The following is a 57671-nucleotide window of genomic DNA, read 5'->3' as shown; positions in this document are numbered from 1 at the left end:
TATCGGTGCTTCCACCGGCAATGGTGTAGTACATTTGTACGCTTGGAGATGGCATTCCTCCGCCCTCGGCGTTCCGGGGGGAACCGCCATTGTGGCCGATGATGCCTGCTCGTTTCCGGATGACCGGCTTGCCGTCTTCCGGGTGAAGGAGTCAGGCGTGTGGACAATGCCACGGCCCATTGCTGGCCATCGTTTGCCAGTATTTTGTATCCGGGGCCGGTAGCGGCCTCGCCGGTATTCGATCAGGCGGCGCCCTCATATTTCCGGGACTTGCACCTCGACCGAATCGTCGAGGCGGCAACGGCCAACCATGGCGGCGAAGACCTTGCACCCTTCTTCTACACGCCGCTGCGGGATCCGGACGCGGTTGCCTACCGCCAGGAAGTGATGCGGGATCTCGAGGACGGTCAGCTGTTGGAGGCTGTCCAGGCTTTCGGCCGGCGGATGCAGGCGATGCGCGATCAGCTTGCCGGCATCGACAAGCTGTACTGCAAATCGGGGAAGGAGCGCCGATTCCTTGAGGCCGTCGTCATCTACTGCGATGCGGTCGGACGTCTCGCCCAGGCCTTGCAGATCACTTGCCCGCCCGAGTCGCGGGGCATGTGCGCGCTGCGCGAATACGTCGAGTCGTATGTCGCGTCGCCAGCGTTCACCCAACTCGCATTGGATGCTCGTGCACTCGTCGTCAGCTTGGCCAATATCAGCTATTGCCTGCGCATCAAGGGCAACAGCGTCACGGTGAGGTTGTACAACGGCGAAGCCGACTACAGCCGCGTCGTGGCGGGGATCTTCGAGAAATTCCGGCGCAGCGAAGGCAAGGATTACCGCGCGCGCTTCGGCCACCGCGCCACCCTCAACCAGGTGGAGGAGCAGATACTCGACAGGGTGGCGTTGCTGTTTCCGGAGCAGTTCCGTGCGCTGGAAACCTATTGTGCCAGGCACGCCGATTTCCTGGACGAGCGCATCGTCCGCTTCGATCGCGAAGTCTCGTTCTACGTGGCGTGGCTTTCGTACATCAGGCGTTTCCGCGCTGCCGGGCTGGACTTCTGCTACCCGGAACTTTTCGCGGCGTCGAAGGAGGTCGAGGCCGATAGCGCCTTCGATCTCGTCCTGGCCGGGAAACTTCTGGACGAGGGCAGGCTGGTCGTCCGCAACGGTTTTGCGCTGCGCGATCCGGAGCGCTTGCTGGTGGTGTCCGGCCCGAACCAGGGCGGCAAGACCACCTTCGCGCGGATGTTCGGCCAGTTGCACTACCTGGCCAGCCTGGGATGCCCGGTGCCGGGCCGCAAGGCCAGGCTGTTCCTTTTCGATCGCCTGTTCACGCATTTCGAGAAGGAAGAGGACGTGGCCAGCCTGCGCGGCAAGCTCAAGGACGACCTGGTGCGGATACGTACCATCCTCGACCAGGCGACGCCGGACAGCCTCGTCGTCATGAACGAAGTCTTCGCGTCCACCACGGCCAGGGATGCGCTCTACCTGAGCCGCCGGGTGATGGGAACCCTCTCGGCGCTGGACGCGCTGGGCGTGTACGTCACCTTCCTGACGGAATTGTCCATGTTCGACGCGAAGACGGTGAGCATGGTCGGCGCCGTTGATCCCGACGATCCGGCGATCAGAACCTTCCGCATCGAACGCCGGGCCGCCGACGGGCTGGCCTATGCGCAGGCCATCGCGCGCAAGCACCGCGTGACCGGAGAATGGCTGCGGCGGAGGATCCCGTCGTGAAAGCGCGGCTGATGCACCCGGATCGCAATTTCGACCCGCAACGGCTGCTGCCCGACCACGCGCCGGACTTGCAGCGGGATCTCGCGCTGGATGCGTTGGCGCGCGCCATGGCGGCCAACGACGAGTTCGTCTTCGAGGTGGCGCGGAAGGCGCTGCTACTCGGCACGACGCTGGACATCGACACGGTCGTCTACCGGCAGGAAATCGTGCGCGACGCCATCGCCCATCCGCAAGTGGCCCGTCGCTGCTACGTGCTGGTGACCGAAGCCATCGAAGGGAAGCGCAAGAGCCACTGGGCCTTCTCCAGCAACTACCCCTCGTCGATCCTGCACGGCGCCATCGACGTGCTGACGATGTTCGTGGACATCTTGCGCAAGTTGAGGGGTGAAGCTGACACGCAGGGCGCCGGTTTCGGATCGAGGGGCTTCCGCGCGCTGTTCGCGATGCTGCAGGCCGAATTCACCGATGACTATCTGGCACAAGTGAGTGCCTGCCTGTCCACGCTGAAACTCGACGGCGGTGTGCAGCTGAGTGCGCAGCTTGGTTCGGGCAACGAAGGCAAGGGCTATACGCTGAGGGAGGTGAAGTACAGCGATTCGCACTGGATGGATCGCCTGTTCAGCAGAAGGACGGCCGCGGGTTACACGTTCCGCATCGCCGACCGCGACGAGGCCGGCGCCAGGGCGCTGTCCGACCTCCGTCATCGCGGCATCAACGACGCTGCCAATGCGCTGGCGCAGTCGATGGATCACATCCTGGCGTTCTTCGAGATGCTGCGCACGGAGTTGGCCTTCCACGTGGGCTGCGTGAACCTGCACGAGCGGCTGGCGGCGCTCGGCGTACCGACGTGCTTCCCGCAGCCGTCACCCACGGGGATGGGGAAGCTGCGCTTCGAGAACCTCTCCGATCCGTGCCTGGCTTTGAGCATGGGTGGCGCCGTGGTGGGCAACGCGCTCGACCTCGGCGGCAAGCGGCTGACCATCGTCACCGGCGCCAACCAGGGCGGCAAGTCGAGCTTCCTGCGCAGCCTTGGGCTCGCCCAGGCGATGATGCAGAGCGGGATGTACGTCGCCGCGTCGTCCTTTGCCGGAGACCTGTGCGCCGGGCTGTTCACGCACTATCGGCGCGAAGAGGATCCGGCTATGCGCGGCGGGCGACTGGACGAGGAGTTGCAACGGCTCAGTGCGATGGTGAACGAGTTGGCTCCCGGCGCCATGATCCTGTTCAACGAATCGTTCGCCTCGACCAACGAACGGGAAGGATCGGAGATCGCCACCGAGACGGCGGGCGCTTTGCGGGATCGCGGCATCAGGGTCTTCTTCGTGACGCACTTGTATGGCTTCGCGCATGGGTTCTTCGCCGAGGGCGCGGAGGACGTGGCCTGCCTGCGCGCGGAGCGCCTGCCCGATGGCCGCCGCAGCTTCCGCATTGTCGTTGGGCCGCCGCTGGAGACCAGCCACGGCGAGGACGTCTACCGGGAGGTGTTCGGCGACCACGCCGCGGCACCGCCGTGAAGCCGCATCAGCGGATGAAGGCGGCGCGTCCGGCAAAACGCGCCCACTCGCCCAGTTCATGCTCGATCCGCAACAGGCGGTTGAACTTGGCGGTGCGCTCGCCGCGGCAGCCTGCTCCGGCCTTGATCTGGCCACAGCCCAGGGCGACTGCCAGATCCGCGATGAAGGTGTCCTCGGTATCGCCGGAACGCTGGGACACGCAGCAGGCGTAGCCGGCGGCCTTGGCCTGCGCTGCGCAGTCCAGGGTTTCGGAGACCGTGCCGATCTGGTTGGGCTTGATCAGGATGGCGTTGGCGACCCTTTCGAGGATTCCGCGCTTGAGGCGGTCGGCATTGGTGCTGAAGATGTCGTCGCCGACCAGTTCGACCTGGTCGCCGATCCGGGAGGACAAGGCCGTCCAGCCGTCCCAGTCGTGCTCGGAAAGCGGATCCTCGAGCATCAGGATCGGGTAGCGCTGCACCCAGTCTTCCCACAACGCGATCATGGCGGCGCTGCTGCGTTCAATCCCGCTGGACTTGAAGAAGCGGTAGCGACCGCTGCCCCACATCTCGCCGGTGGCCGGATCCAGGGCGAGCGAGACGTCGCTGCCCGGGCGATAGCCGGCGCGGTGGATGGCCTTGAGGATGAATTCCACCGCCTGCTCGTTGCTGCGTAGATCCGGGGCGAAACCGCCTTCGTCGCCGACGCCGGTCGAAAGCCCGTGCTCCCGCAGCAGCGCGCGCAGGGAACCGGACACTTCCTCGCCCATGCGCACGGCTTCCGCGAAACTCGGTGCGTGGTGCGGCACGATCGCAAATTCCTGGAAGTCGAGCGTGTTGTCGGCGTGCCGGCCGCCGTTGATGACGTTGAGGCAGGGCACGGGCAGCAGCGTGGCCTCGTCGCCGCCGAGGTGGCGGTACAGCGGCAGCCTGCGCGAGGCCGCCACTGCACGGGCATGCGCGATCGACACGGCGAGGATGGCGTTGGCGCCCAGGCGGCTCTTGTGTGGCGTGCCGTCCAGCTCGCGCAATCGCCCGTCGAGGGCGCGCTGCTCGCCGGCGTCCGTGCCCACCAGCACGGCGGCCATTTCCCCGCGCACGTTTGCAACGGCCTTGCGCACGCCCTTGCCGCCGTAGCGGCGTGGGTCGCCGTCCCGCAATTCGGCGGCTTCGTGCATGCCGGTGGATGCGCCGGAAGGAACCAGTGCCTGCCCCTCGGAACCGTCCTCCAACTGCAAGCAAACCTCCACGGTGGGGTTGCCACGGGAGTCGAGGACTTCGAGGGCGTCCAATCGGCTGATGCGCATGAGGTGGATTCCTGGAACTGGCCACGATGTGTGGCGTTGATCGCGACGACGCTTGTGCGGTGCGATCGTGGCGGCATTCGCCGGGCGGCGTGGGTTCCGCATCGGCTATTGACGCCGCCGTGGCGAACTGCTCGACTATGCTCGATGTCGGGAGATGGCATGCCTCCCTGAACCGCCGCAAGGCTGATGATGCCTACCATCCCGGATCCCGGGTGGTGGCAGCGCGAACCACCCATCGATCCGGATTTCGATTCCGGCTGGTGGTGACGTGCGCCCAAGAACTCTCCGTTTTCCTTTCTGGCTTGTGATCCGCGTGCGGTCGCGTTTTGCCGCGCGCCTTCATGCGCAGCGGGCGACGGCGCATCCCGGCTGTGGAAACCCGTTTGCCATGTCGGCGAACCGCGTCCTCGGGAGGCACCATGCAAGGCTATTCGCTTCGTTTCTACATGCACGAGAACCAGAAGCACCGTGGTGAGCTGCTGTACGAGTGGCTGCTCGAGCAGGCGAAGAAGGCGAAGATCCACGGCGGTTCGGTGTTCAAGGCGGTCGCCGGCTACGGCAGGCACGGCGTGTTGCACGAACAGCACTTCTTCGAGCTGGCTGGCGACATGACGGTGCTTGCGGAGTTCATCGTCAGCGCTGACGAGGCCGCCACGTTGCTCGACATCGTCCACCAGGACGGCGCGCCGTTGTTCTGGGCGAAATTCTCCGCGGAGTTCGGCATCGTCGAGAACAGGTGAGGGCATGCCGTGTCACCGCCGGATACGCGTGGAACGGGCCAGCAGCCGCAGGCAGGCCCACGGCGCGAGCCACAGCGTGTGCGAGGGCAGGTCGGCGCTCGATAGGCTGGCTTGGCGAGCGTCGATCAGTGCGGCCAGTATGGTGAAAGCCTTGTGCCTGATCCGACGATCGCGGTCACCGAGGCGCTCTGCCAGCCAGCGTTGACGGGCGGGCAGCGGATACCGCAGCAGGCAGGCCGTGGCCGCCAGCCTGACCTGGGCGACGGGGTGGCCGAGCATGCTCTCCAGCCATGGCGCGTCAAGCCAATGCCAGCGGAAGAGGGCTTCGGCCAGATCGTCGGGTGGAACGCCGCGCACGATCCGGCGCAACTTTTCGGTAGCGCCGCCTGCCTGGGCAAGGATGATGTCGAGCAGGATCCGCCGGGCGGTCGGATTGGGATACCGGGTGTTGTCGTAGACGTCCGCTTCCTCGTCCGCCCGCAAGGCGCGCACCAGCGGTTCGATGGGCAGGTTCGGGACGCTGCGCAGGCGTTCGCGACAGGCCATGGCCAGCCGTTCGTCGGTGCCGAGTGCGCCGTGGGCAAGTGCTTCGGCGACGGCATCCGCGTCCGTTGGCGCCGCGCCATCCATGACCAGCGCCGTGGCAGCGCGAACGGGTACGCATGGGTGTCGGAGCGCTTGCTGGCATATCTCTACTGGAGGCCGTTCCGCGATGGCTTGTAGCCAGAGAAAGGCGCGGATCAATGCCAGACGCACATGCGGCGTGTCGGCATCTCCGTACAGCCACGCCGCGATGGCGGTCAAGACACTGGATGCGCTTTCAGGCAGCAGTCCATGCAGGGCTTCGGCCGCCGCATCTTCCAGCACGTCGTCGGCGAGCAACCGTGCCACCGACGGGGCCAGCGCATGCAGCCGGAGCCTGCCGGCGGCACGCAAGGCCGAGGGTAGGCGTTCGCAGCACACGCCAAAGGCCAGGTCGTCGGAGGCGGCTGCGCCGAGTTGTGCGGCCAGGCCGGCCACGGCGGCGTCCTTGACGCGATATTCCGATTCGGCGAGCGCGGGAGGCAGGCCGCGCAGCGGGTGGTCGCGCAGCACGCGACGCAGGCGTTCGACCACGTCCGGGTGGTGCAGTCGCGCGAGCATGCGCACGGCGAGTTCGCGTGGCTGCGAAACGAGCTGCGGCCCGCGATCGAGGTAGGCGGACAACGGGCCGACGGCGGCATGGCCGAGGGCGACGATGCCTTCGACCGCGCGTTCCGGTGCGGCCAGGTCGTCGATCCAGGCCGCGACCTGTGCGTCCAGTGCAGAGGTATGCCCGGATGTCATCACTGGGCGACTCCTTGCCGGCTGCCATCTTCCAGCAGCGCGTCGAGGCGGTGCAGGTCGGCTTCCAGCGCCGCGCGGTCGTCCGCGGAGGGCAGGGTGGACGCATCCTCGAATGATTCCATCGCGTGGCGCCGCAGTTGCCGCACGGCCTGGTCGAGCCAGTGGCCGAGTTCGGTGGCATAGGCGTCGAAGCCGCGTTGCAGTTCCGCGCCCCAGTGCCGTTGCAGTTGCCGCCGCAACGCTGCCCGGCGCCACGGCAGCAGGGCTGCGCCGGTGGACACCGAGGCCTCCGTCAACGCCGGGGCGAACGGCGGGACACCGCGCAGGGTCTGCGGCGCGGCGGGATGGTGGATGCGCGCGGCGATACCGCGTAGCTCGCCCAGGATGTCGCGGACTACCGCATCGGCGAGGCCGGCGGCACGGCCAGCGAGGCTGCCGGCATCCAGGGTGATGTCGGCGGGCGTCTGCGCCACGGTTTCCTCGACGACCACGGGCGAGCCGCGTTCGGCCAGGTCTCGTACCAGCCCGTGCAGGCGCCGGCCGGTATCGTCGAGGCTTGCCAGTGTGCTGCCGTGATCCCGTGCTTCGTCGGCGGCCGCCGGTGTCGCGGCGGGCAGTTCGGCCAGCGCCTGTCGTAACGTGGTTCGCACGCGGGTGGCCAGTTCGGCGATGCGATGGCGGTGGCGTTCCGCGGCCTTTTCGGCAGCCTGTTCCAGCTTCGGTCGCAGCACGCCGTCGCGCCAGGCCGCGAGTTCGCCGCGGTGGCCGTCCTGCACGCTGAGCGCGGCCACTTGCACGGGCGATTGCAGGGTTTCGGCCAGTGCCTGATCAATGTAGCGGCGCTGTTGGGCCAGCGCTTCCGCGGCAATGGTATCGGCCTTGGTCAGCACTACCAGCCAGTCGGCGCCGCCGTCGCGCAACGCGCGCAGCAGGTCGAGATCCTGCGGCATCAGTGTGGCGGCGGCGTCGATGGCGACGATGCCGAGGTCGCAGCGCGGCAAGTAGTCCAGCGCATGCGCCGAGGCGCTGGCGTGCAGCGAACCGAGGCCGGGCGTGTCGGTGAGCACGATGCCATGTTCGAGGATGGATGCGGGGAAACTCACGTCCACCTCGCGCAGCCGGCGCCGGTTGCCGGGGTTGCCCGTCTCGTCGATGTAGTCGTGCAGTTCACCGGGTGCGATGGCCTGCTCGCGGCCGTCGATATCCAGTGCGCGCACCTCCACCGTGTCGCCGTGGCGCAGCCGGGTCACCACCGAGGTGACCGGTACCGCACCCACCGGCAGCAGCGGCTGGCCGAGCAGGGCGTTGACCAGCGAGGACTTGCCGCTGCTGACCCGGCCGAGCAGGGCCACCTCCACGCGGTCGCCGCGTTCGCGCGCGAGCAGCGCCTCGATGCGGCTGCGGTATTCGAGCAGCCAGCGGTTTTCCACGATGCCGGCCAGTACGTCCAGCAGGGCGTCGCCGCTGCCGTCCGCGGGCAGGCGCAGCGGTTCGCGGCGCAGTTCGCCAGCCATCGCGTCCAGCAGCACGCCCAGTTCGGCGGCCAGCGCGCGGCAGGCCTGCTCGTCGTCCGCGTCCAGCGGGCCGTAGCCGCGCACGTAGCGCGGGCGCAGCTCGTAGGCGGCGTTGCGCACCATCGCCAGGCGCGCCTCGTAGCCGCGGGCGACCTCGATCACCGAGTCGCCGGGATAGGCGATGCGCCAGGTGTCCATGAAGCGCCGCATCGCCGCGCGCAGGCGCGCCTGGTGGGCGTGCAGCGCGTCGATGCGTTCCTGCACCGGAAAGTCGCGGTAGCGGGGAAACAAGGCGTCGGATTCGCCGCCGTGCAACAAGTTCACCGCTTCCTGCACTTCGTGCTCGACGTGGCGCAGCAGGTTCTGCAGGTAGCGGCGATGGTTGTCGGTGAACATGCCGCGTCGTCAGGCCAATCCCAGCGCCAGGATCAGTATCAGCAGCACGCCCACCATGCCCAGATAGACGTTCATATGGCCGGACTGCAGCGGCCCCAGCGCGCGTGCCAGGCGCCGCACGAAGCGCGTGGGCGCGCGGAAGATCGCCGCCTCGAACAGCGGGGAAACGCTGGCGTCGTGGGTCAGGCGCTGCATGAAATACGCATGCCCCTCGCGCTTGACCTCGTCGGCCGGCCGGTAGACGAAGCTGTAGAAGGTGCGCATCGCGTTGGAGAAGCTCAGCGCGGTGGTGCGCCCGTGTGCTGGTCGCGGCAGGCCGCCATACCACGCCGGCGCATGCCGCAGGCGGTGGCGTGTCCGCGAGATGGTCAGCAGGGCCAGCGGCAGCAGGGCCAGCAGCGGGCAGACGATCACCAGCAGCGTCGGCGAGATGAAGGCGAAGGTATCGGTCAGCGGGATCAGGATCAGTCCGTCGTGCAGCGGCGCCGCCGGCAGGCCGGCAAAGCGTGCATGCACGGCGCCGTCCACCGCGCCCAGCCACCACGGCATGCCCACGGCCAGCGCCAGCACGCCCAGGCCCAGCAGCCCGCTGGCCAGTGCGTGGCCCAGGCCGACGCCGGTGCCCGCGCTTTCGCGCCTCCCGTCGCCGAGTATCCCCAGGCCGCACACCTTGACGAAGGTGGCGAAGGCGATCGCGGCGGTGAGCGCCATGCCCGCGCCCGCCAGCGACAGCGTCAGCCGCCCCGGCATGCCGGCCAGGTGGAAACCCTGGAACAGCGTCTGGAAGGTGAACCACTCGCTGACGAAGCCGGCCTGTGGCGGCATCGCCGCCAGGCTCATGGCCGCGAACACCACGCCGACGCCGAGCAGCCAGGGGCTGCGCCGCAGCAGTCCGCGTTGCGCCAGATCGTAGTTGCCGTTGGCGTGCCAGGCACCGTCGGCGGCCAGCATCAATGCGCCTTTTGCCAGTGCATGACCGGCCAAGTGCAGCAGTGCCACGGCAAAGGCGAGCGCCGCCAGCGGAAGCAGGCCCTCGCCGCGGAACAACTGGCTGGCGCCCAGCATGGTGACCGCGATGGCCGCGTTCTCGGCACTGGAGAAGGACAGCAGCCGGCGCCAGTCGTCCTGTTGGAAGGCATACAGCACGGTGAGGATGGCGCTGAACACGCCGACGGCGACCGTGATCACCGATAGCAGCACGTCGCCCGGCAACCATGTCACGAAGGCCCGCGCCAGCGCGAAGAAGGCGGCGTTGAGCACGACGCCCGACAGCAACGCCCCGCTGGCGCCGCTGCCCTGGCCGTAGGCATCGGGATACCACTCGTAGAACGGCAGCAATCCCAGCTTGGCGCCGAAGCCGATCAGCAGCAGCACGCCCACCGTCACCCGGCGCCAGCCGGCGAAGCCCGCGCCGGCGCCGGCGAAGTCCGCGAAGTCGAGGCTGCCGGCGCCGTGCGAGAGCATCAGCATGGCCGCCAGCAGCGCCACGGCGCCCACTTCGAGCAAGCCCAGCATGAACAGCAGGCCGCGGCCATCGCGCGTGGCCCCCAGGCGTTCGCCGATCAGCAGCACCGCGCCGCCGAGGCTCATCACTTCCCACGACACCAGGAAGCTGGCCGCATCCTGCAAACCGAAACAGCCCAGGGCGCCCAGCAGGCAGAACGCCGCGCCGGCGCTCCAGCTGCGCCAGCGCGGCGAGGGCGTGCCCAGCGCGGTGGCGAAGAACGCGGCCAGCGCGCCGAACAGCAGCAGCCACGAAGCATCCGGCTCCAGCACGAAGCGCAGGCGGCCGGCCACGCCCCACGGCACCAGCAGCACCGGCATGCTCGTGCCCGACGCCAACTGCCACATCGTGGCCAGGATCACCAGCAGAACGCCGAGCGCCAACGCGACACGCGCCGCCACGCGTCCGCGGCCGGCACAGGCCAGCAGCAACGCCAGCAACCACAGCAGGGCGGCGATCGGCGGAAGCAGTTCAGGGCGCATGGACGCGCCCTCCGTGGATGCGTTGCGGCTTGCGTTCGAGCAACAGCAGCAGCGCGTCGATGATCGCGGCGGGATTGGGCGGGCAGCCCGGCAGCCACACGTCCACCGGCAGCACGCCTTCGAGGCCGTGGCCGCTGGCGTAGGTATCCGCGCTCACGCCGCCGCACACGGCGCAGGTGCCGCAGGCGAGCACGCGGCGCGGTTCGGGCATCGCTTCCCAGGTGGCCTGCAGCGGCTCGCGCATCGCCGCGGTCACCATGCCGGTGACCAGCAGCAGGTCGGCGGCGCGCGGCGAGGGCGTGAAGAAGATGCCCAGCCGGTGCAGGTTGTAGAACGGGTTGCCCAGCGCCTGCAGTTCCGACTCGCAGCCGTTGCAGGAGCCGGCATCGACGTGGCGGATGTGCAGGCTGCCGCGGAAGCTGGATTCGATGCGCGAGGCCAGCGCCTGCGCGGGCGGCGTATCGGTATCCAGCGACCAGCGCAGATCCGCGCGCTCGCGCACGCCGAAGGCCCACTCGTGGCCGCTCTGCAGGGTGCCGGCAGGGCAGGCTTCCACGCACAGCTGGCAGGCGATGCAGCGGCCGTAGTCGAGTTCAGCGAGGTGGCCACGCGTGTCGAGCCGGATCGCTTTCGTCGGGCACGCCTCGGCGCAGGCGCGGCAGTCGTCGAGGCATTGCTCGGCGCCGATGCGCGGCATGCCGTAGCCGCCCTGCTGGCCGTCGTCGCCCCCGCTGCCGTCCGGCCAGCGCGTGGTGGCGATGCCCTGGGCCAGTCCTCGCAATGTCCACAACGGCATGGGAATCTCCTAGCGGTCGCAGCCGGCGATGCTGAGGCCGAAGCTGGCCTCGTTGATGGCGAAATCCATCATGTTGGTGCGATGTACCGTAAACGGGAACACACGCCAGTTGGAGAACGAGGGCGACTTGATCTTCACCCGCGCCAGCTTGCCGTCGGCGCCGACGTGCACCGCGTAGAACAGCGAGCCGCGCGGCGACTCGGCCCAGCCCAAACCCTCCACGCCAGGCGCGGGCCGGCACTCGGCGCGGATCGGGCCGTCGACCAGCGTCGGCACGAAAGCGTCGAGCAACTGGAAGCTGGCGCGCAGCTCGGCGGCGCGCACCTTCGCGCGCGCATAGGCGTCGCCTTCCTCGGCCAGCGGCACGTCCGGCGCATGCCACGCGTAGGCCGCGTAGGGATGATCGCGGCGCAGGTCGCGGTCGAGCCCCGAGGCGCGTTCCACCGGGCCGGTGGCGCCCTGGTCGAACGCCACCTGGCGCGACAGCACGCCCGTGGTGATCAGACGATCGAGGTAGCTGGTGGTGCGTTCGAGCTGCTTGAGGTAACTGTTCGTCTGCTCGCGCAGCAGGTACATCGTGTGGAGGAAATCGCGCGGCAGTTCGATGTCGCGGCGCAGGCCGCCGGGCGTGACCAGATTGCGCAGGAAGCGGCTGCCGGTGAGGCGGGCGTTCAACTGCTTGACGCGTTCGGCCAGCAGCACGCCTTCGGCATGGCCGACCTTGAGCGTGGTGGCGTCGGCAAGGTGACCGAAGTAGTAGAGGTGGTTGTACAGCCGTTCCAGTTCGGCCAGCACGGCGCGCAACTGCTGCGCACGCTTGGGCACCTCGCAGCCGGCGGCGTCTTCCACCGCCTGGCAATAGGCCAGCGCATGGGCCACGCTGCCGATGCCTGACACCCGTTCGGCCAGCGTGGCGCCGCTTCGCGGATCGTGTCCCTCGAAGGCGCGCTCCATGCCGCGATGCTTGAAGAACAGCCGCGGCTGGTAGTGCAGGATCGCCTCGCCGACATAGAAGAACAGGTGCTGCGCGGATTCGACCACGCCGGCCCGCACCGGGCCGGAGCTGAGCAGTTGCACGTCGCTGCCGTGGATGCCGGGCACGTGGCCGGGCGCGCTCAGGCAGGCCTGCATGCCGTGGGCATTCACCAGCGGCGAAGCTTCCGTCCAACCGCCCGCGACCAGCGGATGCGGCATCGGCAGGCCGTCGAAACGCAGGCCGTATAGATCCTGGATCTCGCGTTCGTACCAGCTGAGCAGCGGCGCCTGCGTGGCCAAGCTGGGCAGGGTCGCGTCCACCGCATCGCAGCACCAGAGCTGGAAGGGCTGGCGGGCTCCGGGCGAAGCCAGATAGCGCACCTGTACCCGATCCGGTTGCGGAAACCACGCATACGCCATCTGCATGCGTCCGCCGTCGGCGAGCAGTTGCTCGACCTTGCCGGCCAGGGCCGATGGGCGCACGTCGATTTTTTCCGTCGTGCCGTTCATGGCATCGCTCCCAGGGCGGCGGCGATGTGCTGGTACAGCACCGTCCATGCCGACGGCCACCACACGCCGAGAACCAACAGCGGTGCCAGCGCCAGCGCCATCGGCCAGGTGCGCCACGCGTTGCCGGAGGCCTCGGCCGGCACGGACGGCAGCGGCGGCGACTCCAGGTACATCGCCCGGAAATGGTTGAGGAAGGCGACGAAGATCACGATCAGCAGCACCAGCATCACGATCACCGCCCACAGGTTAGGCCCGGCCCAGCCCGCGCGCAGGATCGCGAACTCGCTGAGGAACAGGCCGAACGGCGGCGCGCCGGTGATCGCCACCGCGCCGCACAGCCACAGCCAGCCGGACACCGGGAACGCCGCGAGCACGCCGCGGATGTCGCGGATGCGCTTGCTGCCGTAGCGGTGCATCGCGTTGCCCGCGCCGAAGAACAGCAGCGGCTTGCACAGCGAATGGTTGAGCATGTGGTACAGCGCGCCGGCGATGCCCAGCGGGCCGCCGAAGCCGAAACCCAGCGCGAGCACGCCCATGTGCTCGATGCTGGAATAGGCCATCAGCCGCTTGATCTGCTTCTGCCGCACGATGAACAGCGCGCCCACCAGCAGCGACAGCACGCCCAGCACCACCAGCGCGGTGTGCGGCAGTGCGCCCTGGCCAGCGGCGTCGGTGGCGGCGAGGAAGCGCACGATGCCGAGCATCGCGGTGTTGAGCAGCGCGCCCGAGAGCATCGCCGACACCGGCGCCGGGCCTTCGCTGTGCGCGTCGGGCAGCCAGGTGTGCATCGGCGCCAGGCCGACCTTGGTGCCGTAGCCGATCAGGGTGAGCAGGAAACCGAGCTTGAGCAGCACCGGCGGCATCTTCGGCGCCACCTGCACCAGCGACTCCCAGGTAAGGTTGTAGGTTTCGCCCAGCACGAAGCTGCCACCCCAGTAGAGCAGGGTGGTGCCGAGCAGGGCCAGGCTGATGCCGGCCGACACCACGATGATGTATTTCCATGCCGCTTCCATGCTCTCCGCGCTGCGCTCGAAGCCGACCAGGAAGGTGCTGACCAGGGTGGTCAGTTCGATCGCGATCCAATACACGCCGATGCTGTTGACCAGCGGCGCGAACAGCATGGTCAGCGCGAAGCCGGCGTGCAGCGCATAGAACGCGGGCAGGCGGCGGTCGCCCGCCTCGTCGTGGCGCATGTAGCCGATCGCGTAGATCGAGGAGAGCAGGTAGACCACGGCCACGCACAGCACTACCCACGCGCCCAGCGGGTCAAGCAGCAGGTAGCCATGCAGCATCTCCCGCGGCACGTCGATGGCGAACGGCAGCGGCAGCGCGACCACCAGCACGACCAGGCTGGCCAGCAGGTTGAGGTATTCCGAGGCGCGCGGACGACGCACGGCCAGGCCGATCACGATGGGCAACAGCGGCGCCAGCAGCAGGATGGCGATACGCGATTCCATGCTCACCCCGTCAACCGGTTCAGTTCGCGGCTGCTGGTGCTGCCGATGTTGGCCAGCAGGTAGCGCACCAGTACGCCGAAGCAGGCTACCGCCACCAAAAGGTCGAACAGCAGCACCAGCTCGATCATCAGCGGCATGCCCGGTACCAGGATCTGGCTGCCAAGGAAGATGCCGTTCTCCAGTACAAGCAGGCCGAGGATGTGGCTGATCGCCTCGTGCCTGAGCGTGAGCATCTGGAAGCCGATCAGCTTCATCGAGAACATCACGGTGAGCGCCAGCACCACCACGTTGGAGTTCAGGCCCAGGGCCGACGCGATGTGCTCGGCCACCAGGAAAGCGAAGATCACCAATGCCGCACCCACGATCAGGCTGCTCGACGGGCTGACGATCTCGTGCAGCTCGCGCTGTGCGGGAAGCTGGCGCAGGATGCGCAGGATCAGCCACGGCAGCACCAACCCGCGGAACAGCACGGTGAGCGCGCCCACCGCGTACAGCTCATGGTAGCCGCCGTAGTAGCCGATCAGCGCAGAGAGGATGCCGATCAGCCACGACTGCACGCCGAAGGCCAGCATGTAGTCCTTCAGCCAGCGCGAGCCCAGCATCACGAAGGCCAGCAGCAGGCTGCCGATCACCAGCAGGCTGAACACGGCGGCGGCGAGCGGGGAGAGATGGGCGGCGAGCATGGCGGTCACCGGATCTGGTTGGCCACGATGGCCAGGATGGCGAGCATGAAGGCGGCGGCCAGCGGCTCCTGGTAGCGGTAGAAGCGCAGCCGCGACTGCGCCGTCTCCACCAGGATCACGGCGCAGGCCACAATGCCGAACTTGGCCAGGATGCCGAGTACCGAACCACCGATGCCGACCGCGGTGCCCTGGTGCGAGAGTCCCCACGGCAGCAGCAGCACCTCGCAGAAGATGTTGTAGAGGATGAACTGCTTCATCATCGACGCCCACTTCAGCAGCGCCAGCAGCGGGCCGGAGTATTCGAGGATGCGCGCCTCCTCGATCATGTAAACCTCGATGTGCGTGCTGGAGTGGATCGGCAGGCGATCCGTCTCGGCCAGCAGCAGCACGAAGAACGCGGCCACCAGGAACAGGTGCGTCGGCCCCAGGTACACCTCCGGGTGCGCCACCAGCAGGTGGTTCACCACGAACGGCAACATCGAGTGCGCCATCAGCGTGATGCCGACGAACACCAGGATCAGCGTGGGCTCGGCAAGGATGGTGATCATCACCGTGCGGCTGGCGCCCATGCCGCCATAGGCGCTGCCGGTGTCCAGCGCCGCGAGGTTCACGAAGAACGTGCCCACGGTGAGGATCAGGCCGCCGCCGAGGATGTCGCCCATGTCCGACAGCGGCAGCGGGTAGTCGGTCAGCACGGGAATCAGGATCGGCACCGTGAGCATCGCGGTGAACGACACGATCGGCGCCGTCCAGAAGATCCAACTCGCCGTGTCGGGAACCACCAACTGCTTGCGGAACAGCTTGCGCAGGTCACGGTACGGTTGCAGCAACGACGGGCCGCGCGCGCGCTGCACACGCTCCTCGTAGCGGTGGATGAAGCCCTGCAACAGCGGGGACAGCAACAGCACCGCCAGCACCTGGGCGACTTGCGTCGCGATGTCGCGCCACATGGCGGCGCAGCCTCAGTAGTGCCGCCGACGGAATGCCGTGATGCGTTGGGTTCGGACGAGCCGGGCGGGCCGGCGCAGGCCGGCAGCCGCCACGGCGCCGGAGAGTACGAGCAGGGACGACAGGACGATACAGGTCATGACGAAGCTCCAGAGCTGAAAAGCTGGATCGATCACTAGCCTGTAGGTGTCATCAGCCCTGAGGGCAGTCGAAGGCGGACACCATCGCCCCATCGGAATCGAAATTAGCACGAATGCTCGCACGCAAGGAATCCTCGCGCGTCGGGAGTGGGGTCTTTGTGAAGGGCGGTGTTTGAAGCCATGGCCCGTGGTCGGGGTTCTTGCCGGCCATGGGCGCCCCCGATATTCTCGAACCAGGGAGATGGCATTCCTCCCGGAACAGAAGTAACCGCCGCAAGGCTAATGATGCCTACCAAACGCGCGAATACGCGCGCGCCCCGGTAGGCTTCGCCCGGCGAATCCCACTTAGGCACGCCTGTGTTTCGCGCATGGAGACAACTTCGCGCGGAGTGCATTCATGCCTACTTGCTACTGGATCACGGTCGACGTACCTGTGCTGCTCCGCCATGGCCTTCTGTTTGAAGGATCACGGCCATGAGTCTGGATCGTTTTCGCCTGCGCGCCGAGCGCCTGCTGGACACGGCCGACGTGCGCCTGGATGGCGTGCGTGCTACCGATCTGGCCATCCATGACGATCGTGTGTTCGCGCGTGCCTTCGCTCACGGCACGCTGGGTTTCGGCGAGTCCTACATGGACGGTGACTGGGATGCCGAGGATGTGCCTGGTCTGTTGAGGCGGCTGCTCGCGGCTCGGCTTGACGAGCAACTGCACAATGCCGAGACGCTGCTGCTTTGGATGCGCGCACGTTTCCTCAATCTGCAGCGTGGACAGCGCGCCTACACCATTGGCCGCCGTCATTACGACCTTGGAAACGACCTCTTTGCAGCCATGCTGGGCCGAAGGCTCGTATATAGCTGCGGTTACTGGGCATCGGCCGAGGATCTCGACACGGCGCAGCAAGCCAAGCTGGATCTGATTTGCCGCAAGCTCCAACTGCGCCCCGGCATGCGCGTGCTCGACATTGGCTGCGGCTGGGGTGAAGCGCTGAAATATGCCGCCGAGCATTACGGCGTGAGCGGTGTTGGCATCACCGTTTCCGGGCAGCAGGCGGACTACGCGCGCAAGCTCTGTGCAGGCCTGCCTATCGAGATCCGGCTGCAGGACTATCGCGACCTTCACGAGCAGTTCGACGCCGTGTTCTCCATAGGCATGTTCGAGCATGTGGGCGCACGCAACTACGGCCACTACTTCGATGTCGTGCGTCGTTGCCTCGCGCCGGATGGGTTGTCGCTATTGCACACCATCGGTACCAACCAGGTGCCGGATCGACCCGATCCGTGGATCGAGCGCTACATCTTCCCCAACTCGCAGGTACCGGCGATGAGCCAGATCGCCAGAGCGCTGGAAACGAAATTCGTCGTCGAGGACTGGCACAACTTCGGTGCCGACTACGAGCGCACCCTGCTTGCGTGGCTCGCCAACTTCGATACCGCATGGCCCAGCCTCGCCGCGCAGTACGACGAGCGATTCCGGCGCATGTGGCGGTTCTACCTCGCTGCTTCAGCGGCCTCTTTCCACACCCGCCGCGACCAGCTCTGGCAAATCACCTTGTCGCCGCAGGGTGTTTGCGGAGGCTATCGCGTACCGCGTTGAGGCCGATATGTCTTGACACCCTAGCGTGCGTCCCAGATGATCCAAACCAAGGGAGATGGCATTCCTCCCGGGCCGTGCCCAATCGCCGCAAGGCTGATGATGCCTATCGAACGCGCCAGTCTCGTGGCGCGGTATTGCGGTAGGCGCTTTTCCTCTCCCGTGATCCCGCGTTTCGACTCCGGCGTCCGATAGACGACGGTACCGGAGTCGAGCCATGCGCTTACCCTGCAAAACGGATGAAACCCCGCAGCACGCGGACTGGGTGCCGCAAACGGCACGTGAACGTAGTGTCTGCCGCGCATCGGGCACGAAGGCCGCCGCGACGTGGCGCGGCGATCGCTGCATGACACGGCTCCCGAGGGAGCCGCTGCCATGACGACACGGATCCTTGCGCTCTACGACCGCTCCCCGCTGGGCGATCTGGCCGTCGAAACGGCCTTCCAGTTTGCCCGTGGCTGCGACGCGGCCGCGCTGGTCGTATTGGCCGTCTCCGGAATTCCGGTGGAGGCCAAGCAGCGCGAAGTGCTGCACGATGATTTGCTGCTGTTCGTCCATCTCGGCCAACGCCTGGGCATCGCCGTGGATGGGGAGGTGATCGATGCACCAAACGCAGAGCGCCTCTCCCTGGAAATGCTGCGCTGGCGAGTGGATCACGCGGTCATCGTCGAACCCGCCGCGAAGGATGGCGAGAGCGCCATGCAGCGCATGCGGGATCTCGATGCCGCGGCGGGCGCAACGGGTGTCACCACGATCGTGGTACGGGAGGAGAGCCCATGACTGCTGGTAGCAATGAAGCCGTGATACTGGCGTTGCGGCCCGGGCACAACACCCTCCAGGCGCGTCGCGCGCTGCGCTTCGTCGTCATGGTCGGCATCGTCAGCCTGTTTGCCGACATGACCTACGAAGGCGCGCGCAGCATCAATGGCCAGTTCCTCGGAGTATTGGGGGCCAGCGGCTTCTGGGTGTCGGCCATCGCCGGCATGGGCGAACTGGCCGGCTACGGGTTGCGCATGTTCACCGGCTGGCTGGCCGACCGCACGGGCCGCTACTGGGCCGTCACCATTGCGGGCTTTGCGGTGAACCTGCTGGCGGTGCCACTGATGGCGCTGGCCGGGCACTGGGAAATCGCCGGTCTGCTGATCATCGGCGAACGTATCGGCAAGGGCATCCGCACGCCGGCACGGGACGCCATGCTGTCGCACGCGGGGCGCAGCCTCGGCAGTGGCTGGGCGTTCGGCCTGCACGAGGCGCTGGATCAGACCGGCGCCACCGTAGGGCCGCTGCTGGTGACGCTGGTGCTGTTCCTGCGCCACGATTACCACACCGCCTACGCGCTGCTGTTGCTGCCCGCGGCCTGTGCGCTGTTCGCCCTGTTGCTGGCGCGCATGGCCTTTCCCACGCCGCGTGACCTGGAGCCGCCGTTGCACGTGCCGGTGGTGAATTCAAACCGGCGTTTCCTGCTCTACCTGGTAGGCACCTCGCTGGTGGCAGCGGGGTTCGCCGACTACTCGCTGATCGCCTTCCATGCCCATGCCACGCATGTGATGGCCGACGTGTGGATCCCGCCGCTTTATGCGCTGGGCATGGTGGCGGCAGCGGTCAGCGCCCTGGCGTTTGGACGCCTGTTCGACCGCTACGGCGTGGTGGCCCTGCTGTTGGCCACCGCATTGTCCGCACTGTTTGCGCCCTGCGTCTTCCTGGGCGGGCCGGTATGGATCGCCGCGGGCGTCGCGCTGTGGGGCGTCGGCGTGGGCGCGCACGAATCGGTGATGCGTGCTGCTGTCTCGCAACTGTTTCCGCCGGATCGGCGCGCCTCGGCCTTTGGCACGTTCAATGCCGTGTTCGGCGTGGCCTGGTTCCTGGGCAGCCTAGCGCTGGGATGGGCCTACGAACACGCACTGTGGGGCGTCGTCGCACTGTCAGTCGCGCTCCAGTTTCTCGGTATGCCCTTGCTGCTCTTCGCACGGGCGCCCAAATCGCCGTTTTCAATTCTCCCGGGGAGAAACACGCCATGACCACGATCCTGTTGATTCGCCACGGCGAAGTGGCCGGCATCACGCCGCCGCGCTTCCGCGGTCGCGAAGATCTGACGCTGACCCCTCGCGGCGTCCGCCAGGCCGAGCTGGTGCGCGACGCCATCGCCGCGCGCTGGGTGCCCAGCGCGGTGTATTGCAGTCCACTCACGCGTTGCGTGCGCACTGCCGACACCATCGCCGGTGCGTTCAGCCTGGACGCGCGCACGCACAGCGGCCTGAACGACATCAACTACGGTGCCTGGCAGGGCATGGCGGTCACCGAGGTGGCGCAGCGCTGGCCCGAGGATTTGCAGCGCTGGCATGGCTCGCCACACACCATGCGAGTGCCCGGCGGCGAGACGCTGCAGGAGGTGCAGGCCCGTGCGGTCGATGCCTTGCAGGCGATCCTGCATGCACACAGCCACGGCACAGTCGTGCTGGTGGCGCACGACAGCGTCAACCGCATCCTGCTGGGCCATGCGCTCGGCCTGTCGCTGGGCGGCTACTGGTCGCTGCCGCAGTCGCCTTGCGCGATCAGCCAAATCACCTTCACCGACGACCGCTTCACCATCCGTTCCATCAACGAAACTCAACACATCAGCGAGTAACCCGGCATGGCCCTCGATCTCGTTTCTCCCGGCCCGGATGTTCCCGATGCGATCCACGCGATCATCGAGATCCCGATGGACGCGGATCCCATCAAGTACGAAGTGGACAAGGAAAGCGGCGCCATCTTCGTCGACCGCGTGCTTTCCACGCCGATGCGCTATCCCTGCAACTACGGCTACATGCCCGGCACACTGTGCGGCGATGGCGATCCGCTCGACGTGCTGATCGTGATGCCGATTCCCTTGATCCCGGGTTCGGTGATCGCCTGTCGGCCGCTCGGCGTGATGGACATGACCGACGAGAACGGCGAGGACACCAAGCTGATCGCCGTGCCGGTCACGCGCACCTTTCCCGGTTACGCGCACTACAAGGCGCTGGCCGACATCCCGGAGACCACCCGCAGTCGCATCCAGCATTTCTTCGAGCACTACAAGGATCTGGAAAAGGGCAAGTGGGTGCGGTTCGAAGGCTGGCGCGACGTGGCAGAGGCGCGCGGGGAAATCATGGCTTGCATCGAGCGCTATCGGGCATACAAGCAGGAAGCGGGCGGCTGAATGCCGCCCGAGTCGCCGCCATCGTTCCCGGCTACTTCGCCGTGCCACTCTGCCGCGACTGCGTGAACACGTCGCGGCCGAACACCGGTACGCCATCCGCTTTCGCATAGCCGAGGTGCGGCAGCCCGAACCACTGCTCGATGCTGCGCAGCGTGGAGTAATGGTTGTAGGGATGATCCGAAACCGTGCCCGGCCGGATGAAGGGTGACAGCATCACCGCGCCGATCCGTCCACCGCCGGGGCCGTACTGGCCCGGCTGCGGGCCGCCCGGCAAACCCTGCTCGCCGCAGCAAGCCTTGGCATCGATGCCTTCGTCGAAGGTGACGATCAGCAGGCCATCCTTGCGGAACGCCGGCGAAGCCGTGATGCGCGGCACCCAGGTGCGCAGGAACTGATCCGCCGAGACCAGGCCGCCCGGCTCACCGTTGCGGCAGGGCGCGTCGTGGCCGTCATGGCACAGATCCGGCGTGATGAAGGCGAAGTTTGGCGTGGTGGTGACCTGCCGCAAGTCATTCGCCATGTCGTCCAGCGGCACCACGTGGGCGCCGCAATAGGCCGGATCGTCGATGATCGAATGGAAGTAGACGAAGGGGTCGTGCTTGTCGGCGTAGCGATCCTTCAGCGATTCGCCGTTGGTGTGGTCGCGGCTGCCGATGGCTGCGTGGCCGCACTGTGCGGCCTCGCGCGCGGGATCGCTGCCCATGCCTTCCATGTAGCCTTTCCACGACAATCCGGCCGCATGCAGCTGGTCGGCCAGCGTCTTGACCTGTGCCGGGAAGACGCAGCCCTGGCCCGCGAGCTGGCCATTGGCGTCGAGCTTGCCGGTAGTGGGGCGGAACTCGACGTAGGTACCGCAGTCCTTCTGGGTGTCCGGGTTGGGCGCCTGCCCACTGATCAGCGAGATGTAGTTGTCCAGGCTGTAATGGCCCGTGGCGTAGTACTGGCTCAGCAAGGCACCCTGTGCGGGCAGCGTGTGCGCGAGATAGGGCGCCAGCGACTTCGCGCCGAAGGTGACGTCGAACGGCTCGTTCTCCAGCACGATCAGGAACACGTGGCGAACCGGCGTTCCGGCTTCGGCATGGCCCGGCTGTGCCGAAGTTGGTGTGCTCAATGCCGACGTCAATGCCAACGACAGCAACGCCATCGTGCTTCGCCACAGGGGGAACGCTCGCGATTTCATGGAAACTCCTGGAGGGGTGTCGTTACGAGGTGGAGCTAGGCGTCGAAGTGGCCGCAACGCGCCGACCCAGCAGAACGTAGGCGAGTGCGGACGAGAGACTTGCGCTGATCGCTGCGCCGATCATGTCCGCAGGCCAATGGACGCCGACGTAGACGCGAGCCCAGGCCATCAGCGCGCCCATCACGAGCAACGCCAGGCTGGTCGCGTAGTGCCTGCCGAGGCCGACGACCAGGGCCATGGTCAATGCCAGGGTCACGTGCGTGCTCGGCATCGAGTTGCTGGCCGCATGCTGCATCCACGCCGGCCCGAAGCCCGCTGCGAATGGTCTGGGATGAAACGCGAAGGCGCTCACCAGCGCTTCAATCCCAAGGGCAAGGGCCAATGCCAGAACCAGCCATGCGGCGGTACGGCGCTCCCGCTGGTGGACAATCTGCCAGCCCGTCAGGACGAACGCGGCATACAACGGCAGTGTCGCCAAGGCGACTGCCAGCACGACCAGCCAATGCGGCGACGATGCCGTGGCGTGGATGCGCAGGAAGGTGGCGATGTTCCAGGCATCCCAGGGCGCGGGTGAAACAGGCATGCGGTTCATGGCCTGAACGCCTTGCATTGCGCACGCTCGGCCGTGACGGCAGCGAACCCGGCCGCTGGCGTGGCTGCTTGCCTGGTGGCCGGCATCCGCGTGTGCGGGAAAAGCCACCCCGTCAGGGGTGGCAATGTTCCTGTCGCCATGGGCGTCGCAAACCCAAGGTGTTTCCAGACACGGGTCACCGGACGAAGGCGCCCCGGCCGGCGAAGCGCGCCCGCGGCCCGAGCTCGTGCTCGATCCGCAGCAGCCGGTTGAACTTGGCGGTGCGCTCGCCGCGGCAGCCCGAGCCGGTCTTGATGTGGCCGCAGCCCAGCGCGACCACCAGGTCGGCGATGAAGGTGTCCTCGGTCTCGCCGGAGCGGTGCGACACGTAGCAGCCGTAGCCGGCGGCCTTCGCTTCCGCGGCGCAGTCCATCGTCTCGGTCACCGTGCCGATCTGGTTAGGCTTGAGCAGGATCGAGTTGGCCACGCCCTCGCGGATCCCCCGGCGCAGCAGGTCGGGATTGGTGCAGAAGATGTCGTCACCGACCAGTTCCACGCGGCCTCCCAGGCGCAGGGTGAGCGCGCTCCAGCCCTCCCAGTCGTATTCCGCCAGCGGGTCTTCCAGCAACACCACCGGGTAGCGCGCGAGCCAGTCCTCCCACAGCGCGGTCATTGCCGCGCTGTCGCACTCGTGCTGGTCGGACTTGAAGAAGCGGTAGCGGCCGTGGTGCCACATCTCGCTGGCGGCGGGGTCGAGTGCCAGCGCCACGTCGTCGCCGGGCTTGTAGCCGGCGGCCTCGATCGCCTTGAGGATCAACTCGACCGCCTGCTCGTTGCTGTGCAGGTTGGGCGCGAAGCCGCCCTCATCGCCCACGCCGGTGGACAGCCCCTGCTCGTGCAGCAACTTCTTGAGCGCATGGAACACCTCTTCGCCCATGCGGATCGATTCCGCGAAGCTGGCTGCGTGGTGCGGCACGATCTTGAACTCCTGGAAATCGACCGTGTTGTCGGCGTGGCGGCCGCCGTTGATCACGTTGAGGCAAGGCACCGGGAGCACTGTGGCTTCGTCGCCGCCGAGATGGCGGTACAGCGGCAGCTTGCGCGAGGCTGCCATTGCGCGGGCGTAGGCGATCGACACGGCGAGGATGGCGTTGGCGCCCAGGCGCGATTTGTTCGGCGTGCCGTCCAGTTCACGCAGACGCTGATCCAGCTCGCGCTGTTCGCCCGCGTCCTTGCCGACCAGGGCCGCGGCGATCTCGCCGCGCACGTGGCCGACCGCCTTCTGCACGCCCTTGCCGCCGTAGCGGTGCGGGTCGCCGTCGCGCAGCTCGGTCGCCTCGTTCGCACCGGTGGAGGCGCCCGACGGGGTGATCGCGCGGCCTTCGGAACCGTCCTCCAGTTGCAGGACGGCCTCGACCGTGGGATTGCCGCGCGAGTCGAGAACCTCGATCGCGTCGATTCGTGTGATCCTCATGAAACGTACTCCGTGCTGGTGGATGGGGAAGGTGGGGGCAGGCCGTCAGGACGACGGCGAGAGATCGAACAGCGTGCGCAGGTCGTCGCCGTCGAGGCGCGACAGCGGGGCGGCGGCATCGCCGAGCATGGCGTCGGCCAGGTCGCTCTTGTGTTCCTTCATCGCCTCGATGCGCTCCTCGATGGTGTCGTCGCACAGCAGCTTGTAGACGAACACGGGCTGCTCGCGGCCGAGCCGGTGCGCGCGGTCCACTGCCTGCGTTTCCACCGCCGGGTTCCACCACGGGTCGTAGTGGATCACCGCGTCGGCGGCGGTGAGGTTGAGGCCGACGCCACCGGCCTTGAGGCTGGCCAGCAGGATGGGCGCGTCGCCGGCCTGGAAGCGGCGCACCGGCGAGACGCGGTCGGCGGTGTCGCCGGTGAGCAGCGCGTAGTCGAGCTTCGCCGCGTCCAGCGCCTGGCCGATCAGCGCCAGCATCGAGGTGAACTGGCTGAACACCAGCACCTGGCGGCCGTCCTCGCGCAGCGACTGCACCAGTTCCAGCAAGGCATCGAGCTTGGCCGATGCCGACGGGTCGGCCAGGCCATCGATCAGTCGCGGATCGCAGCACGCCTGGCGCAGGCGCAGCAGGGCGGACAGCACGACGATGCGCGACTGCTCGTCGCGGTAGCGCGCCAGCGCCTCGCGCACGCGCTCGCTCTGCGCCAGCCGCAGCGACTCGTACAACTGGCGTTGGCGCTCGCCCATCGACACGCGCAGCACCGTCTCGGTCTTGGGCGGCAGTTCCGGCGCCACCGTCGCCTTGCTGCGGCGGAGCAGGAACGGCGCGATGCGCTGGCGCAGGATCGCGCGCCGCGCGTCGTCCTCGTGCTGCTCGATCGGCTGGCGGAAGCTGCGGTTGAACGTGCGGTAGTCGCCGAGGTAGCCGGGCAGCACCGCGTCGAAGTGCGCCCACAGCTCGCCCAGATGATTCTCCAGCGGCGTGCCGGTGACCGCGAGGCGATGCTCCGCGCGCAGCTTGCGCACCGCGCGGGCGGTCTGGGTCAGCGGGTTCTTGATCCACTGCGCCTCGTCCAGCACCAGCAGCGAGTAGTCGATGCCTTCCAGCGTGTCGAGGTCGATGGCGAGCAGGGCGTAGCTGGTGACGACGACGTGCGCCGACGCCAGCCGTTCGCGTAGCGAAGCGCGACCGGGGCCGGTGTAGTTGAGGCAGTCCAGCGTGGGCGCGAAGCGTGCGATCTCGTCGAACCAGTTGAACACCAGGCTGGTGGGCGCGACGACCAGCGCAGGGCGTTCCAGCCGGCCGGCTTCCTGTTCGACCAGCAGGTGGGCGATGACCTGCACGGTCTTGCCCAGCCCCATGTCGTCGGCCAGCACGCCGCCGAGCCGGCTTCGCCGCAGCGCTTGCAACCATTGCAGGCCTTCGCGCTGGTAGCGGCGCAGGGTGCCGCGAAAGCCCGGTGGCGGATCGACCGCCGATGCCGATGTCGCGGCATCGCGCAGCGCGGCCAGTATCGCGCCGGCCTCCGCCGCCCGGTTGCCTTCGATGGCGATGCCGTGTTGCTGCAGGCTGCTGCCGAGCGCCAGCGTCTGCGAGCGGGTCAGCGCGAGCCGGCGCGCCTGGCCGTCCCATGGGCGGTCGAGGCATTCCACCAGCGGCGCCATCCATTCGCGCAGGTGCGCCAGCGGCAGCGGCAGCCAGCGGTTCGTGCCGATCGGGGCCAGCCAGTGCGCGTCGCGCGGTTCGTTGGGCGAGGGCGCCAGCGAGAAGGCGCGCCGCGCCAGGCCGCCGAGCACGATGGGCAGCACGTCGATTTCCTCGCCGTCGACGACGGCGGCCAGCTCGAACAGCGTAAAACCCGCCTGCTCGCCGGCATCGAGCGTGGCTTTCAGTTTCGTCTCGCGGGGCAATACCGCGAACGCCAGCTCGGGGTCGTGTTCCAGCGCGAACCCGGCGTCGCCAAGCACCTGCAGGGTGGCCTCCAGGGCAACGAAGGTTTCGGCCCCGCCGCGCCAATGCGTGCGATGCACCAGCGCTTCGGAATCGGGCATGGGCTCGAGCAGGCGGCGCACGTCGGGCTGCAGCGCGGCCAGGTCGGCTTCGTCGAGCGCACGCCGGGCCCGTGCCTCGCCATCGACGTCGCGGGCGATGGCGACGTAGCCGGCCGCGCCGCGGCGGACGGCGCGCTGCCGGAAACCGTCGTCGGCCAGCGGTAGCCGATGGCCCGCGTAGTCGGCGTAGGCGTGCAGGTGGAACACGTGGTCGCCGCGCTGCACGTGGCGCGCGGCGCCGAGCACGAGGACGGGGCGCAGCGGCGCCGCCACCTCCCGCATCGGCGGCGGCGCGGGCGGTGGCGGAAGCCCGGCCAGCAGCGGATGCGGCGGCCAGTCAGCGGCGAGCGCGGCGGCTTCCTCCGGCGGCACCGGCGGCATGTGCCGCACGCTGTCCCACACGGTGCGCGAAAGGCGCAACGCACCGGTTTCGCCGCTGGAAAGATCCAGGTAGCGCAAGCCGTCGAGCTCGAACAACTGGACGTCCTGCGTAGCCGGCCAGCACAGTCCGATCCGGCACTGGCCGTCGCTATCGTGCGACCACTTCCATGACGGATCACGGTCGGCACCGATGCGCAAAGCCTGCATCGTCGGGGCGTGCTGCACGATGCCGGCGCGCAGGCATTCGCCGAGCAGGCGGGCGCCGCTGGCGTCGCGCAGTTCGTAGCCGGCGTCGCTACCGCGCCGTGGCTTCTGGCCGAGGTTCAGCTGCGCCAGCCAGGTCATCGCCTGGCGCGAAAGGTGCGGCTGGACGCGCGGATGATCGAGCGGGAGTTCGTGCGGGAGTTCGTGCGGCGAGCCGGGCTCGGCATCGGGCACCGTCGCGACCAGTTGCATCAGCGGCGTGGCGGGTGAGCGGGCGTCGTCGAGCCACAGCAGGCAGCGCAGCGGCCATGTCTCGGGTTTCTGGTGAGCCTGTCTGGACGGTGCCCCCGGTTCACGCAGGTTTTCGAGGCCCTGCTGCCAGCGTTGCAGCGGCGTCATCGCGCGCGGCCAGTCGAGCAGTTGCTGCAAGCGAATCAGCAGGGCGGCGGCATGGACGCAGCGCACTTGCCCGCAAGTGCAGCGTGCCTCCAGCATGACCTGGCCGAACAGCGGGTACAGGTAGACGGTGGCGCGTGCGCCGCCATCCGCTTCGATCAGCTCGCCTTGCAGCGCCTGCGCCTGCGGGCTGTCGTCGGGCTGGAACCAGATCAGCGGCTTGCGCCAGTCCTTGCCGCGCCGCGCCAACGCTTCCGCCTGCTTGAGCGTGGCGCGGCTGAAGTGAGCCGACAGGGCGAGCTGCCGGATCGTGTCCATCAGCGTGCGCCGCGCCTCTTCCATGCGGGACGACAGGGCGGCATCCGGCAAGGCCGACATGCGGTACCTCAGGCTGCCTGTCGCGAAACTGCCGCATAGAACCACACCGCGGCGCCGTCTCCCGGCCGCCGCGGTCTTTCATATCGAAGCTGGATGCCCATATCGATCTCCGCAAGCGCTGCTCGTCGAAAGCGCGCTCCGGGCGGGGCATTGGGAGGGAACGGGCCTACCAAGGCATCGCGGGCCGGAGGGCGCGACGGGTAGGCATCATCAGCCTTGCGGCGGTTGGGTCGGGGGAGGAATGCCATCTCCCGTTTCCAAGATAGCGGGTGCGCCACGGGGCGGCAAGCAACGAGGGCACGGTACGCGTCGCATGCCCCGGACGATGGGTTGCTGCCATAATGGCCGGCTCGTTTCAGGCTGGCCGCATCATGCGGCCATGGCGGATCGCATGCGCATCGGGATTGATTTCGGTACCAGTTATTCGGCGGCAGCCGCCATCGTCGACGGCCGGCTGGAACTGGTTCGTTTCGGCGAAACCAAGCAGTTCCGCACCGCAGTGTTCTTTCCCGAGCAGGTGCCGGATCCCGCGGATTTCGAGCTGACACCGGCGCTCGCCGCCCAGGTGGAATCCATCGTGCGCAGCTCGCGCATGCAGCAGGGCCACGCCAGCGAGGCCCTGCTGCGGCGCGACGCGCTGCGCGTGGTGCGGCGGCAATGGATGGAAGAGCAAACGCGCGCCGGCGCGGTGTCCATCACCGACTTCCAGCATGCGCTGTTCGGCGACGAGGCGGTCGATGCCTACCTGGACGAGGGCGGCGGCCACCTGGTCGAGTCGCCCAAGTCGATGCTGGGTTACCGGCTCGATCCGCCGGTGCGGCAGGTCATCGTGAACATCGCCGCGCACATCCTCGAACACATCCGGCTGACGGCCACGCGCCAGTTCGGCGTGCCGGTGCGCGGCGCGGTGATCGGCCGGCCGGTGGAATTTCGCAGCTCGATGGGCGAGGCGGGCGGCGCGCAGGCGCTGGAACTGTTGCGCGAGGCGGCGGCGATCGCCGGCTTCGACGAGGTCGCGTTCCTCGAGGAACCCGCCGCCGCGGCCATGCACTACCACCTGGAACTGGCCGAGCGGCGGCGCACGCTGATCGTGGACATCGGCGGCGGCACCACCGACGTCGCCTACGCCGAGCTCGGCGGCGACGAGGCGCCGTTGATCCATCGTAGTTGGGGGCTTCCCAAGGGCGGCAGCGACCTCGACCTGGGCGTCAACCTGCACAGCTTCATGCCGCATTTCGGCCGCGAGGCGGCGGTGGTGCCGGCACACCATTTCGTCGAGGCAGCCAGCGTATACATCCTGCCCAAGCAGCGCGAGTTCCGCCGGCAGAACTATCGCCTGGTCGAGGAGCCGTTCGGTTCGCGCCTGCGCGCGTTGCAGGAGCCTGGAGCCACCACGCGCCTGAACCGTCTGGGCGAACGCATCAAGATCGAACTGGGAACCGCGCTCCGCAGCACGGCAGCGCTGGATTTCATCGAAGGCGGCCTGGCCGTGGCCGTCGGGCAGGGCGACTTCGCGCTGGCCGCGGAAGACTTCATGGCGCGTCTGCGGCGACTGTTGGAACAGGCCCGCGGCGACATCGGCGCGGTTCCGGCCACCGTGTTCCTGACCGGCGGCAGCTCGCGCTCGCCGCACCTACAGGCAGCCGTGTGCGAATGCTTCCCCGAGTCCGCACTGGTCGAAGGCGATCCGTCGCTGGGCGTGGTATCGGGACTGGCCGTGGCCGCTTGCGCCTGATGCGTCGCGGTTGCTCCAGGGACTGAAGCGGCAGCATTGCCGGATGTGCTAGCTTGCCGCCTGGGTGACGAAATTCACCTGTAATTGCTCGTCGGGCTGATGCCTCCTACTGGTTTCGATCGCACGCCAGCCAGGAGCACCCATGTCGTACAGCGGCGAACACCCGCCGACCCGCGTCATGCACTTGGAAGGCAGTCCGCCGGCCCTTGCCTTGGACGAGGCGCTGCAAGCCCACCTTACCCTCGCATTGCAGCGCGCCAGTGCGTACCTGCTTGGCAAGCAGTCGCCGCAGGGCGGCTTCTGCTTCTACCGCGGCTACTACCTCGAAGAGCTCAATCCCGCCGACACATGGCATGGCCTAGCCGTGCTCCGCAACCTGTTGCACGCGGAGCTGCCGCAATGGAAACGTCATGCGGAGTTCGTCGTCAGCCAGACGGTGGAGCCGCAGCCTTTCGCGTTGTATTGCCGCATGCGCTCGCTGTACGCGCTGGACACGATCCATCGGCCAAGTCCAGCTGGGCGAAGCGGCGCATGGATTCGATCTCGTGCAGCGCATCTTCCATACCCGGATCGCTCAGGGCGTACCACTGCTGCATGAAGTGGATGCGAAGCATCGTGCCCAGCGGCATCGGTGGGCGGCATCCTGGGGAATAAATCAGAGCGTCCCTAAGCTGAATTTCCACTTCTGGTTCAGAGGTGGACGCCGGGGCAGGGTGATTAGGGTGGGTTATCGGGGGTAGGCGAGGGCTGCATCCAGCCCTGAGCTCGGTGCGGCGCATGGTCTCGGCACACCCGCTTATCGATTAGGAAGTTGCGCGGTTTGTTTGCGGCATAGTTGCCTTAGAGGTGTAGCCTTCAGCAGATCCAAGTGGGCCATGACATCCGGGCGAACTAGTACGTCGGAACCCACCAGCGAATGAGCTTCGATGCCGTAGCCGTTGGAACGCAAGCGCCATGTCCGCATGACAACGGCGGCGCGGCCCGTCGGATCCTTCCATTGTAGGGCCTGACCTGGGGTGGGCGCCTTCAAGTTTAGGGTGAGCCGAAGTACCAGGGGTGGAATGAGCACGAACCGCCTGCCGAGCCAATCGTCGAGCAGATCGACATAGACGGGTTGGGGGCCGGCTACGTCGCCGATCGCACAAGCGCAATCCACCTCCTCCCACCACTCGTCCGCCGCACCAGGGGGCAGGGGTGTGGCGGTATCGGGCACGTCGCCATCGTCCAGAACACAGACCGCTGCTGCGAAGGCCTGCGTCACGTGATCAGCGGCAAGGTATGTTCGATCATCCTGACGATAGAAGGAGGTTTCCTGCCAAGCGATGCGAACCCAACCGGGGTAGAGTGGATCGCCGTCGGCGATGCGAGGCAGATCACCCACGCCCTCCCGCACGGATTGAGCGGGTTCACCGGCGGGCCGGGGAACCCGGCTAGCGTTCCAGGAAACGTGCAAGCTCGCTTGGGGAAGCACCCAGCGCAGTGCGTCCTCTTCGACTGAGCGCGGCCCCGTGTATTGCGACGGTTCGTGGATAAAGTGGGCGAGGAGCTCGTCCAAGGCCGAGATATACAACTCGGTAGGCCAGCCGAGCACTTCGGCTCGGGGCACCGCATCGCGACTTCGACCACGCTCCAGCTCCCATCGCTCGTTGACGATGGTCTTCGTCTCCTCGCATTCAAAAGCAGGGTCGCTGAGACGACCGAGAAGGTGTTGGGGCAATTCGGGCCAGAGTGAGGTAAGCGCGGACAAGGCCTCGCCATGGGTGCCCATGCTCAGCAACGCGCGGCCTGCAGGCCGAATAGCTGCCGTGGGTTCGGCGACTCCGCGGTAACGGACAGATGCAGGCCGTCCGGCGCGGATGAGGAGACGGGTTGCCAGTGAGGCCACGCTCCACGACGAGCTGCTGCCATGGCTACGAAGCGGAGCGTCGAGCGCGTGGACGAGCTCCCAGGGGAACGTGGGCATCTCATCCAAGGCCTGCAAGATCAACTGAAGACTTGAAACGCAGGTGTCACGCTCCAACGCGCGGGTCAGCGCGGCGACGAAGACCGTAGGATGGATAGCCACGAGCCGTCGGAACGCGCCAAGCGCCGCCTTTTTGCGATTGAGGATCGGGTCGCTGATGCGCGTCACGAGCAGGGCGGCCAATGCCTCATCGGTCGACCATACCGGACGCTTAGAGGGGACCAGGGACTCGAAGTACTGCACCTCTCCAGGCAGGGGAAGCCGAGCATTTAGGATGCAGAAGGCTTGCCACCACGTCGCGGTCGCCACGCCGGGGTCGCCCCAGCGGGCGAGTTGCTCCACAAGGTGACGCGAGATCCCATAGTACTGGCCTCTACGCAGTTTTTCCGCCACTTCTTTGGCCAAAACGCTCTTGGCTATGGCAGGGTTGAGCTGCATCGCGCGGTCGAGCAAAGGCGAGCTATCGAGTCCGCCCATCGCCAACCAACCGCCACCACCGTGCGCGGATGTGTATGCGAGGGTGTACGCCAAGGTCGCCAAGTCCACGTCGCCGCTGTGCTCCAGGCATTCAGCCAGCAGCGGTAGGGGATCATTCGATTGTCGGGACCATTTCGGCGTTTCGCGAGCGAGCAAATACAGTAGGCGATGGACCTGCGTCACCTCTCCTTGAGTAAGCATTTCTGGCAAGCGATAAGCCAAAGGTAATACCAGCGCTTCGACCGTCTCTCGATCCAATTCAATGACGTTCAAGGCCGACCGGATGCCGGCCACAAGATCAGTGATTCGAGCGTCCGGCGCGAACACCGGTCCACGCGATGAGGTTCTGATCACCGTGTTGTTAGCGCGTACTTTTCGTTCGCCGGCCGCTGTCGGTGGCGTCGGCGGCGCAGGGGGAACGATCCAGGGTAAGCCATGCTTCGAGGCGAAATCACGTAGCGTCTCAAGTCCACTTTTGCGGTATCGTCGGCTGTCGTCTGCGACCTCTGCGCACAGCCGAATAAACCGTTCGCGGGCGTAGTCCGGCGAGGCGACCAGCAAGGCCTTCAGGGGCGTCAGGCGTTGCGTGACCAGTTCGCCGGACTGATTTTCATACTCCACGTCGAAAAGTACGCTTTCCCACAGCGCGTCCAGAAGCAGCGGATCGGCTTTGCCGTTAAGGTCGCCGATCGCGTCGGTCAAGGCGATGCCGACCCACCACCCAGGGGCCCCCGGGTCCGAAGCATAGGAGCGGATAAGGTTGTCGATGGCGAGAACGGGATCGACCGCGAGCAGCGCGCGAAACCACGCGTTGGGCGTCCCCTTCGTCGTCCGACCGTCGGTGTGACGCAACACTGCGCTGATGGACGACTGTAACGCTACCAGCCCGGCGAGGGCTTGCGGACGGTCGTGCGCCGACAGCGCGGACACACTCTCGATCGCATCGAAGAGAGCCGGATCCTTGTGAAACCCGTAGCCGAGCAGGAACGGGGCAGCGCGCTGCCAATGGTCGAGCGCCCGCGGGAGCGCGGCTGTGGCGCGAACCGTAGCGGCCTGTAGATGCAGTTCAGCGTGACCGCTGTAGTACGTTCCCAAGGCTTCGGTCTCGCTGATCAGCGTATCCAATGCGTCGTCAACGTGCTTCCGGGCTTCGTCACGGTCAGCGAACTTGGCAAGGATGACAACTAAATCACCGGTGGAGATCGGTCCGCCATCCTCCCGATCCAGCCGCGTGGCTGTCTGGCGGCGGACATCCAATACCACGGGAAGGACTTCGCACCACTCTTCTGAGGTACGCAACAGCGAAAACCCCAAGCTCAGGCTTTCGTTGATGACCTTATGGATGGAGAAGAGATCGCAAGCGCGGGGGTCACCTGCGAAGGGGCGCATGTCGCGGGTGAGCTCGTTAAAGGCCTCAGCGGGAAGCGCAGGGTGGCCGGCACGCTGAGCTGCCTCGGCCTCTGCGATGGCCAGGACGAACCGTATCCAACACGGATACCACCCATATCCGGCGATTTCACGCCGCTGATCGGCCAGATGCCTCGCCGCATCGGGTCCGTGCGCAGCCAAACGCGCAGACGCAACCCAACGGCGAACGGTCACAGCGTCAAGCATCCCGGCATGCTCGAAGCGTTTCATCAGGGTGACGGGGTCCATCGTCAGCGATTGAGCAGCGGCGACTGATGCGCCTCGTTCAACACATCGCATCACCTCTTCGGGCGACGTTGCAAACGCAAGGGCGGCGGCGGCCATCGCGCGCGCTCGCCCGTCATGGCCGCCATGCAAGGAGTCGGCGGCCCCCAACAACAGGGCACACGCATAAGGTGCGGGAAGAGAAAAGACCGTTGAACGCGCCGGATCCGCTCGCTGCGCGATGCGTTCCACCAAGTGCGGTGACAGTTCTTCGGCTAAGAGACGCCCAACCCGACGCACGAACGTGGGGCTGAGGGTAGATTCGCCGAGGCACAGATGGCTGTGAACCTTATGCACTACCCGGAACCATTGGCCCAGTCGGAGCCGTCCCTGCAGGACTGCGAGCCAGATGGGCTCATCAGTGAGCAAGGCATCACCAGGATCCGAGGCAGGAACGGTATGGCGGTCTTGATCGTCATCGACCGGTAGGTTCAGATATTCCTTCCACGGGGCGACGGCGTGGGCGGCATCAACTGCCGCGCACACCAACAAGCCCTCGTCGCGTTCCAGTGTCGGGCGGCCGTCAAAAAGCAGGCGTTCGGCGGTTGCTTCGGCCCCATGAATGGCTTGGAACGCACGCCAATAGTCATCCCAGCGGTTGGCCCCCTCATCGAAGCACGTGGCAAGTGAGCGCAGAAGCTCACTGCAGCGGGCGAGCGCCACCCAATCCTGGGCGCGTGCTGCCACATCGCATGCCAGCCACAGGTTTTGCTCGATGGCCTGTTCCGAATGCCCACCAAGCAGACTTTCCCGAACGAACGATTCGGTCACGCGCTCAAGCACCTCCGACTCTCGTCCCGCACGTCGCAATAGCAGGAGCAAGAACCGATAGCTCTTGGCGTCCCCGTAAAAATCGCGGCTGACAAGCCATGTGATCACAGGATTGAGCACGGAGGACAGTTGTCTCCCCGCGCTTTGTAGGCGCGTCAGCATGAAACGGCGAAAACTTTCGTGGAAGATCCGCACGCCGCCTTGCGCCGTAGCTTGACTAAGAATGGGAGCAAGGGCCGTCAGCGCGTCCCCCACCCAACCGCCCAACAGCGGTCCCGTGATCTCGACCAAGTCGCGGTCGGTTACCCCGAAGTCCAGCACGCCAAGCAGGTCGGCAACCGCTTTGGCTTCCTGGCTGACTCTGGCGTAAAGGTGCTGGTAATACCGCGCAATGTCGCCTTCGATCACCGGTGTGTCGCGCAGCCACTCCTCGGGGGTGGCTGCGAGGCCTTCGGTCAACGCTTTCATCAATCCGCGAATCAGATACCGCGCGTACAGCGGATTGCCTTCCGAGCGCGCCGTGAGCAGATCCAGCACAGTTTTCCGATCCTCCGCGTCCCGCCAATGCAACTGATCGAAAGTCGCCAGCAGGCCATGGCTGCGCGCCAGGCCAACGATGTCGTCGGCAGACCACGGCTCGACCTCGTGGGTGGCAAGCGTGTCACCAAAGGCGTCGCACAACGGGGCTAGGTGATCGCCCGGTTGGGTCCCGATAACAAGGGTTACGGTGATGGGAAGTTGCAAGGTGGCGAGGTACTCGACGATATCCGTATCGGCCTCGCTGAGGGTGACGGAGGCGGCGCGCACCCGGGCAATGTGATCCAGTCCGTCGATGATCAAGACGATTCGAACGCCCACCGCGGCGGCCTCGGCCAGCCGCCGCTCCAGTTCTGCCGGCCCCGCCGCAAAGCCGAAAGGGGGTAGGTCACTGCGTCCGGCCAACGCGTCGTTCAGCTCGCCAAGCAGGTTGCCAAAAAAAGTATCGGCAATGACGCGCCGTTCCAGCAGTTCATCGCCGGGATCAAGGAAACAATAGTGGCGGGCCACGATCTGTCCGGCGTCGGCGAGATCATCGGCGAGTTGCGTCAGCGCCCATGACTTGCCTGCCCCAGGCCCGGCGAGCAACACATGCCGGCCGCCATGCGCCACCGCTCGACGCAGGTGCTCTCGCTGGTCAAGCCGTGGCTGCAGCACCGCGCGGTCGAGGGGAAAGGCCTGCGCGATGCGACCGAAATCCGTACGGATACCGAGTCGACGCGCGATCTCGCTCGGAGTCAGCCGGGCACCGCTTGCCCGAGCAGTCGTCGCCAGATGGATGGCCAAGGCGGCGACATCCCCGACCTCACGATCAGCGTTTGGATACCGTCCGATGCCGATTCGGCCATTGAGCACATCCAACAACGATCGTTCGAGCGCTCCCGGCGCGTTCAGATCTAGCGAGGCGGCAGGCAGCTCCAGTTCCACAATGAATCGCTGGCAAAAACGCACTACATCCTCACGAGTGATGCATGGCTCGCCATCGTTCTGTATAAGACAAGTAAGCTGGGGGTTCTGATCCTCTGGCCATACTTGGTCTACCACCAAGAAGTAACGCCGACTGGTTCCTTCAGCCACCGTCGACGGCTGGTCGCACGGTTCCAGCAGCAGTGTCAATGGATCGCCCGCCGACGGCGACCGCCACGTCGCGCATAGCCGATACTCGTCGGCCGCGTCATCGCCTTGGGCTAGGAATGTGCGGACCAAACGATCGAGGCGGAGTGACGACGAGGCGCTATTGAAGCTGGCGATGTCCAACTCTGTATCGATGCTGGCGCTGTGCTTGATTTGTCGACGAATGCGCCGCTTGCCGGTGTCAACCTCAAGGTCATCGAATCGATCATCGTCGACGACCTTTCGGTCCACGACGACGGCGTGATAGTCCTCGCATAGCGCCAGGACGGTGACATAGGCGCTCAAAAGATCCTGATAGGCGTAGCCTCGGTGTGCAGCGGCGAGCCGGCCATGCGTGGGCGCTAGAATCGTCGGTAGCTCAGACAAACCGGATCTCCAGAAAAAAATTAAAAGATGCGGCAGCCGGCCATGTGGTCGGCGCGCTCAGCTCGGCCTAAGGACCGTGGCAGCGCTTGTACTTTTGACCGCTGCCGCACCAACACGGCTCGTTGCGTCCGGGAGCGGCGCCCGCTGGCGGTGTTGCCAATCCATGCAACTTCCACTCCTGGCGGCGCACGTCCGCCTGCGGCACCATCCCCGGCTCGACAGGGTCCAGGGCGGGAACACGTTCACCTGTCGCTATTCGTACAGTTTGATCGGCATCCACACTCACAATGATCAAGTAAGCGGAGGCGGTCCGCGCGAAAGCGGCGACAGCGCCGGCGACAGGCCGTGCCGAAGGATCATGTTCGTCATCGCGGCGCCGATACCAGAAAACGAGCGGTACCGTCGTGCGGAGCCAGCCGGACACGTGCGTTTGATGGCGCAGGGCAAGTCGACTGGCTCGCAGTAACGTCGCCAACGGCTCCCGCGTCACCATCGGTAAATCGCGCAGCATCTCGTTGACCTCCAGCCACCCCGGCGACGCATCCGCCTCCAAGGCCGTGAGAACCTGATTGAGTTCCGCCGGCCCACCCGCAGCGGCGCCGGGATCACCCTCGGGATCCATGAAGTAAGCGTCGACGGAGTTGCTCATGCCGTCGACCAAGATGAGGCCAGCACGGTCAGCGCCGTGTTGTCGCATAAACGCATCCGGGTACCGGCCATAGCGGAGGTAGGCGCCCAAATGATCGGTTTCATCGAAGAGCAGCAGTTGGGGGAAGCCAGCCGCTGCCTGGCGCACGGCGAGATAGTGCAAGAGGGCACCGGCGCTCGGCAGAACCCGCCGCAGAACGAATAATTCGTCGATGGCCACGGAAATGAATGGGTACTGCCCCAAAATAGGAGTGATGCCCGGCAACCGCGCTGCGGCTGCGGAGAAGGGAGACATCGACTCGACAGTGAGGCCGATTGGGATGATGCGACGGAAATCGCCAAGCCGCAGCCGCACCACTTCCCGATAGCGGCCGTCGCGGTACTCGCAAAGCGGCAAGTCGCCGAGTTCCTCGAGCCGATCCAACAGGCCCTTGCACTGCGTGTAAGCCTTGGTGATCAGGTCCTGGATGGCGCGAGCGTGCCGTGGAAAGTCGCTGGCTGGCGAGGCCACAGTCGCTGCGACCCCCGCCTTGGCCTCGACGATGATCAGCGTATCTTCGAGAAGGATGACCGTGTCGTTCTCTCGCCAGTTGCTCCCGGCAATCCGGTAGTAGACCGAGCGGTAGACGCGCGCACGCTGCAGTTGAGGGGCAAAAATCGTACTGAATGCATCTTCCGCCATGGCTTGTTGCCGTTGCCGGAAGGCGGTTCGGTGCGCATCGTCGCCTTGTTGGAGCTGGTGGAGCAAGATGGGGTAACTGGCGTCGCGCACGAAGCTCGGGTCGGTGAGATAAAACTCGTCACCAAGCCGGATCAGAGGGCGCTTTCTGGCGGGAAGCGTGAGGAAGGGAGACCCGGCGAAGGCGCCGGCCGCCCAGAAATTACCTTCTTCCCCTGGTTGGTAGGCCAGCACCTCCAGTAATGCCGGCGGCAGGTCACAGTGTCGATTGACGTGACAGATACCGCCCATGAGCAGGTCGGCCATCGCATCCTGCATCGATGCGTCTCGATGCGGCCCTTCGGCCCGCCATTGCTCCGTAGCTACATCTAGCGATAGTCCTTCGCGCTCCACGCGTTCTTGCACTTCGTCGAAGGCAGCTCCCAAGGTGGCCATTGCCTGGGCCTGGCCCATGCGTAACGCATTGGCGAGCGCTTGAATGCCATCGGCAATGGCGTCAGCTCCCGCGCCGAAGCGCGACCGCAACGCATCGTCATGCGGCGCCAGAGCGAACCGATAGAATTCGTCCTCCATCACCTGATAACGATTGCCGCGCAGCATGATCCAGTTCTGGAGCGCACGTACGAGAAGATCCGCGTTGGCCTCGCCAAACGGGCCTTCCTGGTGACGACGTGCCCATCGCATCGCCGCCATCATGGCTTTCTGACGCAGTTCTTGCGCCGTCGCCAGCAACAGCGCAATAGAGGTCTCGTCCAGCCGGGCCGCAGGTTCCGCTGCCGTGCCGGCCCATGCCGCATGAGCGTATTCGAGGACGAACTGGAACTGGCTGAGTTGATCGCGGTCTGCCGGCCTGGTGGCCTGCACGTGCGCCGACGAGTCATTGTCCTGATGCAGGCGGGCTAGAAGGAGCTGGGCGTACAGGTACCCGAGCAACTCCGGCAACGGCTGCGCAAGAATCAAATTACGCAACTGCTCGGCAAGCGTGGTCAGTTCAGCGTAGGCAGTGGCGTCGTCCTCTGGTCGAAGCCACACGTCAATGGGCGCTTTCGCCATGGATGTTGCCCTCCGTTGCAAATGTCACCGGTAGTATCGCAGTGTGTGACTGACCCGCAAACGCTCACTGCGACCTAGGCGTCACCGTTGCGCGACGCGTCCGCCGCCTCCACGCGGGCGGATTGTCCGAACAGCCAATACGTGCCTGGATCTAGCCCGATCAGTGCGGCGGCACGGCGAGACACCTCGCTCACCTCAAGCGCGCTCAACGAGCAAGTCGCACCGGGCGAGGAGAGCGATTGGCAAACATGTTTCAGGTCCTGCAGCCATTCATCGAGTCGGTACTTCGGATTCGCGCGTCCGAAGTTCCTGGGGCGAGATGGGCGCTCCGCACTGGCTTAGCATGGATCACGCCGTTTTCGCCTATCGTCGAGGCTATAGAGTGGCATTGATCCGATGAGCTGGTTGGGATTTGCGAGTTGCTTCTTCCGCTCTTCGACGCCGATTGCGAAGGATACGTAGAATAGTGCGGATCGCGCCATCTGCATGACTCGGATCGCTTTGGCTTCAAGTTCGTCGCTGCCGATGGCGATGCCGAAGCCGTCGTTGTTCGCCCCGTTGATCGTGAACGGCTTGGCCCAACCTTCGCTTACGCGCAGATAGGTGTGCTCCAGCGCGTTACGGATACCGTGCAGTTCACGAGCATCGGCTGCGGTTGTCTGCTTGAGCTGGTCGTCGAACAGTTCCTTCGACAACCAGAATAGACCACGTAGCGGCAGATTATCACGCTCCTCGAACTGTGGTAACAGGCGTGCCTTGTCCTCGACCATCCACACGTTCTTAAAGTTAATCCTGTCCGGTACTTTGCCTAAAGCCCAGTAGCGATAAACAAGAAAGGCGACCTTGTCGAGAAGCGAATAGGCAATGCGGAAGGCCATGCGAATCCGCTCGCTAGCCAGTGAATAGAGTGGATAGTCAAGCGTGTCTGTGAGAGCGACCCCGCGATCAGAGAAATGGATCCGCGTGCTGCTCACTCCCTCGAAAAGCGTGAAGCGCGCCGAGGTGTATTCCTGCTTCATCTGGCTGAAGAAGCCAACGATCGGCGGAGGCAGATGGCCGTTGGGACGCTCGTTCAATCCTTCAATTAGTGGCGGTAGCATCAGATTGTCGATTGCCGCAGCCAGATGCGGTCCAAGATCGTTCAGGGGGCATAGAAAGAGACGGTGCTCAAGGCACCAGTTACGGTAGGCACGCTCGGTTCTTGACCGGCCTTCATTGCCACGATCGAGGTCCTGCATTTCTCGGACCGCATCGATATTGACGGTGCTAGCGAGTTCCGTCGCCTCGTTAGCGAAATAGGCGAGTGCGGCTCGCGGATCAACGGAATCATGGAATGCATCCTCGGCCATCGTCGAACGAAGAGCGTCAAAGGCGTGCAGAGCGAGGATCGCGCGCTCACGATTGTCGACTACCATGCCAGCATAGCCTTTGAGGCCACAGCCGCGGTTACCGCGTGCCATCGCGAAGTTCGGAATGATCTTGAGAGCCGAATCCCACGCGGCGACCGCATCGATTGGACGGCCGACTAGACTGAGGAGGTTCGCGTGGTTAGTGAGGATTTGACACTGACGAACCTTATCAAGGCTCGCAAAGCCAGCATGGTTTGAAGCGCGCGACAGCGCGAGCAGCTCCGCCTCCAGCTCGGGTGCCGCCCAAGACCAAGATAGTCGGACCTTCGCTATGTGCGAACGTGCCGCCCAAGCATTGGCTCGGAAATACTCGACCAACGCGCCATCCGAGTCGACAAGTTTTCGCTTCGACAATTCGTCGAGCAAATAGAGTGCGCGCTTAGCACCACGTTCAAAAGACGCATCGAAGGCATCGTCAATCAACCTGCCGATGTGTGCGAGTGCCTCAGCATCGCTCATTTTCGTGATGCTGCGTTCGCAATTCTTGCTCAGATCTTCGAAGCTAAGATTTGTGACCATGGCCTCTATCGTTTCATCGAAAAGCAGGCGGGCTCACATGAAACCTACACAGCTCCGTTGGCCCAGGCCCCTACATCGTGAGAATAATCTACTTGAGTAGTCGAGCTGCCGGATTTTCCTCGGCGGCGCCAGATTGGAAATACCCGATCACGCTCGCCACCGAGCGGTGCTCGGTCATCGCCATCACCGCCGGCAAGGGTACGCCCTGCTTACCCGCTTCAGTCACAAAACCCGATCTAAGGCTGTGCGCCCCGAAATTGCCCTCCAGTCCTGCCATCGCTGCCCGCCGTTTGACGATCGTCGCCACCGAGCCCGGTAGAAGGGCAGGGCCTACCCGATCCTTCCATATCCGCCGGAAAATAGCCCCCTCATGGATCCCCGCCGCCTTGAGCCAGGCCGCGAGCGCCTCGGCGCTACGCCCCAGGATCGGTTTGTCCGGTGTCGAATCCACTTTCACCCCGGCCTGCTGCGTCTTCGAATACTCCAACCGATAGATGTAGCCGTCCTCGCCGACCTTGCGCAGATCACGCAGATCGGCCGCCGCAATCTCGCTGCGTCGGCGTCCGCCGCTGGCGAAGCCGAAGCAGAGCAGGGCACGATCGCGCAGCCCTTCCAGCGAGTCGTCGCAGGTGGCCAGCATGGCTTCGAGCTCCGGGCGCGTGATCGCGGTCTTCTTGGTCGGCCGCTCGCCACGTTTGACCGCGGCGCGTCGGGCGCGGCTGAGCAGCGTGCGCACGCTGGCCAGCTCGCACGGGTTCGTCAGGCGTTTGAGCTTGTGCGCCGTCGACAGCACGGCCACGCGCTGGACCACGGTGGCGAGCTTGAGCGGTCCCAGCTTGGCCTTGAGGCCGGCGGCGACTAAGGCCTGATCGATCGCCGGCGGCAGCTCGCTGACCAGGCCGGTTTTGCTTTTGCGCTGGATATGGTCGACCAGGAACTGGATCACCACGGCCTCGCTGACGGGCAAGGTGAGCTCGACGCCGAAACGCGCCTGGTGCCAGCCGGCCCAGTAACGCAGGGCGGCCGTGTAGCTGCGCGTGGTATTGGCGGCGGCCGCTTCCGCGAGCAGTTCGCGCACGGCGTCGGCGGCCTGCTGGGCCAATTGCTCCGGCAGCACGAGGCTGGCGGCAGGTGCGGCAAGGGCGGGTAAGTAGCGTTTATGATTCATAATATGTAATGTACATTACGACATAGGGCGCCTACTGGCGATAATCATCACTTATCGCGAGTACGAAACCAAGCGGGCAGGGCGCCGATCGAGGAGACCATTCCATGCGCACAGGGATCACCCAGGACCAGGTCGACCGCGCCGCCGATGCGCTGGTCGCTGCCGGCGACAAACCGACGGTGGAAAAAGTGCGGGCTGCGTTGGGCACCGGCTCACCGAACACGATCACGCGGATGCTGGACACGTGGCGCGGTGGCTTGGCGGAGCGCCTCCAGAACGTCCTGCAGCTCCCGGAACTCCCGGCGGAAGCGGGGCAGGCGATGACCGCGCTCTGGCAGTTGGCCGTGGCGCACGCGGAACGCCTCCTCCAAGCCCGGCTGGCCGAAGACCGGGCCGCCCTTTCGGCGAGCGAGGCCCGTCTCCACGAGGAACGCGCGTACTGGACGGCCACCTTGGCCGAGGCCGAGACCACGGTGGCCCAAGCCCGGACGCGCCAGGAGCTGGCCGAACATGCCTGTGCCAACCTGGACAGCCAGCTCCGCGACAGCCACGCCCTGCGGGAGGACCTGGTCCAACAGCGGGATCGATTGCAGGCATTGGTCGATCGTCAAACCAGCGAAATCGAAGCGCTTCAAGCGGAACGCCATACTCGTCTCGCCGCCGCCGACCAGGAGCGAGAGCGTATCGCGGCGCACGTCCGGGCTATCGAGGATCGCGCTCACCAGGAAGTGGATCGCGCCCGGCAAGAAACCAAGCAATGGCAGCAGCGTCACGATGCCGCGGAACGGGGGCAGCGTGACGCTGCTCAAGCTCTTGAAGCGCGATACACGGTGTCCCACCGGCAGCTGCAAGAAGCCGAAAGAGAAGTCGCGCGTCTCTCGGGGCAAGTCGTTGCGCTTGAAACGTCACTAGCAAAGGTCAGTACTGTCCGGACAACGAAGCGAAGTCTACGATCAGCTGCATCATCGAAAGCTGCCAAGGCGCGGAAGCCCAAGTGAGGACCGGAACAGCAGCCGCGAAGCGTTCTCCGCTGCCTAGGTTTCACTGCGCTGCATTCTCCAGTTAGAGGTTTGTCTGCGCTGCATTCCCCGGTGCAGAACTTCATCTGCGCCATTTGCAGAGGTTTACTGCCGCGGAAGTAGAGGTTTCTCTGCGGAGAACAATGGCCATAGGCAGCCAAAAGGACGGCCTTCGGCTCCATCGGCGGCCATCCTTGATTGCGCATAATGTATATTATGTAAAATTACTAGTACCTGGGCTCAGGAGCATCCATGGGTGCCCCCCAAGCGTTCGAAGAACGATTCGCTGATGCCTAGCGCAAGCCGAGTTTGTCGCAGATGGCATCCCGAGCGGCCTGACGGATCGTCGGCCAGTTGCGCCGCCCTGATTCCAGGATGACTAGTTGCGGGTCGATATGCGTGAGGATCACGCTGGCATCGTCGACCGTCCGGGCACTCCTGGGAATGTAGAGGACGGCCACGTCGCCGTTGTACGGGGATGAACGGTCGACCCTGCCCTCCGGCGTGAGGTGGCCGTGCAACGGTTTGGAGGTGTAGCGTCCTTGAAATCGGCCGGCGACGCGAAGGTCGAGAAAATCACCCGGGTGCAGTGGATAGCGAAAGTAGTAGGAGACGCGCGGGACGCGTCGCAAGGCATCGAGGTCGATCGCGTCGAGCGGCAGGCCTGGCATTGTCCGATCAACTGTCCGAGCGGGTGAAAGCCCGCAAGATCGTCCGCCCCGATGCGAGCCGCGCTGCATCGCTGGCTCTCCGCCGCCACGTGAAGCGATGGCACCTGTCGACGGCGTGCCGGGGACAGGTGCCATCGCGCCGGGTCGCCTGTTCGGCCACCTGAAAGCGGCGGATTCCACCCAGCGCCATCACCGGCATCGCAGCCACCTTTCGAATATCGCGGGCAACACACTCCACGAACTACGCTTCACGACGCCCTCCTCCGATCAAAGTCTCTTACGGCCCGGGGACTCACCCGCGCCGGTTCGAACCCGGTTCCATGGACGCCCGATGAAGCACGGATTTCATCACGAAGTCGGCCGACACTTCTTCGCCGCACAGGATCTTGGCCGCCAGTTCGCCGCCCAGGACCTGCGGTGCAATCATCAGGTCAGGGCGGACGAGCCGGATGCGTTCCAGGTGCCGGGCATCGTTGACCGCCACCACGGTCTGCGTTGCGGGGTTCACCTCGCGCACGGCCAGCACCACGAAAGCGTTGTCCGAATCGTCGGCAAGCATCGCCAGGACGGTTCGGGCCTTGTCGCTGCCGGCTTGGCGAAGGACATCCGCGTTCCCCGGGTCGCCGATCACCACGTCCTCTCCCGTGCCGCCGGAAGGTTTCGTCGCCTCGTTGAAAATCCGTGTGACGGGCTGACCGCGCCGCATCAATTCGCGCCACGTGTTGTCCGCCAGAGGGGTATCGCCAACGACGATGAAATGATTTTTCCTGTCCATTTGCTTGAGCTTCTTGTCGACGATGCCTTTGAGGCTGCGGGAAACCAGCGGTCCGATCACCGCGGTCAGCGAGGTTGCGAACACGGTAATGCCGAGCGTGATCAGCGAGATGCTGAACAGTCGCGCCTCCGTCGTATGGGGCGTGATGTCCCCGTACCCCACGGTGCTGGTGGTGACGATGGCGAAATACAGCGCCGTGGCCAGGTCTTCGATGCGTGGAGTGAACTGGTCGCCGAGATAGTAGGACCCATAGGTGGCGTAGAGCAGCAGCATCACCATGGACGTCAACGCGAACAGGGTGCCGGCGGCCATGCTGGATCGATCGAATCGGCGACCCGCCGCGAGGAGCGCGACCAGGACCAGGGCGTAATAGACCGCCAGCCCCTGCCCTGCGTGGCGAGCGCTGAACACCAGACTGGCGATCGCCGTCAGGGACAGCAGCAACGCCATCGCCCAAGCCATCCGTGACCGGAAGACCAGCCCGAGGGCCATGGTCAGCATGCCCACGCCGATCAGGAGGCGCGGAAGCAGGGCCAGATCGAGGTCCATGCGCCCGGACAGCATCGCGGGCAGGAGCACCCGCCAGTTCAGGCCATGATCCGAATCGAGCAGCAGTGCGCCCCCCATGGCGATCAGGAGGGCCAGCGGAACCTGCGGAAACCAGAGGCGCGCGTGCATGACTCGCTGGAGACGGCTCGACGCCTCGCGAAGCCGCTTGAAGTGGGGCAGTTGCATGATTCCGATCCGTCGCCATGGCCGGCCATTGGCCCTTCACGATCCCGTCCGGCCACCGGATCGCCATACATATCCCGTCTGGATGCGTTTCCCCGGGTTCCAATCGCAAGGGAGTGGTTTCAACCCGGTACGAATTGCCCGCAAAGGCGCACAACCTCAGAGCAGCACGAAGTTTTCAGGTTGCATGGCAGGCGGAAGTCCGCTTTCGCCCAGCATGCCAAGCAAATCGATTTCGGCAGTCCTGCACATCGCGTCGAGAGGCAGGCTGTTGGGAAGCATGCCGAATGGCTCCTCGATCTGCTCGCCGATCGCATCGAGACCGAAGAAAGTGTAGGCGATGACGCCGACCACCACGGGCGTGAAATAACCCAGGGGGCCGATCAGGCAGAACGGCAGCATGAAGCAATACACATGTACCGTGCGGTGCAGGAGCAGGATGTAGGCAAACGGTATCGGAGTGTTCTTGAGCCGCTCGCAACCGCCCAGCACGCGGGACATGTTGTTGAGCTCGCGGTCCATCTGCGCCAGCAGGATGTTGTCCAGCCCGACTTCACGCGCGGCGCCGGCGTAGGCCCGCCCCAGGAATCCAAGCACCGCGTTGGCCCGGTTGGGGACCGTCTCCAACTGTTCCCGTACGTCCCGGCCCAGCCAGTTGCCCGACTGGTCCTCCCAAGGCGTGCCGCGCAGGTGATGCCGCAGCGCATGCATGAATCCGATCAGTCCGAAGACCAGCGTACGCCGCTTGTCGGCGGCGAGGCTTGGCATGAACGCCTCCGTTTGGCGGGTCAGGTTGCGCACGCCGATCAGGAGGTCGCCCCACAGCGTTCGACCCTCCCACCAACGCTGATAGGCCACGCTGTTCCGGAACTGCAGAAAGATGGCGAGCGCCAGTCCGAGCAAGGTCAGCGGCGCCGGGTTCAGGTTGAAGGCCACGGCTATGCCGTGCCGTTCCGCGACCACGACTGCCAGCGACAGCAACATGGTGTAGAGCACGCGGGGCCAGATGATCGGCACGATGGAACCGCGCAAGGCGAACAGCAAGGTTGCGACTGAATGGGTCTGGTGGGGCCTGACAATCATGGGGATGCGTATCGGAAGTTGTCGGTGATCGGATGCCGATGGCGGAAATCCGCTCAGCCGCGCAAGGAAAGTGCCGTCCGCAAACCGGCCAGGATCATCTGTACCGCGATGGCGGCCAGGATCATCCCCATCAGTCGCTGGGTGATCGCCGTTGCCTTCGGCGACAGGAAGTGGCCGACGAGCGGCGCGACCAGGAGCGCAACGGTCAGCACTGCGAGAAAAGCGACCAGGCCGGTCGCCAGTTCGACCTCCCGGCCCGTCTTCGCCGCTTCCTGCCCCAGCACGATCAGCGTGGCGACGGTTCCCGGGCCGACCAGCATGGGAACGGTCAACGGATAGACGGCCATGCTTGCCGCCTGGCTATCCGCGAGGCTCGCCTTCTCCTGGCTCGTGGCCGCGTGCTGGGTGCTCTGGGAGCCATGCACCATGCTCAACGCAATCAGGAGCACCAGCAGGCCGCCTGCGATGCGGAAGTCGTCGACGGTCAGGCCGAACATGTGGAGGATGGCGCCACCGGCCACCGCAGAAACAACGCAGCCTACGGCGACGCCGAGCGCTGCCGTAGACGCCACTTTCCGGCGCTCGGCGTCGGTGGCGCCATCGGTCAGCGACAGGAACACCGGGATGTTCGCGATCGGATTCATGATCGCGAACAAGGCGGCAAAAACCTTGATCGCAAAAGCCAGGTCATGCAGCACCAGGCGTCTCCTTCGACATGGCAGCCTCCGCAGGCTTCTCGGTCAGCGCCGTTTTCCCACTCTTGCAAGCGTAAAGGCCCAGGGAGCCCCCGATTTTGCCCGTCATCCCAGCGAAGGCTGGGATCCAGTGCCTGCAGGCCATTGAACGCAAAGGCACTGGATTCCTGCTTGACCAGCCTTCGGCCGTCGAAAAGCACCTCGCAGGAATGACGCGCAAGAAGCCGATCAATCAGACTCTCCTGGAGCGGGGCACGATGCACCGATGAAGAAGTCAGACCCGTCCATGACACCTGGCCTTCCGGGCTGTGTTGGTTCAATGGTTATTTGACATCGGAATCGAGCATCACGACGGCTTCGGCCGTCAGTTGAAGGAACGTCAACGTCTCCTGCAGGTACAGCTGCACCGATTGGGCGTCGTGGCTCAGGTAGCCGATGGCGAAGTCCTGTCCCAGGTGAAGTTCGAAATCCCCGCCCCGTGTGCTCACCACCGCGCCGCCCTGGATCGCGGGAGCCCACACGATCTCGCTTTCCATGATCTCCTCGATGTCCCGGACGAGGGGATAACCCCCGCCGGTCGAGCCGGTGACGCAGGTGTAGGGCTTTTCGCCCAGCAGAAGCTTGTAGGGCCCGTTGACCCCGGCGTCGCGCAGCGCATTGACGGCGCGTGCCACGGCGCCCGGATAGTCTTCGACCTTCGCCGGCAGGGCGATCGGCTTGTTGCTGGCGCCTGCGCGCAGCCCCGCGATCCCGGCGGCCTGGTATCCCTCGAAGATCACCCGGTCTTCGGCGAACGCGATCTTGCGGGCCGCATCCTTGAGCGGCTGGAGATCGGGATCGTTGGCGCCACGCTCCACCGAGTCGACCGCTTCGCGGGTCAGCTCGAACGGCACGCGCAGCTCCACGATGGCACGAACCTCGCGCAGGGAGGACTCGATGCCGTCCGCCGGCGGAGCGATGCGCTTCAGGTGGCCGGTTCCCACGGACGACAACTCGAAGCCCTTCGGTCCCACCACATCCACCACCCGGCGCCCCGCCAGGTAGCGCTTGAGCGTGCGGCTGGCTTCCTGCTCGACCTGTTTCCAGGCGCCTTCCGAGACCGGCGCAAGTTTGCGGTGAAGGTTATTCATGTGCGGATGCTCCCTTGAGCGAGCCGATGCCGAGCGAATCGTCGCCGGCGGGTGATGGGCGGGCAGGCGCCGGAGGCTCCGATGGCGCATCGGGGGGCGCCGCAACGGCCGGCGCGTCCCCGGACACGTTGTCCAGGAAGGTGGCGGACGGCACGAAGAAGAGGCTGCCGGTGACGGCCCGGCTGAAGTCGAGCAGGCGGTCGTAGTTGCCCGGCGGATTGCCGACGAACATGTTCTGCAGCATCTGCTCGATGCGGTGCGGGGATTTGGCGTAGCCGATGAAATAGGTGCCGAACTCGCCCTTGCCCAGTTCGCCGAACGGCATGTTGTCGCGCACGATGTCGAGTTCCTCGCCGTTCTCGACGATCGTGGTGAGCGCGTTGTGCGCATAGGACGGCTTCGTCGCGTCGTCCAGTTCGACGTTGGTGAGCTTGGTGCGGCCGATGATCCGCTCCTGCTGTTCCACGGGCACCGTCTGCCAGCCCTTGAGGTCGTGCAGGTACTTCTGCACGATCACGTAGCTGCCGCCGGCGAAGTCCGCGTCTTCGTCGCCGACGATGGCGACGTCGAGGCCGGCCTGCCCCCGCTTGCTCTCGGTGCCGTCGACGAAGCCCATCAGGTCGCGTTGGTCGAAGTAGCCGAAACCGTGCGTCTCGTCCACGATGGTGGCGACGCCGTCCAGCCGCGCCATGATCTGCTGCGCCAGCTCGAAGCACAGATCCATGCGGTTCGCGCGGATATGGAAGAGGATGTCGCCCGGCGTGGCCACCGCATGGTGCACGCCCCTGATTTCCCGGAACGGATGCAGGTCCCTGGGCCGCGGCGCGCCGAACAGCCGGTCCCAGGCCTCGGAACCGAACGCCATGACGCACGTCAGCCCGCCGTCGAGGCTCCGGAAGCCCACCGCGCGCAGCAGGCCGGACAGGTCGGCGCACAGGCCCCGCACGCTCCCGAGGTTATCCCTCCCTGGATCGATCGTGGCGACGAGGAAGATCGCGGCTCGCGTGAGTGGCACCACGATGGACTGCGGAACGGCATCGGACATGCATGACCTCTTCAAACGGTGGAACTACGATGGCTGTGCGTGATGGCCCGGGGCTACCGGCCAGGGTGCGGGTTGCATCCTTCCCTGCCCCGCCCTGCGCGAAAGCCGCGGGCGGCTCCTTTTCGCGCCGGCGCCCCCTGGCTGCGGTGGCGGCGCCAGGGCCTTCGTAACAGCCTACCTGGCGGGCTGCCGGGGCGATGCCGCGGGACCGGCGATCCGTTCGGTACTTCGGCCGCGTCAGTCCATGTCACGGAACGCATGCCCGTCCGCTGCCACGCCTTCGATCACGTTGGGCGGCAGTTCGAGTCCCGCCGCGGTGCCGTCGAAGGCCCAATCGTCCCGGTCCTTCTGCGCGAAATCGGGCAGGCCCGCACCCTGGCGCACGTAAAGGCCGATAGCGGGTTTCTTCACGTTGATGTAGAGGTCGTAGTATTCCATCGCTCCTCCGGACTTGGCGGGAAAAAGTCTGACCACGGCAACTCGCGGCGCATGCAGCAAGATCGGTGCCAGCGACGCAGCAACCCGTGACCGGCGGGTTGATGTCGCCGCGCCGCCACTGTCCGACAATATGTCCAGCCGCCGCAAGACAATTTGTCCTCCGGCCCACGTCACCGGACGCCCCGCGCACGGCTGCCGCTCCGCGAAATCAACGATAAAGGCGCCGTACCCGCCGGCCTCTACCGGAACAGTGCGACCGCCTTGGCGAGTGCGATGAACAGGCCGATCAGGAACGGCATGCCGACCGCCAGCCAGGCGGCCACGCCGATGACGCCGAAGGCGCCGCGGGCGGCGGTTTCGGGATTGCCGCCGCCGCCACTTCCGGCCGCGCTGTGCTGCAGCGAGCGTTCGCGGGCCAGTTCCTCGTCGGTCATGAAGGCCGCCTCGTCGACCGGCCTCACCAGCAGGTTGCAGATCAGGCCGACGAACAACAGTCCCGCCATGATGTACAGCGTGCGATCGTAGAGCATGGTCTTGGCGACGCCGTCCGCCAGCTGGCCTTCGCGGATCGCGGCGATGACCACCGGGCCGACGATGCCCGCGGCCGACCAGGCGGTCAGCAGGCGGCCATGGATGGCACCCACCATCTGCGTGCCGAACAGGTCGGCCAGGTAGGCGGGCGCGGTGGAGAAACCGCCGCCGTACATGCTGATGACGATGCAGACGGTCATCACGAAGAGGGCCGCCATGCCCGCGTGGCCCCAGGTCGGCAGCAGGCAGTACAGCACGATGCCGAGGATGAAGAAGACGGAGTAGGTGTTCTTGCGCCCGATCCTGTCCGACAGCGAAGCCCAGAACAGGCGGCCCAGGCTGTTGAACAGGCTGAGCAGCCCGACCAGGCCGGCAGCGGCGGCGATCACGGCCGCCTTCTGCGCGGCGCTCAGCCCGGCCGCCGCATCGGTGACGCCGACGAGCCTGCCGCCGAACACGTCCTGCAGCATCGGGCTGGCCATCGAGATCACCGCGATGCCCGCCGTCACGTTGAGGAACAAGGCCCCCCATACCAGCCAGAACTGCGGCGTCTTCCATGCGCGGTCCAGGTGCACGTGGCGCTGGGTGATCATGGCGCCGTCGCTGCTCGCCTTCGGCGTCCAGCCGAGCGGTTTCCAGCCCGTCGGCGCCACGCGGAAGGAAAATGCGCCCGCCGACATGACGATCAGGTAGATCGCCCCCATCACCATCAGGGTGGTGGATACGCCTTGCGCGCTCACTCCGGAGAAACGCTTCATCAGCGCCACCGCCAGCGGGGCGCCGATCATCGCCCCGCCGCCGTAGCCCATGATGGCGAAGCCGGTGGCCATGCCGCGGCGGTCCGGGAACCATTTGATGAGGGTGGACACGGGGGTGATGTAACCCAGCCCCTGGCCGACGCCGCCGAGCACGCCGCAGCCCAGGTAGACCAGCCACAACTGGTGCATCGACACGCCGACGCCGCCCACCACCAGGCCGCCTCCCCAGCACAAGGCGGCGATGAAGCCGGCCTTGCGCGGGCCGGCGTGCTCCAGCCAGCCGCCCCACAGCGCCGCCGATATGCCGAGCATGGCGATGAAGGTCTCGAAGATGTGCGTGACCTGGGGCACCGTCCAGTTGCAGCCCGTCGTGGTGAGCGACTCCAGGAAACCGAGATGGGCGCAGGCGGCGGGGGACGTCTCCGCGATCAGCTTGCCCATCGGCAGCCAGAACACGGAGAAGCCGTAGGCCATGCCGATGCAAAGGTGGATCGCCAACGCGGCCGGCACCACCCACCATCGGTTGTACCCCGGTCCCGCGATCGTGCGTTCCCTGTCGAGCAGCCCCGGCCGCGCCGACGGGCCGGTGAGGACATTCGCCGTGGTTTCCATGTCTACTCCCATTGGAGGTGCGGTTGCCGGGTTCGCTGACGGTCCCTATCCACGACCTTCAGCAAGATCGGCGCCAATGGCGGAACGAGAAGAAATCAACGAGTTAGCGACAGGCAGGCCCGGGGCCGCGGACAACGTGTCCGGCGACCGCAGGACAAATTGTCTCCCGCGGACGGCCGGAACACGGGAATGCGCACGGGACAGGTCGACATGCCGGCGCCAGGCTCGCCGGCCGGTCGCTCAGGGCCGGCTTCCGTACATGAATTCCAGCGCAGCGAGCGCGGTCAACACGTAGTCGCCGTTGTAGTCGGCATCCTCGTCGGTCGAGAGGTCGAGCTGGCTCCATACCCTGCCCGTATTGCCGGCCTCGTGTTCGTCGATGACCGCCTGGGCGAGGCTTCGTATCGCGCCGAATTGCGCGAGGTCGAAATGCAGGCCCGCGTCGCCCGCGAACAGCCCGTGCTCGCGCATGAAACCGGCCATGGGCATCGAGGTTTCGCTCAGGTAGAAAAGCAGGTCGTCCGCCTCCAGCGGCCGGTCCTCCGCCTGCGGCACGATGCCGACCTGATTGACGAGAGCGGCCGCGCGCTGCTGCATGTCGCGGGAGAGTTGATCAAGCGATACGACCGTCATCGTGGATTGCCTCGTCGTCTTGAGCCGCAGGGCTGCCGTTGTCGGACACCGGCAGCCAGACCGAAAACACCGTACCCTGCCCGGGCTCGCTCTGGACGGAAATCATGCCGCCCAGCCGGCTGACGAGCATCTGGCTGATGGACAGGCCCAGCCCGGTACCCTCACGGCGCTTGGTGGTGAAGAAAGGATCGAACACCTTCTGCATGACATCCGGCACCATGCCGGCACCGGTGTCCCCGACTTCGATCACGACGCCAGCCTGTCCGTCCTCGTCGCGGTCGAAGGTCCGCAGGGTCAGCCTTCCGCCCGCGGGCATCGCATGGATGGCGTTGACCATCAGGTTGACCAGCACCTGCTGCAGCTCCGTCCTGTTCATGGCGACCGGCCGCGAGGCGCGGTACTCCCGCTCCAGCGCGATCGCCGTCTTGTTGAGCAGATGCTGGACCAGCGGCAGGGTGTCGTCCACGACCTCAGCCGGGGCGTACGACGGCGTCGATCCGGCATATTCCTGCGGCCTGGCGAACTGGAGCAGGCGGTTCACGATCTCGCCGATGCGCCGCAACTGCTCCTCGATGAGGCCGAATTCGGTCCTTGCCACGTCCGCCTGCCTGCCCAGCAACTCGCGTATCACTTCGAGGTTGCCTTGCATCACCGCGACCGGGTTGTTGATCTCGTGCGCCACGCCGGCGGTGATTTCGCCGATCGCGGCCAGCTTCTCCGACATGACGAGCTTGCGCGTCGTCGCCTCCAGTTGCTGGTTGGCGAGCCGGAGCTTGCCGGTGCGTTCCTCCACCCGCCGGTTGAGCTCGTCGTTCCAGCGCCGCAATTGCCTGTCGCGCTCCTGCACCTGGTCGAGCAGGCGGTCGAGCTGGCGCGAAACCTGGCCGATCTCGTCCTCGTTCTCGACGCGTCCCGTCCGGGCCTCGAGCTGGCCGTCCTCGATGCGGCCGATCGTCGCGGCCATCCGTTCGAGCGGCCTGAATATCTCGGCGGCCCATGTGAGGAAGATCGGAACCGTCGCGGCGGCCGCGACCAGGAATGCCAGTGCGATTTCGAGCAAGGTACGCCGCTTCGCCGCCGCATAGGGCCGTTCGAGAAAGCCCGCGTAAAGCATGCCGGCGCGCTGGCCGTAGCTGTCGAGTATCGGTTCGTAGCCGGACATGTACCGATCGTCGACCACGAATGCGCTGCCGAGCCACGTCTTGCCCTGGCCGAGCACGGCATGCTCCACCTCCGTCGAGACCCTCGTTCCGATGGCCCGCTGGTCCCCGAACAGGCGGACATTGGTGCTGATGCGCACGTCGCCCAGGAACAGCGTCACCGTTCCGCGACTGCGCTCGTTCGAGCCGGAGCCGTGGTAGATGAGGTCGTTGATGCTGTCGACGAACGAAAGGTTGCCGTTCAGCAGCATGCCGCCGACCAGGGCGCCCCGCATCCCGTCCGGCAACACCACGGCGCTCGCCGAATGGAGCAGCATGCCCCGCGCCTCTTCCTGGGCTCCACCGGGTGCGCTGCCGGCAGTGGGAACGATTCCGATCCGGGCCCGTTGCGCGAGGGCGGGCGAGATCGCCGAAAGCTCGGCAGGCTGGAAAACGTCGACGGCCGTCTTGGCACGCCCTTCGAGCGCCGCATGGACGACCGGCCAGTTCCAGCGGACCGACGTCGATGCCAACGGATGGCCGCTGGCGACGATACGGCCGTCGCTGCCCACGATATAGAGGAAGTCGAATCCACGCTCCCGCGCCGCCTCCCGCAGGAACCCGGCCAGGCTTGCGCCTGCGTCGTCGTCTTTCCGGAGCAAGTCCCGCAGGCGTGCCGAATCCGCCATGGAAACCAGTTGCGCTTGCGCGGCCTCCTGCAGGCGGCCGAAATATTGGTGCGCGATGGTCAGGTCGTCGCTTGCCTTCGAAACCAGCGTCGCGTCGAACTTGCTGTTCCAACTGTAAAGGCTGGCCGCAAGCAGCAGCGGCAGGATGACGAGCATCGGCAGCAGCGCGATCGCCAGGAGGCGATAGCGGACCGAGTGCCTGCCGTTGTGCAAGCGCGGCGCTATGTCTGCCAGTCTTTGCATTTGCGGTCGATGGTCTTGCGCGAGATGCCCAGCCGACGGGCGGCTTCCTCGCGATTCCCGCCGGTTTCGCGCAACACCGACAGGATGTGCCGTCGCTCGATGGCGGCCAGGCTCTGGCCATCCCCTGCGTCCCCGGACGCGGCCCCCTGGAAATCGTCGGGGAAGGCGCCCAGGATCACCGCCCGTTCGACCAGGTTGCGCAACTCGCGGATGTTCCCGGGCCAGTCATAGCGCGCGAGCGCGGCGCGCACCCCGTCGTCGACGGGTACGGCAGGCATGCCGAGCTGCTGCGATGTCTCGCGCATGAACAGCGTCGCGAGTTCCTGCACGTCGTCACCGCGGTTGCGCAGCGGCGGCAGCTGGACCGGCATGATGTTGATCCGGAAATACAGGTCCGGCCGGAACCTTCCTTCCGCGACGCGGGCCTGCAGGTCGGCATTGGTCGCGAAGACGAAGCGGGCGTCGAACGGGACCTCGCGCTCCGCGCCGACCGGCCGCACCCGGCGATCCTCCAGCGCGCGCAGCAGCTTGCTTTGCAGCGCATAGGGCAGCTCGCCGATTTCATCGAGGAACAGGGTGCCGCCCTGCGCGTACATGAACAGGCCCTCGCGGCTGCGGCTGGCGCCGGTGAACGCGCCCTTCAGGTGGCCGAACAGCTCGCTTTCGATCATGTCCGCGGGGATGGCGCCGCAGTTGACCGGCACGAAGAGCTTGTCGGCCCGCCCGGAGAGCGAATGCAGCGAGCGCGCCGCGACCTCTTTCCCGGTGCCCGACTCGCCCGTGAACAGGATCGGCGTCGGCAACGGCGCCACGCGCGCTATGGTGTCGCGCACCTGCCGCATCGCGGCCGAATCCCCCAGCAGCCTGTTGCGCAGGAACTCGCGCTGCGATGACGAGCCCAGTTCGCGGCGCAGCACGTGGTTCTCGCGTAGCAGGCGTCGCCGGTCCAGGCAGCGGGCGATGGCGTTCAGCAACTGGTTGGAGCGGAACGGCTTGATGACGAAATCGACCACACCCGCGTGCAGCGCCTCGATCGCGGTATCGAGATCGGCATAGGCGGTCATCAGGATCACGTCGGAGAAAAAGCCGGCCGCGCGCTGTCCGGCCAGCCAGGCGAGGCCGCTCTCCCCCGGCATGACGTTGTCGAGGACCACGATGTCGAAATGCTGCGCATCCAGCCTCGCCGACGCTTCCTTCGCGTCGGCCGCCTCCTCGATCAGCTTGCAGCGCGGCCTGAGGACCTTGACCAGGAAGTTGCGCATGCCCGGTTCGTCGTCGACGATCAGGATCGACGCTTGCGCCAGCCACGGCCCGAACTCCGAATCCATCGCGGATTCGCTGGCATCACGGGCTGAAACCACCGACATTCGAAGTTCTCCCGGCAAACGACGTACCGAATCACGAGGCGCAACGGCGATGCCCATGCCAACGGCGCAACCGTCAAACCCTTGCCCATCGCGTCTTCGCAGACGCCGACAACCCATCCGATGCGAAAACCTCGCCCCTGGCCTCAGGGTGTTTCGCCCGCCACGAAGCGTGGCCGCCGCATCGTATTCGATGGACAACCAACAGTTGCCTACGACGAAGACCCCGGATCCGTACGCAACCGGGCGAGCGCTCCGCGCAGACCGTGCAACTGGTCCAGCAGATGCAGGATCACGTCGACGCCCTCGTCGTTGACCCCCATGTCGTCCTTCAGGTCCTGGATGAAGCGTGCCCGCGCAATGTCGCGTTCGGAAAAGCCCGTACCGGAGGACGTCTGCTCCGGAACCACCCAGCGCTGTTCGAGCCAGAACTCCAGCGTCTGCACTCGCAGGCCCGAACGGGCGAGGAATTCCTGCCTGTCCATCGTCATGACGTTGCACCTTCGCGCGGATTGAATGCCTTTGCCTTGCTCCAGTTCGACACGAATGCCTCAAGCTCCGGATCCGCCGGCTTCGGCAGGACCACCTTCAGCTTGACGAGTTCGTCGCCGGACCCGCCGCCCCGGCGCGGCGCACCCTTCCCTTTCAGGCGCAGCGTCGTCCCAGTGTTCGATCCCTTGGGCACCGCCATGGTGACCTCGCCACCTGGCGTCGGCACGCGGACCTGCCCGCCGAGCACGGCCTCGGCAAGCGAGATCGGCAATTCCAGCACGATGTCGTCGCCGTCCCGCGCGAACCGGGGGTCGGGCAAGACCTCCACCTCGATCAGCGCATCGCCGGGGCCGCCGCTGCCCGTGCCGGGGGCGCCCTTGCCCTTCAGGCGTAGCGTCTGTCCATCGACCATGCCCGGCGGAATCCTCACGTCGAGCGTGCCGCCCTCCGGCAGGGTCAGGCGCTTGCTCGCACCGGTGATCGACTCGACGAAATCGATCGGAAGCCGATAGTGCAGGTCCTCGCCGCGCTGGTTCGCGCGCGCTCGCTGCGCACGCCGCAGGATTTCCGCGAACGGATCGTCGCCGCCCATGAAATCGGCATAGCCGGCATCGCTGGTGTACGGCTGCTCGCCGTCCGGGGCGGCGTAGTCGCGGTAGTAGCGGCGCTGTGGCTGTTCCGCGCCGCTCGCATCGATCTCGCCGCTGTCGAAGCGCTTGCGCTTCTCCGCGTTCCCGAGCAGGCCGTAGGCCGTGTTGACGTCCTTGAATTTCTCTTCCGCCTCCTTGTCGCCCGGGTTGAGGTCGGGATGCAGCTTCTTCGCCAGCCGGCGATAGGCATTCTTGATTTCGTCGGCCGTGGCTGTCGAAGCCACACCGAGAACCTCGTACGGATTTTTCACGACTGACGCCAGTCCTTCGTTGCTTGACCAAGGAAGCGCGCGCCCCGTGCATTCGGTCGCAGCGGGGCAGGCGCACGCGAACCGCCTGCGCTCGGCGCGCAAGGCGTCCCGAGGATCAGACACCAGCCGCAGCGGGTTGTACAGTCTCCCGGTGCCGGGACGGATACGCCGGAGCGGGAGCGCGGCATGCCGGCGGCCGTCACGGTTTCTTCTGGTTGTCGTCCTTCACTTCCGTGAACTCGGCATCGACGACGTCCTCCGGCGACGCACCGGCGCCGGGCGTCCGCGCACCGGCCTGCGGGCCGGCCTGGCCGGCCTGTGCCGCGGCAAGCAGCGATTGCGCGGCCTCCTCCAGTTTGGCCGTACGCGACTCGATCGCGGCCTTGTCGTCGCCTTTCATCACCTTCTCGAGCTCGGACAGGGCTTCCTCGGCCCGGCCGATGGCGTCGCCGCCGACCTTGCCGCCGTGTTCCGCGATCGCGGAGCGCGTCGAGTGGACCAACTGGTCGGCCCGGTTGCGCAGTTGCACCAGCTCCTGGAACCGCTTGTCCTCCTCGCGGTGCGTCTCGGCGTCGGCGACCATCCGCTGGATCTCTTCCTCGGACAGTCCCGAGCCGGCCTTGATCTCGATCTTCTGTTCCTTGCCGGTGTTCTTGTCCCTGGCGGTGACATGCAGGATGCCGTTGGCGTCGATGTCGAACGACACCTCGATCTGCGGCGTGCCGCGCGGCGCCGGCGCGATGCCGGTGAGGTCGAAACGGCCGNGCCCTGCAGCACGTGCACGGTCACCGCGGTCTGGTTGTCGTCGGCGGTGGAGAAGGTCTGCGCGGCCTTGGTCGGCACCGTGGTGTTCTTCTCGATCAGCCTGGTCATCACGCCGCCCATCGTCTCGATGCCCAGCGACAGCGGGGTCACGTCCAGCAGCAGCACGTCCTTCACCGAGCCGCCCAGCACGCCGCCCTGGATCGCCGCGCCCACGGCTACCGCCTCGTCCGGGTTGAGGTCCTTGCGCGGCTCCTTGCCGAAGATGTCCTTCACCACGTCCTGCACCTTGGGCATGCGGGTCTGGCCGCCGACCAGGATCACCTCGGTGATGTCCGCCGCCTTCAGGCCCGCATCGTCGAGCGCGGTCTTGCAGGGGTCGATGGTGCGCTTGATGAGGTCGTCG

General features: G+C 66.1%; 40 protein-coding genes, 3 pseudogenes and 6 riboswitches. Of the genes and pseudogenes, 10 read left to right on the top strand and 33 right to left on the bottom strand.

Going from position 1 to position 57671, the window contains the following annotated elements:
• Positions 1 to 35 precede the first annotated feature (35 nt).
• A riboswitch (Fluoride riboswitch) is annotated at positions 36 to 115 on the top strand.
• A 44-nt stretch (positions 116 to 159) separates the two neighbouring features.
• Both ASG87_RS14960 and ASG87_RS14955 read left to right on the top strand, forming a co-directional pair.
• Entirely contained in the window at positions 160 to 1725 is a 1566-nt protein-coding gene (locus tag ASG87_RS14960; protein WP_200949127.1) for a hypothetical protein, read from the top strand.
• Positions 1722 to 3239, top strand: coding sequence for a hypothetical protein (locus tag ASG87_RS14955; protein WP_056007355.1), 1518 nt, complete (start codon positions 1722 to 1724; stop codon positions 3237 to 3239). The genes ASG87_RS14960 and ASG87_RS14955 overlap by 4 nt, the downstream gene beginning before the upstream one ends.
• A 7-nt stretch (positions 3240 to 3246) precedes the next feature.
• Here the strand turns inward: ASG87_RS14955 and eno (ASG87_RS14950) are convergent, their stop codons facing one another.
• Positions 3247 to 4524, bottom strand: a complete 1278-nt coding sequence (gene eno / locus ASG87_RS14950; RefSeq protein WP_056006862.1) for a phosphopyruvate hydratase — start codon at positions 4522 to 4524, stop codon at positions 3247 to 3249.
• A 141-nt stretch (positions 4525 to 4665) separates the two neighbouring features.
• A riboswitch (Fluoride riboswitch) is annotated at positions 4666 to 4727 on the top strand.
• A 216-nt stretch (positions 4728 to 4943) separates the two neighbouring features.
• Here eno (ASG87_RS14950) and ASG87_RS14945 point away from each other — a divergent pair.
• Positions 4944 to 5264, top strand: a complete 321-nt coding sequence (locus ASG87_RS14945; protein WP_056006860.1) for a DUF190 domain-containing protein — start codon at positions 4944 to 4946, stop codon at positions 5262 to 5264.
• 12 nt (positions 5265 to 5276) lie between these two features.
• Here ASG87_RS14945 and ASG87_RS14940 read toward each other — a convergent pair whose 3' ends face one another.
• From ASG87_RS14940 to ASG87_RS14905, 8 genes are read right to left on the bottom strand one after another with little or no spacing between them, the layout of a single operon-like run.
• Entirely contained in the window at positions 5277 to 6590 is a 1314-nt protein-coding gene (locus tag ASG87_RS14940; protein WP_056006857.1) for a hypothetical protein, read from the bottom strand.
• The gene (locus ASG87_RS14935) at positions 6590 to 8500 is read right to left on the bottom strand and encodes a dynamin family protein (RefSeq protein WP_056006852.1); all 1911 of its coding nucleotides are present in this window, start codon (positions 8498 to 8500) and stop codon (positions 6590 to 6592) included. Before ASG87_RS14935 ends, ASG87_RS14940 begins: the two co-directional genes overlap by 1 nt.
• Positions 8501 to 8509: 9 nt before the next feature.
• Complete coding sequence (locus ASG87_RS14930; protein WP_056006849.1) at positions 8510 to 10486, bottom strand: proton-conducting transporter membrane subunit; 1977 nt, start codon at positions 10484 to 10486, stop codon at positions 8510 to 8512.
• Positions 10476 to 11282 (bottom strand): 4Fe-4S binding protein, encoded by an 807-nt coding sequence (locus tag ASG87_RS14925; RefSeq protein WP_056006846.1) that lies wholly within the window; start codon positions 11280 to 11282, stop codon positions 10476 to 10478. The genes ASG87_RS14930 and ASG87_RS14925 overlap by 11 nt, the downstream gene beginning before the upstream one ends.
• Positions 11283 to 11291: 9 nt before the next feature.
• On the bottom strand, positions 11292 to 12767 hold the full coding sequence (locus tag ASG87_RS14920; protein WP_056006843.1) for a nickel-dependent hydrogenase large subunit: 1476 nt from the start codon (positions 12765 to 12767) through the stop codon (positions 11292 to 11294).
• The gene (locus ASG87_RS14915; RefSeq protein ID WP_056006840.1) at positions 12764 to 14224 is read right to left on the bottom strand and encodes a proton-conducting transporter membrane subunit; all 1461 of its coding nucleotides are present in this window, start codon (positions 14222 to 14224) and stop codon (positions 12764 to 12766) included. Before ASG87_RS14915 ends, ASG87_RS14920 begins: the two co-directional genes overlap by 4 nt.
• 2 nt (positions 14225 to 14226) lie before the next feature.
• Positions 14227 to 14907, bottom strand: coding sequence for a hypothetical protein (locus ASG87_RS14910; RefSeq protein ID WP_056007350.1), 681 nt, complete (start codon positions 14905 to 14907; stop codon positions 14227 to 14229).
• Positions 14908 to 14912: 5 nt separating this feature from the next.
• On the bottom strand, positions 14913 to 15857 hold the full coding sequence (locus ASG87_RS14905; RefSeq protein WP_056006837.1) for an NADH-quinone oxidoreductase subunit H: 945 nt from the start codon (positions 15855 to 15857) through the stop codon (positions 14913 to 14915).
• Positions 15858 to 16031: 174 nt separating this feature from the next.
• Positions 16032 to 16093: riboswitch (Fluoride riboswitch) on the bottom strand.
• 130 nt (positions 16094 to 16223) lie between these two features.
• Positions 16224 to 16294, top strand: a riboswitch (Fluoride riboswitch).
• Between the two features lie 175 nt (positions 16295 to 16469).
• Between ASG87_RS14905 and cfa the strand changes: the two genes are divergently transcribed.
• The 5 genes from cfa (at position 16470) to ppa (ending at position 20766) form a co-directional block, all read left to right on the top strand.
• Positions 16470 to 17588 carry a cyclopropane fatty acyl phospholipid synthase gene (gene cfa / locus ASG87_RS14895; RefSeq protein WP_056006833.1) on the top strand — a complete coding sequence of 373 codons (1119 nt, stop codon included), beginning with the start codon at positions 16470 to 16472 and terminating at the stop codon, positions 17586 to 17588.
• A 42-nt stretch (positions 17589 to 17630) separates the two neighbouring features.
• Positions 17631 to 17701, top strand: a riboswitch (Fluoride riboswitch).
• A 259-nt stretch (positions 17702 to 17960) separates the two neighbouring features.
• Complete coding sequence (locus tag ASG87_RS14890; protein WP_056006830.1) at positions 17961 to 18365, top strand: hypothetical protein; 405 nt, start codon at positions 17961 to 17963, stop codon at positions 18363 to 18365.
• The gene (locus tag ASG87_RS14885) at positions 18362 to 19603 is read left to right on the top strand and encodes an MFS transporter (RefSeq protein WP_082583014.1); all 1242 of its coding nucleotides are present in this window, start codon (positions 18362 to 18364) and stop codon (positions 19601 to 19603) included. The genes ASG87_RS14890 and ASG87_RS14885 overlap by 4 nt, the downstream gene beginning before the upstream one ends.
• On the top strand, positions 19600 to 20211 hold the full coding sequence (locus ASG87_RS14880) for a histidine phosphatase family protein (protein WP_056006827.1): 612 nt from the start codon (positions 19600 to 19602) through the stop codon (positions 20209 to 20211). The genes ASG87_RS14885 and ASG87_RS14880 overlap by 4 nt, the downstream gene beginning before the upstream one ends.
• A 6-nt stretch (positions 20212 to 20217) precedes the next feature.
• Entirely contained in the window at positions 20218 to 20766 is a 549-nt protein-coding gene (gene ppa / locus ASG87_RS14875; RefSeq protein ID WP_056006824.1) for an inorganic diphosphatase, read from the top strand.
• A 31-nt stretch (positions 20767 to 20797) separates the two neighbouring features.
• On the opposite strand, the gene ASG87_RS14870 is transcribed toward ppa, so the two are convergent.
• The 4 genes from ASG87_RS14870 to ASG87_RS14855 form a co-directional block, all read right to left on the bottom strand.
• Positions 20798 to 21946, bottom strand: coding sequence for an alkaline phosphatase family protein (locus ASG87_RS14870; RefSeq protein ID WP_056006821.1), 1149 nt, complete (start codon positions 21944 to 21946; stop codon positions 20798 to 20800).
• Between the two features lie 22 nt (positions 21947 to 21968).
• The gene (locus ASG87_RS14865) at positions 21969 to 22538 is read right to left on the bottom strand and encodes a phosphatase PAP2 family protein (protein ID WP_162258379.1); all 570 of its coding nucleotides are present in this window, start codon (positions 22536 to 22538) and stop codon (positions 21969 to 21971) included.
• Between the two features lie 175 nt (positions 22539 to 22713).
• A complete protein-coding gene (gene eno / locus ASG87_RS14860; protein WP_056006815.1) occupies positions 22714 to 23991 on the bottom strand; it encodes a phosphopyruvate hydratase in 1278 nt (425 codons plus the stop codon).
• Positions 23992 to 24036: 45 nt separating this feature from the next.
• Positions 24037 to 27402 carry a DEAD/DEAH box helicase gene (locus ASG87_RS14855; protein ID WP_056006812.1) on the bottom strand — a complete coding sequence of 1122 codons (3366 nt, stop codon included), beginning with the start codon at positions 27400 to 27402 and terminating at the stop codon, positions 24037 to 24039.
• Positions 27403 to 27596: 194 nt separating this feature from the next.
• Positions 27597 to 27663, bottom strand: a riboswitch (Fluoride riboswitch).
• Between the two features lie 130 nt (positions 27664 to 27793).
• Between ASG87_RS14855 and ASG87_RS14850 the strand changes: the two genes are divergently transcribed.
• The gene (locus tag ASG87_RS14850; RefSeq protein WP_056007345.1) at positions 27794 to 29137 is read left to right on the top strand and encodes an Hsp70 family protein; all 1344 of its coding nucleotides are present in this window, start codon (positions 27794 to 27796) and stop codon (positions 29135 to 29137) included.
• 488 nt (positions 29138 to 29625) lie between these two features.
• On the opposite strand, the pseudogene ASG87_RS19600 reads toward ASG87_RS14850, so the two are convergent.
• The 5 genes and pseudogenes from ASG87_RS19600 to ASG87_RS14820 all read right to left on the bottom strand — a co-directional run.
• Positions 29626 to 29775, bottom strand: a pseudogene (locus tag ASG87_RS19600) (transposase); the annotation flags it as partial.
• Between the two features lie 158 nt (positions 29776 to 29933).
• Entirely contained in the window at positions 29934 to 36077 is a 6144-nt protein-coding gene (locus ASG87_RS14840; protein ID WP_157511114.1) for an ATP-binding protein, read from the bottom strand.
• 67 nt (positions 36078 to 36144) lie between these two features.
• On the bottom strand, positions 36145 to 38457 hold the full coding sequence (locus ASG87_RS14830) for an SEC-C domain-containing protein (RefSeq protein WP_056006800.1): 2313 nt from the start codon (positions 38455 to 38457) through the stop codon (positions 36145 to 36147).
• A gap of 338 nt (positions 38458 to 38795) precedes the next feature.
• Entirely contained in the window at positions 38796 to 40385 is a 1590-nt protein-coding gene (locus ASG87_RS14825; RefSeq protein WP_200949126.1) for an LA2681 family HEPN domain-containing protein, read from the bottom strand.
• An 88-nt stretch (positions 40386 to 40473) separates the two neighbouring features.
• The gene (locus ASG87_RS14820) at positions 40474 to 41553 is read right to left on the bottom strand and encodes a site-specific integrase (protein WP_056006794.1); all 1080 of its coding nucleotides are present in this window, start codon (positions 41551 to 41553) and stop codon (positions 40474 to 40476) included.
• Positions 41554 to 41657: 104 nt separating this feature from the next.
• Here ASG87_RS14820 and ASG87_RS19595 point away from each other — a divergent pair, with 104 nt between their 5' ends.
• Positions 41658 to 42551 (top strand): DNA-binding protein, encoded by an 894-nt coding sequence (locus ASG87_RS19595; protein WP_082583012.1) that lies wholly within the window; start codon positions 41658 to 41660, stop codon positions 42549 to 42551.
• 314 nt (positions 42552 to 42865) lie between these two features.
• On the opposite strand, the gene ASG87_RS14810 is transcribed toward ASG87_RS19595, so the two are convergent.
• The 15 genes and pseudogenes from ASG87_RS14810 to ASG87_RS21040 all read right to left on the bottom strand — a co-directional run.
• Complete coding sequence (locus tag ASG87_RS14810) at positions 42866 to 43243, bottom strand: hypothetical protein (RefSeq protein ID WP_056006787.1); 378 nt, start codon at positions 43241 to 43243, stop codon at positions 42866 to 42868.
• A gap of 292 nt (positions 43244 to 43535) precedes the next feature.
• On the bottom strand, positions 43536 to 44753 hold the full coding sequence (gene kch, locus ASG87_RS14805) for a voltage-gated potassium channel protein (protein WP_056006784.1): 1218 nt from the start codon (positions 44751 to 44753) through the stop codon (positions 43536 to 43538).
• Positions 44754 to 44909: 156 nt separating this feature from the next.
• Complete coding sequence (locus ASG87_RS14800; RefSeq protein WP_056006782.1) at positions 44910 to 45833, bottom strand: bestrophin family ion channel; 924 nt, start codon at positions 45831 to 45833, stop codon at positions 44910 to 44912.
• Positions 45834 to 45886: 53 nt separating this feature from the next.
• Positions 45887 to 46531: an NAAT family transporter gene (locus ASG87_RS14795; RefSeq protein WP_157511113.1), complete on the bottom strand. Its 645-nt coding sequence runs from the start codon at positions 46529 to 46531 to the stop codon at positions 45887 to 45889.
• 320 nt (positions 46532 to 46851) lie between these two features.
• Positions 46852 to 47658, bottom strand: a complete 807-nt coding sequence (locus ASG87_RS14790) for a family 1 encapsulin nanocompartment shell protein (protein WP_056006779.1) — start codon at positions 47656 to 47658, stop codon at positions 46852 to 46854.
• Entirely contained in the window at positions 47651 to 48703 is a 1053-nt protein-coding gene (locus tag ASG87_RS14785; RefSeq protein WP_056006776.1) for a Dyp-type peroxidase, read from the bottom strand. The genes ASG87_RS14790 and ASG87_RS14785 overlap by 8 nt, the downstream gene beginning before the upstream one ends.
• Before the next feature lie 237 nt (positions 48704 to 48940).
• Complete coding sequence (locus ASG87_RS14780) at positions 48941 to 49141, bottom strand: hypothetical protein (protein ID WP_056006773.1); 201 nt, start codon at positions 49139 to 49141, stop codon at positions 48941 to 48943.
• 239 nt (positions 49142 to 49380) lie between these two features.
• Positions 49381 to 51042 carry an OFA family MFS transporter gene (locus tag ASG87_RS14775; protein ID WP_056006770.1) on the bottom strand — a complete coding sequence of 554 codons (1662 nt, stop codon included), beginning with the start codon at positions 51040 to 51042 and terminating at the stop codon, positions 49381 to 49383.
• 240 nt (positions 51043 to 51282) lie between these two features.
• Positions 51283 to 51675, bottom strand: a complete 393-nt coding sequence (locus tag ASG87_RS14770) for a hypothetical protein (protein ID WP_157511112.1) — start codon at positions 51673 to 51675, stop codon at positions 51283 to 51285.
• Complete coding sequence (locus tag ASG87_RS14765; RefSeq protein WP_056006764.1) at positions 51656 to 53746, bottom strand: cache domain-containing protein; 2091 nt, start codon at positions 53744 to 53746, stop codon at positions 51656 to 51658. Before ASG87_RS14765 ends, ASG87_RS14770 begins: the two co-directional genes overlap by 20 nt.
• The gene (locus tag ASG87_RS14760; RefSeq protein WP_056006761.1) at positions 53725 to 55113 is read right to left on the bottom strand and encodes a sigma-54 dependent transcriptional regulator; all 1389 of its coding nucleotides are present in this window, start codon (positions 55111 to 55113) and stop codon (positions 53725 to 53727) included. Before ASG87_RS14760 ends, ASG87_RS14765 begins: the two co-directional genes overlap by 22 nt.
• Positions 55114 to 55322: 209 nt before the next feature.
• Positions 55323 to 55601: a chaperone modulator CbpM gene (locus ASG87_RS14755; protein WP_200949125.1), complete on the bottom strand. Its 279-nt coding sequence runs from the start codon at positions 55599 to 55601 to the stop codon at positions 55323 to 55325.
• Positions 55598 to 56503, bottom strand: coding sequence for a J domain-containing protein (locus ASG87_RS14750; protein WP_056006758.1), 906 nt, complete (start codon positions 56501 to 56503; stop codon positions 55598 to 55600). The genes ASG87_RS14755 and ASG87_RS14750 overlap by 4 nt, the downstream gene beginning before the upstream one ends.
• Before the next feature lie 199 nt (positions 56504 to 56702).
• A pseudogene (locus ASG87_RS21045) lies at positions 56703 to 57267 on the bottom strand (Hsp70 family protein); the annotation flags it as partial.
• Position 57268: 1 nt separating this feature from the next.
• Positions 57269 to 57671, bottom strand: a pseudogene (locus ASG87_RS21040) (Hsp70 family protein); the annotation flags it as partial.

Source organism: Frateuria sp. Soil773, assembly GCF_001428405.1.
Taxonomy (GTDB): Bacteria; Pseudomonadota; Gammaproteobacteria; order Xanthomonadales; family Rhodanobacteraceae; genus LMSL01.
Note: the sequence above shows the minus strand (reverse complement) of the source record. Positions and strands in the feature narration are given on the sequence as shown.

Excerpts from the sequence above, each read along its gene's own strand:
- ASG87_RS19595 (WP_082583012.1), top strand. The coding sequence starts at position 41,658 with ATGCGCACAGGGATCACCCAGGACCAGGTCGACCGCGCCGCCGATGCG.
- cfa (WP_056006833.1), top strand. The coding sequence starts at position 16,470 with ATGAGTCTGGATCGTTTTCGCCTGCGCGCCGAGCGCCTGCTGGACACG.
- ASG87_RS14930 (WP_056006849.1), bottom strand. The coding sequence starts at position 10,486 with ATGCGCCCTGAACTGCTTCCGCCGATCGCCGCCCTGCTGTGGTTGCTG.
- ASG87_RS14910 (WP_056007350.1), bottom strand. The coding sequence starts at position 14,907 with ATGCTCGCCGCCCATCTCTCCCCGCTCGCCGCCGCCGTGTTCAGCCTG.
- ASG87_RS14820 (WP_056006794.1), bottom strand. The coding sequence starts at position 41,553 with ATGAATCATAAACGCTACTTACCCGCCCTTGCCGCACCTGCCGCCAGC.
- ASG87_RS14920 (WP_056006843.1), bottom strand. The coding sequence starts at position 12,767 with ATGAACGGCACGACGGAAAAAATCGACGTGCGCCCATCGGCCCTGGCC.
- ASG87_RS14905 (WP_056006837.1), bottom strand. The coding sequence starts at position 15,857 with ATGTGGCGCGACATCGCGACGCAAGTCGCCCAGGTGCTGGCGGTGCTG.
- eno (WP_056006815.1), bottom strand. The coding sequence starts at position 23,991 with ATGAGGATCACACGAATCGACGCGATCGAGGTTCTCGACTCGCGCGGC.
- ASG87_RS14825 (WP_200949126.1), bottom strand. The coding sequence starts at position 40,385 with ATGGTCACAAATCTTAGCTTCGAAGATCTGAGCAAGAATTGCGAACGC.
- ASG87_RS14850 (WP_056007345.1), top strand. The coding sequence starts at position 27,794 with ATGCGCATCGGGATTGATTTCGGTACCAGTTATTCGGCGGCAGCCGCC.
- ASG87_RS14810 (WP_056006787.1), bottom strand. The coding sequence starts at position 43,243 with ATGCCAGGCCTGCCGCTCGACGCGATCGACCTCGATGCCTTGCGACGC.
- ASG87_RS14935 (WP_056006852.1), bottom strand. The coding sequence starts at position 8,500 with ATGTTCACCGACAACCATCGCCGCTACCTGCAGAACCTGCTGCGCCAC.
- ASG87_RS14925 (WP_056006846.1), bottom strand. The coding sequence starts at position 11,282 with ATGCCGTTGTGGACATTGCGAGGACTGGCCCAGGGCATCGCCACCACG.
- ASG87_RS14755 (WP_200949125.1), bottom strand. The coding sequence starts at position 55,601 with ATGACGATGGACAGGCAGGAATTCCTCGCCCGTTCGGGCCTGCGAGTG.
- ASG87_RS14885 (WP_082583014.1), top strand. The coding sequence starts at position 18,362 with ATGACTGCTGGTAGCAATGAAGCCGTGATACTGGCGTTGCGGCCCGGG.
- ASG87_RS14830 (WP_056006800.1), bottom strand. The coding sequence starts at position 38,457 with ATGGCGAAAGCGCCCATTGACGTGTGGCTTCGACCAGAGGACGACGCC.
- ASG87_RS14880 (WP_056006827.1), top strand. The coding sequence starts at position 19,600 with ATGACCACGATCCTGTTGATTCGCCACGGCGAAGTGGCCGGCATCACG.
- ppa (WP_056006824.1), top strand. The coding sequence starts at position 20,218 with ATGGCCCTCGATCTCGTTTCTCCCGGCCCGGATGTTCCCGATGCGATC.
- ASG87_RS14775 (WP_056006770.1), bottom strand. The coding sequence starts at position 51,042 with ATGGAAACCACGGCGAATGTCCTCACCGGCCCGTCGGCGCGGCCGGGG.
- ASG87_RS14790 (WP_056006779.1), bottom strand. The coding sequence starts at position 47,658 with ATGAATAACCTTCACCGCAAACTTGCGCCGGTCTCGGAAGGCGCCTGG.
- ASG87_RS14760 (WP_056006761.1), bottom strand. The coding sequence starts at position 55,113 with ATGTCGGTGGTTTCAGCCCGTGATGCCAGCGAATCCGCGATGGATTCG.
- kch (WP_056006784.1), bottom strand. The coding sequence starts at position 44,753 with ATGCAACTGCCCCACTTCAAGCGGCTTCGCGAGGCGTCGAGCCGTCTC.
- ASG87_RS14945 (WP_056006860.1), top strand. The coding sequence starts at position 4,944 with ATGCAAGGCTATTCGCTTCGTTTCTACATGCACGAGAACCAGAAGCAC.
- ASG87_RS14765 (WP_056006764.1), bottom strand. The coding sequence starts at position 53,746 with ATGCAAAGACTGGCAGACATAGCGCCGCGCTTGCACAACGGCAGGCAC.
- ASG87_RS14800 (WP_056006782.1), bottom strand. The coding sequence starts at position 45,833 with ATGATTGTCAGGCCCCACCAGACCCATTCAGTCGCAACCTTGCTGTTC.
- ASG87_RS14890 (WP_056006830.1), top strand. The coding sequence starts at position 17,961 with ATGACGACACGGATCCTTGCGCTCTACGACCGCTCCCCGCTGGGCGAT.
- ASG87_RS14780 (WP_056006773.1), bottom strand. The coding sequence starts at position 49,141 with ATGGAATACTACGACCTCTACATCAACGTGAAGAAACCCGCTATCGGC.
- ASG87_RS14855 (WP_056006812.1), bottom strand. The coding sequence starts at position 27,402 with ATGTCGGCCTTGCCGGATGCCGCCCTGTCGTCCCGCATGGAAGAGGCG.
- eno (WP_056006862.1), bottom strand. The coding sequence starts at position 4,524 with ATGCGCATCAGCCGATTGGACGCCCTCGAAGTCCTCGACTCCCGTGGC.
- ASG87_RS14770 (WP_157511112.1), bottom strand. The coding sequence starts at position 51,675 with ATGACGGTCGTATCGCTTGATCAACTCTCCCGCGACATGCAGCAGCGC.
- ASG87_RS14785 (WP_056006776.1), bottom strand. The coding sequence starts at position 48,703 with ATGTCCGATGCCGTTCCGCAGTCCATCGTGGTGCCACTCACGCGAGCC.
- ASG87_RS14865 (WP_162258379.1), bottom strand. The coding sequence starts at position 22,538 with ATGAACCGCATGCCTGTTTCACCCGCGCCCTGGGATGCCTGGAACATC.
- ASG87_RS14870 (WP_056006821.1), bottom strand. The coding sequence starts at position 21,946 with ATGAAATCGCGAGCGTTCCCCCTGTGGCGAAGCACGATGGCGTTGCTG.
- ASG87_RS14940 (WP_056006857.1), bottom strand. The coding sequence starts at position 6,590 with ATGACATCCGGGCATACCTCTGCACTGGACGCACAGGTCGCGGCCTGG.
- ASG87_RS14915 (WP_056006840.1), bottom strand. The coding sequence starts at position 14,224 with ATGGAATCGCGTATCGCCATCCTGCTGCTGGCGCCGCTGTTGCCCATC.